This window comes from Shewanella sp. UCD-KL12, from assembly GCF_001957125.1.
Classification (GTDB): domain Bacteria; phylum Pseudomonadota; class Gammaproteobacteria; order Enterobacterales; family Shewanellaceae; genus Shewanella.
Genome location: NZ_MPHJ01000003.1, coordinates 1 through 57,671, shown reverse-complemented (window position 1 = coordinate 57,671; position 57,671 = coordinate 1). Strand labels below are relative to the sequence as shown.

The following is a 57,671-nucleotide window of genomic DNA, read 5'->3' as shown; positions in this document are numbered from 1 at the left end:
CATGGCCTTGCAGCCAAGAATGTTGTGGGTGGTCATCCAGGTCGTCAACTTGAGATCCATCTTAAAAATCGCGCTCCAACGGATAAGTTTGCAACCGCTTACTTTGGTTCTCGAGAAGATAGGTCTTCACCTAACTCTGGACAATACTTTCTTAATGAAAATGGCATGGCATGGGCGATAGAAGTCCCTGTGACCTGGCAGCACCCCATGGAACGTGAGCGTCTCGACAGTGCTTACTCTGATTTCGTGGACTTTGCAGCAGATAGTTCAGGCGCCACCAAACCAAGCTGGTATACCAACCCAACGCATTCATTAATCTTTAATGAGCAATAAGAGGAAATCACTATGACAAAGCAACTATTAGCGACTCCCAAAAAGCAGGTACCAGCGGCAAAAATCACGCCTAAACGTGAGCAGCCAAGTCAGTACTACCTCATTATTGCGCTTAGCCTAGCAGCATTATCAGGAGGGTGCGGAGGCGGAGGGGATGGAGAGTCAAGCAGCGCGCCAACAACAGCACCTGTTACAGCCACCACAACTGATACAGGAACGGGAACAGATACAGGCACGGACACAGGAACAGATACACCTGATCCAACCCCTGACCCAACATCCCTCGATGATCTGGTTATCGCAGAGGAAAACATCATTGAATCTGCGTATCAATTACAGGTGCAGGTTGCACTGAATGATACTCAACGAGGTTACTTCTCACTGTGTGATGATTACCAAGCTCAGGGTGCCAGTTATACAGTGAACTATGAATCATGCTTATTTAGAGGGCCGCTCAGCAGTGGAGACCTCTCAGCAAATGTAAAAATAGCCAACCACCAAAATGAGCTTATCGCTGTGGTTTGGCATTACGATGGCAGTTTACCTAACTATCAAGTGTGGCAATATGATTATGACGCTGAAAGCCAACTGCTGAGTTTTAACTAACTGCTAAGTTTATACCTCGGCTAATGCCTCAATGAGTTTCGAGGTATATTAAACAAAACGCAGCCATTGGCTGCGTGTTTATCTCAAGACTAATAAGTCATAAACATCAGTTTTGCGTCACCGTATCCGAAGTGATATCTGCATGTTTGAGCTCATCATCAGAAGTCTCTACATCTGATTGTTGACCGGGCTTACTAAACAGTGACAAAGCCACTGTAATGAGTAAGACAAAGGCAACAGCTAATCCGGCCTGAACGCCTACAACCTGTAAGAACCCTCGATTACTCAGCGCAACAATGTTCTGGTGAAATAAGACCCAGTCAGACATCATGGTCATTGCTACCACAACTGCCGTAGCTATCAAGGAGATAAATAGTAATCTTCGTTTATCGGTGATGATATAGGCCAGCAACAGATACAGACATAAAGTCATCACAAAGCTGATTATCATTATCTGACTTCGGTCAGCCCATTCAATTGGCATTAATCGTTCAGTCAAAAATGCCATTGCTGTGGCGAGCATGACCCCCATCGAGGATCCTAAAGTCATACTATTAACAAAGGCTATATGCTTAGGCGTCGACTGCCTCTGTTGCAGTCGCTTTTCGGCCCAAAGTAAATTACCACTCACGATAAGCGTACATACGCCTAAGCCCAAAATAAGATAAATAACCCTTAGATCCATTCCTGCATAGTCACCAAAATGTAATGTCGCCAGTACGATACGACCAGTGGTCATGGTATTAGGTGTTTCAGGCGCCCTAGAGAACAAGGTCTCTTTATCTTTAAGTCTAAAGACCTGCTCAACAGGGCTAACAAACTTACCCGATTCACTGCCGAACACATGCAGTAAGGCACTGCTGTCACCATAGTTATAACCGCGAATGACCCTCGGGGTCTCGCCAAACTCTTCAATATGCTCAGCGACTAAGGCATCAACTTCAGCACTGGTATCCAGTGGTTTATCTAACCATTCAGGCATCTGCTGGGTGTAACCTGCATCGCTGAGCAAGGCTTGTTGATCGCCTTTATAGAGCACTAAGGCAAAAGTGATTTGATAAATAATCACTAAGTTAAAAATCAATCCAGTGAGCGCGTACATTAAGGTAAAAGGCAGGGTCATCACGCCGATGACATTATGCATGGTTAGCAGTTGATCCCGCTTGCCCTCGTTAGTACGGTAAAGAAAAAACTGTCTGAACAACTTACGGGCATGAATGAAAATCCCAGATATCAGTGCAAAAAAGAAAAATAGGCTCACAAAACCTATGATATAACCGCCATTGGGAATATTAAGATCATAATGTAACTGGTAAATAAAATCGGCCAGATAGAAATCATCAATATTGGCCACCACTTCACCGGACACAGGATCCATCAACAGAGATACATAATCGATATCTGTGGTCGCATCTTCGGGTAAGAGGATGTCCACGTACACCTTATAAAATGGCATCTCGTCAGAAGGAGAGACTAAGGTCAAATGCTCCTTAGCGTTAAAGGGACGATCCTTAATTGCTAATGCCATTATCTCGCTAGGAGACAAAACTTCCCCTTGGGCAGGAGCATGGTGCGGCAACACAGACCAGAGGTATATCTCACTGCGAAATAAGCTTATCGAGCCCATAAAAAAAACGATAAATAGTAGGCTGGAGATGGTTAACCCCAGCCAACTATGAGCCTCCGTCAACCGCTTTAAAAATTGTTTATTCATAACTACTCACTCTTAAAAATCGATTTATCAAAAATCTATATCGATGACGATTAGATTAGCTCAGAAAAAACAAGGTATTGAAGCCCACCGAAACCAAGAGTAGACCTCCGCATCGCCGCCATGCATGCCAGCCAGTGTCACTGGCATAGCACCAGACCATGGCACTCACCCAAAGGGGAAAAGCCATCAATAAGCCAATAAATAACCGAGTATCCACATCAAGCGGTAACAGGTGATTGAGGTTCAACATTACAGAGATTGAGATAAGGCAACCGCCTAATAGGGCTGCGAAGGTTTTAGACCACATGTTGACCTCCTAGCTGCACCACTGCTAACCAAAAAATCAAATTAGCACCACTGAAAGGGATAAGTTTGGCCTGGGTATGACCAAGCAGTAACACTAAGCTAAGCCAAATCAGCATAGTAAATGTTAATACCACCAAGGCTGACGCGACAACGTTATAAGATAACGTAAACAGCCAAATACTAATTAACACACTACCTATAAACGTAGGTATTGATAGGGATTTACTAAAAGGTTTAGCTAATAACCTTTGGTGATTACTCGAGAGAAATACGGTTAAACATCCGCACCATAAAACAGATATTGCGACACTGATTGCTAGGCTCATCTTTATATACAAATAATTATCATTTAGATAACCAATAATCTTAAACAGTTTCCTTAGTGGATTCGACAAAATTTACACAATGGCTAACCTTACATATGTGAGATAAAAAAATGCAGCCATTAGGCTGCATTTTTAATTATCAGGAGATCGTATTTAATGACCTGTGATGTTACTCACCATGACTTAGCTGCTTAGATGACATTCGCGGTCGCTACTGCATTAAACTCAGTTTGATAACGCTGCTCAAACTCATCCCGAGTCTGCGCCGATACAGGCATTAAATGTAGCTCAGATACGCTCAGCGCTTTATCTGCATCTGCAGCGCCAAAACCTGACTCAAAGGAATGACTCGCCTCACCCGCTGCTAGCGATTGCAATGCGCCTACCGAGCTTTGGTTGCTCACTGTTAATACTTGACTGGTGATCCCCCCGCCCATCCAATGAAACAATATATCTTCAGGCAATGGGGCGATAAATAGCTTACCCGCTTGCGTTGTAGCAAAGACATTGCGGTAGATATAACGGCAATAGGTAGGATCTTCAGCACAGAATGGGCCGCCCCCCGTGTATATCCGATCTGAGTAGTGCCCGGCAGTATCGCCTAAGTCATCATTGCCTAGCACTTCAAACTCAACTTGGGTCGCTAAGTTATCACCAGTATCGACATGAGTGGGGAAGATAACACTTAACTTCATCTCACTGATGTCATCGAAAATCAGCTCATCGCTAGACACTTCTCTTTGTTGCACCCAAAGCTCGTTATCGACGATGGTGTCGTTAATCGCTGTGATGCTACCTTCATGGATACCGTAATCGGGCACCGCGACTTGCTCAGAAACCAGTGAAGACGTAAATTCAGCCGCTAACGGGTAATTAACATAGCTCAGGCTCAATTGCTCACTCGCCATAGGCAAGGTCACTGAAACCAGCTTACTTTGCGCTTCAGCAGTAATAGTCACTTCGCTTGCATCATCAAAATCACGACTATCTAGCAGTTCACTAAAGCGTAAATTGCTATCACTATCAAAGCTTGTCACTAACAGCGGCGACTCTTCAGCAATGTTTATTGCACTGCCTGTATTGCTCAGCTCACCATTGGCCGCAAGCTTCAAGCTTTCACCGCCACTTTGATTGACGAAAGTCAATGCCTTAGCACTGTCTTGAATCGCTGCACACTCTGCCACATCGCCATCATCGACACGGGCTAACAGCACTTTACTCGCCTGAGAAAGCAAGCTGACCTCAAAAGTGCTGCTACTCCAGTATTTGAAATCAGGGTTCTGACTACGGTAAAAGTAACTGAGGTAATGCGCGCCCTCTGGCAGCTCCTCAATCATGATCGCACCATTTTCATTTGATTGACCTGTTGCGAGCGATACACCATCGATATCAAAAACAGAGTAATCAACCCCCGAGATCCCACAGTTTGGACTCTGAGCACTGCTGATATAAAGGGCATGTACAAGGTCTTCAGCTGGTGGCCACTCATCGATTGGCGGAGTTGGTGTTCCATCATTGGGGTTATTCGAGTTACAAGCTGCCATTAACAGCATCATCGCTAACGCTAGAGATGTTTTTTTCATCTTAAATCCTATTCAGAAGCTGATGACTTGGCCATCAACTTCATATCTGTCAGTATTTCGCTAATGGAGATTAAAACTGATAGTTCAGTTTGACGTTGAAGTAACGACCAGGTTGGCTGTAACTCTCTTCGGTGACACCTAAGTTAGACATCAGGTATTTAGACTGACCTGCTACATCGGCATACTCGATATACTCAGTATCAAACAGGTTATAAACACCCGCACGTAGGTTCCAGCTGTCGCTAATGTGAAGGTTGGCAGTCAGATCGAATACCGCATATCCGGCAGTGTTATAGACTTCGTTGAAGCCATCACCTACAGGGAAGATAGTGAGGTCTGTGGTTCTATCCATGTTATCGGCAAAGCGAACCGTCATACCAAAATCCACCTCTTTACTGGCAATTTCCGCATAATAGTTCATACCAACATTGCCCTTTAACGGGCTCACGCTATTTAGGTAGTCACCATTTTGATCTTCACCATGGGTGTAAGCAATATTCCCCCAAACCTCGATATCATCATTTAGCCATTGGCGAAGCGATGCTTCAGCACCATAAAGCGTCACCTTGTCATAGTTGATATATCGGTATTCTAATGAACTAGGCATAACACAGCCTAAAGGCCCACCACAGCCAACGAACTCCCAATCAATATAGTCATTAGCTTGGGTATAGAAGGTGGTCAATTCATATTGAGTATCACCATGATGGCCACGAAGCCCTAGCTCAACAGTATGGCTAGACTCAGACTCAAGATCATAGTTAGCTAAGATTTTGACTGGAAATGGCATCTTGCCATCTTTGATCTCCATCTCACCCCATTTCTGATCTGGGGTAGGCATCTTGTAGCCGTAGGCATACTGGGTATAAACATTGAGGTTGTCGGTAAGGTGATAAACCAAACCAAGTTTTGGCGACCAGAAATCCCCAGTCATAGCAGCAAAATCTTCAGGATCACGGCCCGCATCTTCAGCTTGTTGCTGGTCGGGGGTATTTTTATAGTAATCGTATCTAAGCCCTAAAATGGCATTAAGCTTGCCATCATAGAAAGTAATATCATCTTGTATAAATGCGCCAACCCTTAAACTGTCGGTATCAGCGAAAGAGAAAGTATCAGTGTCTGAAGGGGTCCAATTACCCCCACTGTCCATGACTTGGTAATCTCTTGGGCGACTCATCTGCGAGTGCTCAATATCAAGCCCATAGATAAGATTATGACTGTGGCCTGTTAAGTCCAATGCTTTGCTAAAGGTACTGGCAAAACCGACTCGATATTCATCGAATTGGTAGTCTCGTTTTTCATAAATATCACGTTCGTACCCTTGACTGCCATTATAATATTGACGCGCTTCAGTTTGATCTGTCTTGCCATAATAAAGTACGAAATCGACACTGTCGTGAATGACTCTGTCCTTATCTGAACGCAGCCTCAAAGAGGTGTTTAATGCCTGGGTTTGTCGGTCGTAATCGATAGACTGCTTATCATCAAGATCATCTTCCCAGCGGTACATCTGCTGATTCATATAATCAACAGTAAGCTGCAAATTGGTATGCTCATTAAAGTGGTACTTACTCTTAACTAACATGCTGTCGGTGATAAGGTCACTTAAAGGAAGCGTTTCTGTATAGTTTTGCTGCTCCTCACCGTAGCGGCGTTGATAGCTGACTAAGTTATCGAAATCCCCCGCTGAAAAAGCAGAGGTAAAACCACCTGAGTACTCATCATTCATACCGGTATAACCGGCATTTGCTGAGAAATAGTAATCCTCACCTCTAAGGTAATCATCGGCATCTTTAGATGTCATCACCAGTACGCCACCTAGCGCGTCCGAGCCATACATGGTCGAAGCTGCTGCTTTTAGCACCTCTACCTGCTTAAGCCCTTCGACTTCGGTTAACCCGCGACCCGTGCCTTCTGCGCCAGGACCTAACGGAGAGGCATACTGGCTGTTAACACGTACACCATCTTTTACCATCATCACTCGGTTGCCGCCGATACCACGAATGGTCACTGAACTAGGCTTACCCGCACCGCCTTTAACATCAACCGCAGCTTCTGTTCTGAACAAGGTCGAGAAGTCAGTACTCATATTACGAGCAATCGCTTCTTCATCGATCACCACGACGGAGCCGGCGACCTGATCTAATGTCTGCTCCATTCGAGAGCCTGAGATCACTATGATCTCATGAAAGTTAGACTCAGTTTTTGGCGCTTCTTCCGCAATAGCTTGCGGAGCAAGCGCTGCGGCAATCGCTGCACTCAGTAATTTGACAGAAAGCTGGTTCATCATCGATACCCTTTGCAAATCTTAATAGGAATTAATCTCATCTTTTTATGGGCGGGATTCTATCATGAAGTCGTTTTTACAAAGCGATCATGATCGCAATATTTGAACTCAATAAAGCAAAAAACCACCTTACACAAACAGTTGTTTTTTAAACGTAATAAATAAAATGAGCATGAAACACCGATGAAACAGAATACATACAAAAATAGATAAATGTATCAAAATGTGGTCAAGGCAGTTTTCAACATTATCAAAAAACGGGTAATTGAATTCATAATGATTTTGAGGGCTAAATGTTGATAAACGGCTGAGTACCAATCAAACAAACCTGGAAATTGATAGCCATTTTATCTGTACTTTTCACCCTACTAAATATCAAACAGCAACATAAAATCGGCCATTGCAGGTTTATCTCATCAACAAAGTTAAAGCTTGCAGCTGATACTAGACCCAACCGATGCTTAAACGCCGAAATAAGCTAAATTGATGCTAGCTTCCCCTCATGTTTTCTCCCTTAAATATCACGCTTTACTCCGTCGCAGCATATTAAAAGCTTAGCAAACCCTTTGTTAACAAAATAATTTTTCATTCAGCATACAGGTGTAAGCTAATGAAAGTTCAAAAGATAATGGGTGAAAAACAGTGAGCAATCAAACAACCGTTTAAATTACTTGTTTAGAGTTATTGATCTAAGTCTCGTTTTATGTCGTAATGTGACAAGAATTTCTGGTCGGATGAGTAAAAGTTATGAGCATAAGAACACAATTAAAAAAGATAATGCCGAGTATCTCTACCACAGAGCAAGAGGCACTCGATGCGGGTGATGTTTGGTTGGAAGGTTCAATCTTCCAAGGTAAACCTGATTTCTCAGCCTTACGAGACATCCCTGTTGCTAGCTTAAGTGCAGATGAACAAGCTTTTCTCGACGGTCCAGTAGCGACTTTAATAGAGATGGTAGACGACTTTGCTATTCAAAGTGATAAGCACCTTCCAGATCATATTCTTACCTTTCTAAAGCAAAATAAGTTTTTCTCTCTAATTATCCCAAAAGCCTATGGCGGACTCGAATTTAGCCCATATGCAAATTCAACCATAGTGGCCACTATCGCAGCCAAAAGCTCAGCAGTTGCTGTTACTGTTATGGTGCCTAACTCCTTAGGGCCTGGTGAATTATTGATGCACTACGGCACAAAAGATCAACAAGACCATTGGCTACCGCGTCTAGCGAATGGGCAGGAGATCCCCTGTTTTGCACTCACTAGCCCAGAGGCGGGTTCAGATGCAGGTGGGATCCCAGATGTTGGTACTGTGACTATGGGTGAATATGAAGGCCAGCAAGTACTGGGTCTATCTATTACTTGGGATAAACGTTACATCACTTTAGCCCCTATCGCATCGGTACTGGGTCTGGCATTTAAAGTCGAAGATCCAAAAGGTTTACTCGGCAACAAAGAGCAGTTGGGTATCACCTGTGCGCTCATCCCTAAATCTCACCCTGGTGTAGAGCTAGGTAACCGTCACGATCCTATGGGCGTTAACTTCTACAACGGGACAACCCGCGGTGAAAATGTCTTTATTCCGATGGACTTCATCATAGGTGGCCAGAAGAATATCGGCCGTGGTTGGGCTATGCTCGTTGCCTGTCTAGGTGCTGGCCGTGGTATTTCACTTCCTGCGCTAGGCGCATCGGTCAGTCAGTGCTCATTTAAATCTTCAGCTGAATATGCCGCAGTCCGTGAACAATTTGGCTTATCTATCGGTAAGTTTGAAGGTATTCAAGAAAAGTTGGCCGACATTGCAGGTAAAACCTACCTACAAGAATCTATGCGCGTACTGACCACCGAAGGGCTAGGCATTGGCCTTAAACCTTCAGTTGTGACCGCTATTGCCAAATACCATATGACGGAACTTGGCCGTGATATTCTCAACTCAGCCATGGATATTCAAGCCGGTAAGGCGATACAACGTGGCCCTCAGAACACGCTAGCTTCTGGCTATGTGGCCCAGCCTATCGCCATTACCGTTGAAGGCGCCAACATTCTGACCCGTAACCTGATGATCTTCGGTCAAGGTGTAATGCGCTGTCACCCACATATGCAGAGCATGGTCGAAGCGATTCATAGCGATCATAAAAATGCCGACAAAGTCTTTAACGGCATCTTCCGAAAAACGGTAGGCTACAGCGTCAATAACAGCTTACGAGCATTCCGCTTAGGCTTGTTACCCTTTACCGCTCAAGCTAACTCAAAGCTGCCTGAAGTTGCGACCTACGAGAAAGCAGTTAATAAACTCGCCTCTAAACTTGCGGTCTATGCCGACTTCTCGTTATTGGTGCTGGGTGGAAAGCTCAAGCAAGCCGAGATGCTGTCAGCACGTTTAGGCGATGTGATGAGCTACCTCTATGCTGCCATGGCATCAATTCGTTACTACGAGCAAAAGCTACCGAGTGAGCAAAGAGAGCAAGCTGCACCTTACTTCCATTACGCAACACGTTGGTCTCTGTGTAAGGCTGAAGAAGCACTGCTTGCCTTCCTAGAGAACTTCCCATCGTCAGCAACACGTAAGTTGATGCGCGCCTTGACCGTGACTTACTCAGCTAAGATGCCAAAGATCAATGATGACTTAGTCAGAGAGCTTGCCGCACAAGCGCAGCTTAATACTGAGTTCAAAAAGAACCTAACACATCTGGTTAAGCCAGTTGTCGGTGATGGTAACTACATCAATGAGCAAGCGTATCTTGCCAAGCTCGATTGTCTAGACTTGCTGGCAAAAGTTAAGAAAGGCCTAAAAGCCCGCACGTTCAGATCGGGAACACGTTTCCCTATCACCTTAGATAATGCCCTTGCAGCAAAAGTGATCAATGCCACTGAGCATAAGCAGTTACTTGATTACAACCTTAAGCGTGAGCGTGCTATCCGTGTCGATGAATTTGATTTCAATATGAATCTCATTAGTGACAAGGCTGAGCTTAAGATAGCGAACTAAAGTATAAAGCCTCATCTCAGCGAAAAACAAAAATGCAGCCAAATGGCTGCATTTTTATTGCGAGCGTATTAATGACAATAGCTGCTAGTCACGCTAGATAACCGAGCTTAACTCCCCTATTGACGCATACCACTATCGGCTAGCTCATTGGCTAAGAATATGGCCGAGCCGACAAGCGCCGCATTCGTATTGAGTGAGATATCCACCGGAATATCTCCCATATACTCAGTCATTAATCCTTTCGCTTTAAACGCCTGCTCGAACGGACTCGCTTTAACGAAGTCAATAAACCTTGGCAATACTCCGCCCCCTATTACCACGCCACCTCGTGCACCTTGGATCAAGGCGATATCACCAGCCACAGCCCCTAGCCACTGACAAAATAGATTTAAGGTTTGCTCACAAGTACTATCTTGGCCACTCACGGCTAAGCGTGACACATCGGCTGATTGATAGTGTTGTACTTGTTGCCCATTGACCTTAGCGACACATCGATAAAGCAATGCCAGCCCCGTCCCCGAGAGCAAGCGCTCAACACAGATGTAATCAAACTCCTCTTTCGCCGCTTGTAATATCTGCCATTGAAACTCATCTGCTGCAGCCAAAATAGTGTGGCCTCCCTCTGCAGCGCTCACTTGGTAACCTTTATTGGTATGCGCTAATGCAGCGACACCAAAGCCAGTACCCGCCCCAATCGCAGCAATTGGCGCTCCTGCGGCACCTGGCGCGTCAATAAGACGACTCATATCTTGTTGTGGCAAGTAAGGGGTTGCTTGGGCGAATGCGGCAAAATCATTGATAATGGATACGTGCTCTAAAGAAAACTTCTCCTCAATTCGACTCGCATTCACTTGCCAGTCTAAGTTGGTAAACTTTGCCTTGCCGTCTGAAACCGGCCCTGCGACCGCCATGCAAACCAAACCAGTATCAATCTGATGTTGCTCCCGGTAGGTTGCTAAAACATCACCAAGACTCGGGTAATTACCGCTGGCATAAGTCTCTTCATGGGATAATGAAATCTGTTCAAGCTGATGACTTTGCACCTCTGCTAAAGCAAATCGCGCATTGGTTCCACCCACATCTGCAACAATAATTTGTGAACCTTTTTTACGCGGCATAACGTTTCCCTACTAGTAAGTAATTTTATGTATTAGTCAGAGCCGTTTTTAGCCTTGGGCCTAAGGGTTAACGGCTTTCATTATCTTTTCAGTTCTGTATGATTAGTCCACTAAAAATAATAACTATATGGAGCCGTGATGCGCTCAAAAATAACATCGTTCGACATTGCCGAAAGAGCTGGCGTATCACAATCAACCGTATCACGCGCACTGAGTGACAGTCCCCTCGTCAATCAAGCAACCAAAGACAAGGTCTTAGCTGCGGCTAAAGAGCTAGATTACCGAGTCGATAAAAATGCCAGTAACCTTCGCCGGCAATCCAGTAACACCATAGCCTTACTGCTTTTTGAAGAAACGCCAGAGGGTACTGAAAGTATCAACCCTTTCTACCTCTCAATGCTAGGCTCAATCACTCGTGCATGTGCTAATCAAGGCTATGATCTATTAGTCTCATTCCAACAACTCAGCGATAATATGCATCGTGAGTATGAGGATGCACATAAAGCAGATGGCCTCATTCTGCTTGGCTATGGTAACTACCTAGACTACCATCAAAAGCTGCTAAATCTGCAATCTCTTGGCGCCCACTTTGTGCGTTGGGGAGCCACAGGAGAGCAATTTCCAGGTGTCACTATCGGTTGCGATAACCGAACAGGTGGTTTCGAACTCACCTCACTACTATTAGATAAAGGCTGCAATAACATCGCTTTTCTCGGTGATGTTTCAGCCAATAGCCCTGAACTGCAACATCGCTTTCAAGGTTATATAGATGCCCTAAATCAACGAGGCATCAATGCCAACTCATTCTTGCAGTTACACTGTGAGATTTCAGAAGAGTCTGGTTATCAAGCAACTAAGACCCTGCTGGCATCTGGAGCTAAATTTGATGCCATCTTTGGCGCCTGTGATTACATCGCTCTAGGCGCAATACGCGCGCTAAAGGAAGCCGATATTGCGATCCCACAAGCGGTAAAAGTTGTCGGCTTCGATGATATTCCTATGGCTAAATATGGCGTGCCTTCTTTAACCACCGCCCTTCAAGATCCTAACCTAGCGGGCAGAGAGTTAGTCCATTCACTGCTTAAGCTGATTAAAGATGAGCCCTGCGCCAGCCAAACCCTTGCAACTCAGTTGATGGTGCGTGACTCCACCTAATAATCAAATAGACGTACGTAGGGCAATTAGCAGTGCTACTTGTGAGCCATATGCACCTTTAGCGCAGCGATTAACTCTGGATTTGTGATCGCTCCGCGGTAGTGCCAAACCTTAAGATCATGAGCAGCAATCTCAGTACGTAGCTCAGTCTTTACTTTCACCTCTTGCCCACCTAACTGCTCGACCCAAAGCCCAGCTTGCAGCAGATTATTAATCTTCACCTCAGTGTTCGCATCTCCCTTGTTGAGCATAACTAAAGTGATTTCAGCATCAGCCTTACCGCCAAGCACACGTAAAAAACTGGCGGTATCATTGGAAAACTCAATATTAAGCTGCACACCGCGTTGCAATGTCGGCATAGATTTTCGAAGCTGGCCGACTCGCGACAGCTGTATATGAATTTTTGATGTTTTTGCCGCTTCCACTCCATCTTGACCTAAGTAGTTTCGATTACCTTCATGTTCAGCACGCCCACGCATAAAGCCCATTTCAGAACCATAGTAGATAACCGGAATACCGCGGCTGGTGAACAAGAAGTTATGGGCATCGATAAAGCCGTCATCACTCGCATTCATACGTGCCATATCATGATTATCATAAAAGGTGGTTAACTCATATGGGTTCACATAGGGCCCATGCGTTAAATGCAGCGCATCAACTAATTCAGCGTAGTCAGACGCTGGGTCTTCAAACACCTTAAGCATCTTCTCCTTAAGTGGAAAGTCGAGCACGCTATAACCACCATTCTTCGCTAAGGTATGCTGAGCGATAAAGTTCGCGTTATAGTCGAAACTTTCGGCAAACATGAAAAAGTTAGGGTGTTTACTGCGGATAGTATCGCTGACCGTTTTCCAAAAATGGTGGGGCATATGTTTGATGGTATCGACTCGAATCGCATCAGCGCCTTGCTCAATCCAATGCAAGTAAGCCTGAGTGAGATAGTCAACAACCGCAGGGTTATCTTGATTCAGATCTGAAAGCTGAGCGATATCCTTATGTCGATTATAGAAATCATGCAACGGGTTATTATCATCGAGCATCTCAGGAGCTAAATTCTGATGGTCGGCGACCAGCTCCCCCTTAGCATCAAACAATTGGCCAAATTTAGCTTGCTGCTCCGGCATCGTGAAGCTGGGGCTACCGTGATTAGCCACGATATCCAGCACAGATTTAATACCGTGTTGCTCACGCAATGTGTCACTGTAGGCTTTGAAGTTAAGACTCTCTGAGCCCCAGTGTTCATCTTCTTGATAAAAATTAGTTCCCCAGTAGCCATGGTAGCCCGTTTTGCCACCATCATTAAACTTGCCGCCAAACTCGATAGGAGTCCCTCCCGTAAAGGCTTCATCTGGGTTATCCCAGATAGGTGTGAGCCAAATAGCGGTAAACCCCATACTGCGAATATAGTCTGCATTGTTTAACACACCTTGGTAATCACCGCCCAAGTAGCCGACATTCGCCACTTTACCGTTAGGCCCTTTGAGCTCACGATTAAAGGTATGGGTATCACTCCCTTTTGCGCCGCCTTGTTGAACATGGTTATTACGCTTATCCCCATCGACAAAACGATCTGTCATAAGAAAATACACCGCCTCTTTGGCAAACGGGTGTAAGGTGCCGTAATACTCTGGCAGCTCAGGCTTTTCATCAGCAAGAGATGTACTGCTCACAACAAGCAGTGACAAAGCGGTTAAGCTCAATTTAGCACTCATATCATCTCCCCTTTACAGGCTTAACTAAGGCGGTGCATAGCGCTGCAATGACAAAACTCACCGCACCTATCACTAACGCATAAACGGGATTATTATCAAACAGGTTTTTCACTAACAAACCTAAGATGGTGGCGGCGAGTATCTGCGGAATAACGATAAAAAAGTTAAAGATCCCCATATATAACCCCATCTTCTTTGCACTGATAGAGCTGGCCAACATCGCATAGGGGAGCGACAAGATAGATGCCCAAGCAAACCCTATTCCCACCATAGAAAACAGTAAGTATTGCGGGTTTTCTATAAACAGAAAAGATAACAAGCCTAACGCGCCTAAAATCAGGTTAAAGCCATGGGACAGCCTGATCCCTAACTTGCGCACTAATAATGGGATCACCATGGCCGCAATCGCCGAAAAACCATTGTATGACGCAAACAAGACGCCTACCCAGTTAGCCCCTTCATTGAAGGCTTCAGAGGTAGCATCACTGCTACCAAAGTGAAATGAGGTGACTGCTGCAGTGGTGTAAATCCACATTGAAAATAGCGCAAACCAGGAAAAAAATTGCACCCAAGCTAGCTGCTTCATGGTATCGGGCATCAAGTACAAGTCATCAAACACCTGCCATAGCCCTTTGAGCTCACCTTCGCCTTTTTTCAACATAGCAACGACGAGTTGCAACATGCCAAACACCATCAGGCCAAAAGACAAGATATAGAGCTGAGGCTCAGCACCTAAGGTGTATACCAAAGCGGTTATCAGTGCACCTATCCCAAGATAGATAGCGGCCAAAAATTTAAATCGACTGCTGCTTGGCCCGGTTTGCTCGCTCTCATCGCCGCCATCGAACTGGCTTAACTCCTGAGGACTATACTCTTTGGTCGAAAACACTGTCCAGCCTACAGTCAACAGTAATACAGCGGCACCAAAATAGAAGGAAAACACCACGGAATCAGGTAACTGACCTTTTGGAGCAACATTACTGACATCAAGCCAGTTAGCTAAAATCCAAGGCAGCATAGATGCGACAACGGCACCAATACCGATAAAGAAGCTTTGCATGGCATAGCCTGTCGGGCGTTGCTTATCATTTAACTGATCGCCCACAAATGCCCTGAAAGGCTCCATAGAGACATTGATTGAAGCATCTAATATCCAAAGCATGCCAGCTGCAATCCATAACGTCGGCGAATGAGGCATAAAGACAAGTGCTAAAGATGTCGCGATTGCCCCATAAAGAAAATAGGGACGACGGCGACCTAACCGCGTCCAGGTTCTATCTGAGAAATACCCCACAATCGGCTGAACAATCAAACCTGTTATCGGGGCTGCAATCCATAAAATAGGGATCTCATCCATCGATGCACCTAAGGTTTGAAATATTCGGCTCACATTGGCATTTTGCAGTGCAAAGCCAAACTGAATCCCCAAAAAGCCGAAACACATATTCCATATCTGCCAAAAGCTTAGGTTTGGCCGTTCAAAGGTGTTGTTTTCCATGTCGATACCCTTTTTATTCTTATTCTAATATTACTTAGCATTTAGAATGCTAATAACCGATATGGCTACTTACCTTGTATTTCGACCTGAGTGTTATCTGCAGATAACATTAGCTCGAAGGTTAATTCTTGATCCTCTGAGTGATAAACAAACTTAACGGCTTCCCCGTCAACCAGTACCCTTGCAGGGCGCTGTTGCTGATGGTGGATCACGATTGAGAGTTGTCGCTGCGCAGGCTCTGACTGATAGCCCTTGCCCGTTGACCCAATAGCTATTAGATATGCCGAATCGGTGCGCTTAGCGCTGAACTGAAACAATCGATAGGCGCCTGTTGCTAAACTGTCTACGCTATTGCCATCATCTTCAAACATTTTCCCGGTCGCGCTTGAAACTGAACTATCCACATAATGGTGTAATGTCAGTTGCTTAGAAGAGTAATCATCGCTCGACTGAACCACATCAACCATAGGGATAAATGCACCCGCTTTAATAAGCACAGGTAAGGTATTGATATCTGTTGCTTGAGTGATCACTTTTCCGCCGAGAAAACGCTGGCCGCTGAAATAATCAAACCATACGCCTTTAGGCAAGTTCACTTTGACACTTTTTATCCCAGGTTCAACCACTGGCGTCACCAAAAAGCTATCTCCCCAGAGATATGAATCTTTATTGTCTAACATTTCCATGTCATCAAACTCAAAGGCGAGTGGGCGCATCAGAGGCATTCCAGAGGTGCTGTGCTCATAACTTAAGGTGTAGTTATAAGGCAGCATCTGATATCTGAGCTGAATAAAACGTTTAATAATCGCTTGGGTCTTCTCATCATGGAAGATAGGTTCTGGGGCGATATTATCCTGACCATGGGGACGGTATACAGGCTGAAAAACCCCATATTGCATCCAGCGAGTGTAAAGTTCAGCATCGAACTTATCGCCGCCCGCAAACCCACCTAAGTCTGAGTGAATGTAGCCAAATCCCCATAACCCCATCTGTAGCGCAAGTTCAACTTGTGGCTTTAGTCCGCCCCAAGAGCGACTCACATCACCCGTCCATGGCACCATGCCATAGCGCTGTGAGCCTAAGAAGCCTGCACGCATCATAATAAACGGACGTTGCTCTGGGCGATGTTTCGCTTCAAAATCTGCCACCATCTTAGCCCACTGATGGCCATAGGCATTATGGATCTCATCGGCGGTGCCGATAGCATGTTGAGTATCGCCTGGATGCACCTCTGGCTCACCGAGATCCCCCCACCAGCCAGCAACGCCTTGCTCTGCAAGCTCCTGATAGATATCCCCAAGCCAAGCTTGCCCCTGAGGCGAAAACAGATCAATTAAGCCTGTGTTACCGAAGTAAAAATCAAAGGTTTTAGGCTCACCTGCCAAATTGGTTGCCAGTGCCTTACTCGCAACAGCATCGTCCCAGCGCTTAGAGGTGGTGAGTATAAACGGCTCAGAAATAAGCACAGTTTTCACCCCTTTATTCCTAAAGCTTTTGATCATTTCAGTCGGGTTTGGCCAAGCGATTTTATCCCAGGCAAGATTGCCCATATGCCCTTTGACATCTTTACCGAACCAATAGAGATCAAGCACTATCGCATCTAACGGGATACCTTTGGCAATAAACTCATCCACCACCATCTCAGCTTCGGCCTGAGTACGATAGCCAAAACGTGAGGCAAAATTGCCTAGTGTCCAGCGATTGGGCAGAGGTTGGTATCCAGTGACTTGTGAGTGAAGCTTAACTAACTCCGCATAACTTTTTGCACCCGAGACGATATAGCTAGTGCGTCCAGCGACAGCTTCAAACTGCAACACATCCTTTTCGGTAGCACCAAGGTCAACATGGCCGCTGGCGCTATTATCGAACATAATAGAATATCGATTTGATGACATGACCGCCGGAACACTAAAGTACATCTGCTCTGACTTGGTTTCATAACCATAGTGAGCGCGGTTATAAAGCGGCAGACGATGACCACGTCTATCCATACCTAAGACACGCTGACCTGCACCTAGCAGCTTTTCATCATCATTTAGCGTAAAGCGAAATCCACTCAATGTTTCAGTGTGAAAAAAACCAACTTCCTCTTTGGCTATCGGCTTTCCCTGATAAAAGTAACTAATTCTGACTGGGCGCTTGTCAATCACAGCACTGATATCTCCAGCAGAAAATGTTACAGCTTCATCAGTTTGAGTCACATGGGCGGTCACCGATGATGGCGTTCTGGCAATGGCGAAACTGGGCAGCTGTTTCACGCCACTTGGCTGATAATGGGTCTCGATAGCCTGAGTATTTAACGCCGTTAAGCTCAGTGCTCCTTCATCAGTCTTAATCACCAGTTTCCCATCAAGTAATTGGTGGGACTGATAGTCGGCTGATAAAACTGAGAATGAACAGGCTGCAACAATAATGGCAGCAATATTAACCTGTAATGTTTTCATTATTTGTCCCAACTCAGTACTTTGCTCTCTAACGCTTCAAGCGTCACTTCGGCAGTTAACTGGCCATCTTGCATCTCAAATGTCAGTTCACTCAGCTCACCCAAACGCTCGCTAAATATAAGGCTCTGGTTAACCTGCCACTCTTTAGTTACCGTCTCTGGGAGCACTATATTGAACGTTTTTTCAGAGTGAGAGAAGTTAGCCAACACCAAGAGTTTTTGTTGCTCACTCCAGCGAACAAAACTGGCCACCTCAACAGGGTAATCGACACTATTATCACGATTGAACTGATAAATAGACTGATACTGACCTGAATGCACCGCCGGTAACTGACTGAGCGCCAGCAAGCTTTGGTAGAAGCGTCGCAGTGATAGCTCCTCAGGGTGAGATTGGCCGCCATCAAACTTGCCACCATTGTTAAAGCGGATCATTGTCGGCACCCCGACATAATCGAAGATACTGGTCCGGCTTGGCTGACCAAAACCACCCACCTCAGCGCCCTGCTCACCGAACTCTTGAGCAAAGTAAACTAACGTAGGCGAAGTGCCGATTAAGCTTGATATCACCATAGCAGGTTTACCTACTATGCTTGAGCCCGCAAACTCTGGTGAGGCGATACGCTGCTCATCATGGTTTTCCAAGAAGTGCAGCATATGAGTTTCAATATCTAACACCTCTTGATGCGCCGTAAAGACCTTATCAAGTTCCCCCTTCCCCTGCATGACAGCTTTAAGGGCATCATAAAAGCCCACCTTGTCATAGAGGTAATCCATACGACCTAAGTGAATATAGTCTCGATACAAGCTAGGGTTATATACCTCAGCGATAAGTGTCGCTTGGGGATTTTTATGCTTTATCTGACTGTTTAAGTAGCTCCAAAACGCCACAGGAACCATCTCAGCCATATCGAACCTGAAGCCATCTACATCTTTATCAAGCCAATAAAATGCAATATCTCTCATTTTAATCCAGCTTGGAGGCAGATCTTTTCCCTGCCAAAACTGATAATGTTCAGCGGTACTTGCCGTGCTCAGAGATTGTGGCAGTCGAGCAAAGTCATAACTACCATCAGGCCTTACGCCGTAGTTAATTTTTACAGTCTCATACCAATCATGCTTATTAGGTTGAGCTACACGGGAGCCATTTCCAGTCCATTTTGCAGGGCTCTCTGAAAACACTCCATCACTTAGCGGGTGGAATTCACCGCCTAAGGGCTGCTCATTGGGAGATAACTTGGGCACGACAAAGTCTTGTCCAACGACATAATAGAAGTCATTACTTCTTGAGTAAGTTTTGCTTTTATCATCATTAGCACCGAGATCGATAACGCCCTTCGGCTTAGTGATAGAGGTATAATTTCTAGCCACATGATTAGGCACAATATCGATAATCACTTTGAGGCCATGTTCATGGGTACGCTTAATCAGTGATTCAAACTCCGATAAGCGCTTAGAGGGGTTAACGGCAAGATCGGGATTAACATTATAGTAATCCTTAATAGCATAGGGAGAGCCCGCTAGCCCTTTGACGACATCGGGGTCATCATTGCTAATACCAATTTCGCTATAGCCTCTTATTACCCCATGATGCAACACGCCTGTGTACCAAACATGGGTCACACCAAGATCACTAATACTGTTTAATGCGGCACTATTGATGTCGTTAAACTTACCCACACCATTTTGCTCTATGGTTCCCCAAGGAATATTGGTGCTATTTTGATTGCCATATAAACGGGTAAACATTTGGTAAACAACGGGCTTTGAGGCTAAATCACTGCTTTTTTCCTGTGTAGGCTTAGCGTCGGGCTGTTGAGCGCCGCAGCCAGATACTTGCAAACCGACAACTCCCCAGAGAAGTAAAGAAAATAATCGCATGTTTCACCCTATTGTTATTATTTGAATGTATGTAGAGATACCGACCGAGCGATATAGAAAATAGTAATGTGAACCAATATCACTGCACAACATCTTGCATACGTATTCAGCACCACAAAAATAACAAATTCATTACCTACCCGTTAACTCGCTGGATAAACGACAAAAAAATAAACTTTGATGCATACGTATGCATCACATTGGCTTTATAAAAGCGCTAGCGTATTCTGAAAAAAAGTAAAACAGTAAAGGGTAAACAATGAGTGAGCATACTTGGTGGCGTGGTGCCGTTATCTATCAGATCTATCCTCGTAGTCTGCAGGACAGTAATGGCGATGGTATCGGTGATCTGCGCGGCATAATTAATCGCCTTGATTACATTGCCAGTTTAAACATAGATGCAATTTGGATCTCACCATTTTTTACTTCACCGCAAAAAGATTTTGGTTATGATATCGCTGATTACCGCGACGTCGACCCCATGTTTGGCACCTTAGCTGATTTTGATGAGTTGATCGAAAAAGCCCATAGCCTTGGGGTTAAGGTGATGATAGATCAAGTGCTTAGTCACACCTCCTATGAGCATGAGTGGTTTAAAACCTCCAGAGAGAATCACACCAACCCTAAGCATGACTGGTATGTATGGGCCGATGCCAATGAAGATGGCACCCCGCCTAATAATTGGCAATCCATTTTCGGTGGGCCTGCTTGGCAATGGGAGCCTCGTCGCTGCCAATACTACCTGCATAATTTCTTAACCGAGCAACCTGATCTCAACTTCCATAACAGCGAAGTACAGCAAGCTGTACTAGATAATGTTGAGTTCTGGCTCAAACGAGGCGTTGATGGACTAAGGCTAGATGCAATTAATTTTTGCTTCCACGACGCCCAACTTCGCGACAACCCTGCAAAACCTCTCGAACTCAGAGAAGGACGTGGCTTTTCTGAAGATAATCCCTATGCTTTTCAATATCATCACTACAACAATACTCAACCAGAGAATATCGGCTTTATTGAAAAAATCCGTGCCCTACTAGACCGTTACCCAGGCACTGCCGCCCTAGGTGAAATATCCAGTGAAGACTCACTGAAAACCATGGCGGAATATACAGAAAAGGAAACAGGCCTTCATATGGGTTACAGCTTTGAGCTGTTGACCGATGATTTTTCACCACAATATATTCGTGAGACGGTATCGAGATTAGAGAGCAACATGACAGAGGGTTGGCCATGCTGGTCGATTTCAAACCATGATGTGACTCGAGTAGCGACGCGATGGGGCGGTAAGACTCCCTCCAGCGACTTAATAAAAATGCTGACCCGTTTAGTCAGCTCACTGCGCGGTAGCATATGCATGTTTCAAGGCGAGGAACTCGGCTTGCCTGAGTCTGAGTTAACCCTCGACCAGCTACAAGACCCCTACGGCATCACATTCTGGCCCACTTTTAAAGGCCGAGATGGCTGTAGAACGCCTATGCCTTGGCAAGCCGATCAAAAAAATGCAGGCTTTAGTACAGGTAAACCTTGGCTACCAGTCAGTGATGCCCATCTCCCGTTAAGTGTCTCAGAGCAGGAGCAAAACCCTCTGTCCCCCCTTAACCACTATCGCCAATTTATGGCATGGCGCAAAAACCAAACAGCTTTGGTTGATGGAGAGATTGAGTTTATCGACGCCCCCGAAGGTGTGTTGGCTTTTTACCGAGAAAATCAGCAGCAAAAGCTGTTAATCGCTTTTAACCTGACCGATAGGCAAATACAGATGCCATCGCAAGGTCAGCTTCTCCAAGATCAGGCCCCTTCAAGCAGTTTAAATGAGAGCACATTGACTCTTGCCCCCTTCGGCAGCGCTTTTATTCAGTGCTAAATTCAACTTCGTAAATCCGTCACTTGCATTAATAACTTGAGTCAGTAGCCCCCCTACTGGCTCAAGTTTTTTATTTATAAGCACTCACTTCCTACAATCCTGCCTTCCTGCCTTCCTGCCTTCCTGCCAATAGTATCCATAACGGGATGCATCAAGAGTGTTCACACTCTCAGCTCAGCAGAAATTAAGACCTCTTTTAGTTCACGAGCGCTCGAAAGCTCGAACTCATGCCGCTTTTCCCGACTTTTGTGCTCGACTGGCGTGATTACCAAACAATTACAAAAGAATTACCTTTGAATACGTATGCACCAAATTGATAACCTCTCATTAACGTGGTTCCATATGTTTGATGACCAGATAAGAGTCAGTAAAAGTCGCAGCGGTTAATTCAAACCCTGCAGCTTTACACATAAAGGGAATGAAATATGCCAACGTTTAAACTCAGTACCGTGACACTCGCACTGTTAGCATCAGGCCTCACCTTTCCATGTTATGCAGTAGAAAAGGTTAACGACAAGCAAGCAATTGAAGATGATGAGATAGAGGTCATTGAAGTCAAAGGCTTTAAAACCAGTGTGATTAAATCATTAAACAGTAAACGTTTTGCCGATACTGTTACTGAAACAATCTCAGCCGATGACTTAGGGGCTTTACCTGATGTATCAATTGCCGATGCGTTGACACGGTTACCAGGTGTGACGGCGGTAAGAACAGGCGGACAAGCCAGCGGCCTTAATATTCGCGGCCTCGATGGCGCCTTTGTTCAAGCGACACTTAATGGTCGTGAGCAAGTGACGACAGGTGGCTCAAGGGCCATTGAATTTGACCAATATCCTTCAGAGTTAATTAACCAAGCCCAAGTCTACAAATCACAAAAAGCATCGCTTATTGAAGGTGGTGTTGCTGGCTCTGTAGAGCTTAAGACTGCAGACCCACTGCAAGCGGCAAAAGAGCATAACTTCAGTGTTAACCTAAGGGGAAGTTTCAATGACTCTGCCGGTGATATTGCAGATGCAGAGGAGTTTGGGAACCGCTTAAGTTTCTCTTACCAAGGTAAGTTTTTAGAAGAGACATTAGGTGTTGCCGTAGGCTACGCCCACCTTTACCAGCCTTATGTATCGAATCAGTTTATTGGGCTTAGGTTTAATGATGCGAAAATGGACGTCAATGGTGATGGCGTTGATGAGTCAATCAGTGAAGGTTTCGAGATGCAGCAAAAGGGTGGCACTGATACCCGTGATGGTTATATGGGCGCCATTCATTGGCAACCTAGTGATAACCTCAGCATTAAGGGCGATCTGTTTCACTCAAAATTTGATTCTGAAAACTATGCCCGTGGCTTTAGGGTCAAGCACCTAAAGAATGGCAACATTTCAGATGCCACTGTTGATAACGGCTCCATGACGGGGGGTACTGTGTCTACCGACGGCACTGATAACTTTGCCGTATTTGTCGTCAATGACAACGATTCTAAAAAATCAGAGCTGACCTCAGGGGCTATCAATGTCGAGTGGAACAACGGTGAGAACCTAACCATTGCGGCAGATATTAGCTACTCAAGTGCAGACGGAGAATTCGTCAATGGCGGTACGCGCGCCGTGGTTTATGATGATATGGGCAATCAAATCCGCTCAGCAGAATCTATCAGTTACCAACTCAACGGCTTAAACCCTGCTGATGTTAATTTCAGTGAAGATTATACCAACACCAATACGCTCGGTTTACGTGAAGTCGGTATGTGGCCATATGACCAACAAAATGAGCTGATGGCGTATAAGCTTGATATTAATTATCAACTCGATAACGATTTCATCTCCTCTATCGATTTCGGTGTGAGATACTCTCAGCGTCAATTTGATGCCCAACGCTCGCAAGCTGGATACGGCTCTGAGTTTGGTAATAATCCAGACCATATGCCAGTGATAAAGCTCACCGATGATATGGTTTCTGTGGTCGATTTCGGCGGTAACTTATCTGGCTATCCTAGCTTCTTAAAGATTGATTTTGATAAAGCGGTCGATCTGGTCAATGCTGAGCTAGCGGCAAATGGACAAGGCCCTTTCACGCCAACCCAGAACTGGGAAAATAACTGGACCATGATTCAAAGTGGCTCAGTCAACGAAGATGTATTAGCAGGTTATATACAAGCTAATTTAGACTTTGAGATAGGCTCACTACCTGTCACCGGTAATATCGGTGTAAGAGTCGTCAACACAGATCAATCCAGTGATGGCTTACAGCAAGTTGGCTTTGGGCTAGGTGAAGAGATTGTTGATGGAAAAGGCGTGGTCAGTACCGATTACATCCACCATACCTCAGGTAAGGAGTACACAGACTACCTGCCTTCACTCAACTTAAACTTCCACCTAACAGACAATGACCAGATCCGAATTGCCGCAGCATCGGTGATGGCGCGCCCACCTATTGATAAATTAAAGTCAGGTGTAGGCTCTTGGTATGATGACTCGGCAACACCAGGCCATAAAAAGTATAATGCGTGGGGTAATACCAGCCCACTGCTGGATCCTTTCTACGCTGACCAATTTGATATCTCCTATGAGCGTTACTTTAGTGACACTGAGGGCGCGTTTGCACTGGCGCTGTTCTACAAAAATATTAAATCCTTTATTAATGACTTCACTATTCAGCCCTATGATTTCGTAGAGGGTGGCTTTATTGTCCCTGATACTGTTGTTATTGATGGTGTTGAGTACCCTGTTGAGAAGAATGAAGGTCAATATCAAACAGCGGTTAATAACGATAATGGCGGTTACATTCGTGGTGTCGAAGTTACCTATACACAGATGTTTGATTTCCTTCCTGATGCCTTCAGCGGCTTAGGGTTCATGGGGAGTTACTCATACTCTGACAGCGAAGTGGAGTTTGAAACAGACTTGAGCGGAGACAGCTTGTCTATCCCTCTACCGGGTCTGTCTGAGCATGTGGCAAATACCACACTGTTTTATGGTTACGAAGGGTTCGATACGCGTATCAGCATGCGATACAGAAGTGATTATGTCTCTGAGCAGGTTGCAGTTGAATCTCAGCTAGCCTTCTTCGATTCTGAAACCATTTTTGATTATCAGGCATCTTATGCGTTCGATAACGGTCTTAAAATGTTATTTCAGGTCAATAACCTCACAGATGAAGCGAATAAAACTTACTTCGGTGAGCCACATCAAACGGGTACGATTCAGTCCTTTGGCCGCCAATACTACATGGGCGTAAGTTACTCTATGTAGATATTAATAATCGAGTATCACCATTGCTAAATGAGTGACACATAAAGCAGCCTTTCGTCTTGAATAGGCTGCTTTTTTATTATCAAAAATTTGGCATCTACTGTTTCAATCATGTTACATCCCTTTAAGCTACCGTTACATCCGCTTAGATTTAGAACACTAGTACTTAATTGATGAAGTTTAATTGTGCTTTATCACGCACTTCCACTATGATGCTGAAAATCTATGCATAGCCCTTTCACACGGTAATATCTCAACCATGCAGACTTATATCACACGACTCGCACTCACTTCAGTCATCGCAGCCACGCTGGTTGGCTGTACTTCAATGAAAACGATGGAAGCCACTGGCGGCAGTTTAGCTGATGGAATAATTGAATTGTCTTACACTCGCAGCCCAAGTGAAACATCCAAATTTGACGAGCAAGATGCGCTGAAAACGGCAAAGAAAAGATGTAAGGCCTGGGGATTTAAAACCGCAGATGCTTTCAGCGGTCTACAGACAAGTTGCCGAGACAGTGTTGACTCAAAATGTGCTGTTTACCTAGTGACTAAAAAGTATCAATGTATCGGGAAAGGGTAATACCTATCTAGGCTAGGTATTACCACTAACTCACCGCTTTGATTAATATCGGAGTCAAGGGCTCATGAACTTGCCAAAAAGCATAAGCATGCTTGCCCCTTTGCTTCACCTGATACATGGCTCTGTCCGCATGTTCACAGGTCTCGATAAATGGATCTGAATCGGTAAATAGGCTAATACCGATACTTAAGCCAAGTTGAACTTCACAGCCATCGACTTCAATCGTTTCTTGATAGTGCAGCAAAATGCTCTGAGCCACTGCACTGAGCTCGGCTTTATCAAGCTGCGGATATAAAATCACAAACTCATCGCCGCCAAAACGAGCCAGTTTGGCAAACTCACCGACTTTATCTTGTAAAGTCTGAGCAACATCAATGAGCACCAGGTCCCCTAGTCGGTGGCCATGCTTATCATTCAGTAGCTTGAAACCATCTAAGTCGATAAAAAACAGTGCGCCTCCACCAGGTTCGTTCACCGCCTGATACTCATAAAAAGCCTGTTCAAATGCCTTGCGGTTAAGTAGGTGTGTGAGAGGGTCACAATGAGCCAGTCTGGCTAAATCTAGCTCGTAGCGCTTCTCTTGAGTGATATCGATATGGGTGCCCATCATACGAAGTGGCTGGCCATCATCACTATACTCCACGATACGGCCTCTATCTGATACCCAGCTAATACTGCCATCTTTATGCAACATGCGATGTACCGCTTGATAAGACTCAGCCTTACCCGCAACATGATCTTCAAAAGCGGCAATCACCCAATCTCTGTCTTCAGGGTGTAAATTCCCCTTCCAGCTATCGACGTGAGCAGCAAGCTCTTGTTCTGAGTAACCGAGTAGATGCCCCCACTCACGATTAAAAATAGTGAGGTTGCCGCTGGGAATATGTTGCTGCCATAGGCACAAACCAGTGCCATCTAAAGCGGCAGATAACTTCTCCTCGACACTGCGTTTCTGCCTTTTTAGCGCAAGATTTTCATCTTGTAACGCCTTGAGTTCAGCCTGTAACTGCTCTGTGGTTTTATCCGCGCACATCTCCCCTCATCCCTAACATACTTTTTATATGGTCCTTTTATGAGCTTAACGGAATGGCGTGTCGTATTAAAGAGAAAAAGGCGCCTTCACTAACACGCCTAATGACAAATAGAGAAGTGTTACCACTAATAATGGCCTGATAGCCGCATGTAGGCTCCTCTACAGAGAAAGGATTAAAAATGCACTTTGGCTGGTAAGAACGACACATCTCAATCAGCTTGGGTGGGCTATGCCACGGTTGAGTGCCTAGCGGATTCAGTAAAGCGAGCTTTAGCAGGTGGAGCCAGTGAGATCTCAAGCTTTGAGATCCCCTATATTGGTTCAGTTTCAGTACTCAAAGATCCCGCAGGACAAGCGATACATTTGATTGAGTACAAAGCAATGGGCGGCCCGCAGTAAACAGTAACGCGACATAAAAATGGCTATCACCTTGATAGCCATTGTTAGACACTTAATCCCTTGAGAGCATAAATAGTCGATGCTTTACGCTTACTCTATGCCAAAGAACTTGAGTGAGTTCTCACCTAAAATTCGGCGTTTACTCAGCTCAGACAAGGTATCATGCTCGCGAACCAGCTTGCCTACAGATTGTTCTCCCAGTGGAAATGGCGAGTCAGACCCCATCATCACCCTGTCATCCCCCATCACTTTTGTCAGTAACTCCAGTGACTCATTGCTGAATACCGCTGAGTCGACATAAAACCTGTCTGTATAAGATGATGGAATATTCGGACAATCTTGGCGCACTATGTCTCTGTGTTTCCAAGCGTTATCGACGCGGCCTAATTGAAAGGCAAAACTGCCGCCGCCGTGTGCAAAGCAGAGTTTAAGATCTTTGGATATACGCTCGAATGCACCAGAGAGTATCAGTGAGAGCACCCCAAGCTGTGTTTCAGCAGGCATGGCCACCAGCCACTGCAGCATATACTTATTCATTCTTTCGCGGCCAAGCATATCCCAAGGGTGCACTAAAACTGGAATATCTTCACTCGCGCAGTGCTGCAGGAAGGTCACGAGTCCCTCATCATCCATATCTTTATTGCCGACATGGTTGCCAATTTGCACCCCTAAATGCCCCGTCTTTTTCGCTCGGCTAACCTCGATACAAGCAGCATCGATATCTTGCAATGGTACTTGGGCAAGCGCCTTTAAGCGGTTTGGGTTATGACTACAGATCTCCAATGCTAAATCATTAAAAATCTCTGCGCACTCAGCTGCTTGATGCGCCGGGCGCTCATAATTAAACAGTACAGGTGTGGCGCACATAATCTGAATATCGACGCTATCCCTGTCCATCTCTTCCAGGCGAACAGAAGGGTCCCATAGCGCCTCATAAACGGGGCGAAACTCCTTGTCCCCCACCATGATCATCGCCTTACCGGGCTCTGTATGTCTCATCCAGGGCCAATCTTGGCTGCCAAACTTTTTAGCGAGATCCGGCCACTGCTTTGGCAGGAAATGGGTATGCATATCGACGACTGTCATAAACTATCCTTATTTTTTGCTGCCAATGGCTAGACTAGTTCAACTTCTGCTTGGTTATTATTACGTGCAGGCGTTGCCGCTACTGGGTGTATGGCGCTGCAACTCGGGCACGTTCTCAATGTTTCATCTGCGGCAAAGGCCTGAAATACCGGCGCTAAATCTTTTGAAATATCGACCAGTTGCATCTCGGCGCGGTGCACTAAGTGATTACACGTTTGGCAATACCACTCGAAAGCATCTTTATCGCCATCAGGGCGCTTAGGTTCAATCACTAAACAGATGCTGCCCTCTTCTGGGCGCTGGGGAGAATGGCGTACATGCGCGGGTAGTAGAAATATATCCCCCTCCTGCATATGTAGCTCTTCAGGGCCATTTTCGGTCATGATGCGCAGGAAAGCATTCCCTTTCATCTGATAGAAAAACTCTTCAACAGGGTCGTCATGGTAGTCATAACGTTGATTCGGGCCGCCAACAACTGTCACCATAAGATCTGCATCTTCCCAGATAAGCTTATTGTTCACTGGTGGCTTTAATAGATGCTCATGCTCCTTAATCCACTGCTGAAAATTAAAGCTGGCCAACTTGCTAACACTCTTTATTAATGGAGTCGCCATGGTTATTCTCCTTTCTCTTTATTAACAGGGCAGTAAGCCACGGCTTTTATCTCAATCAGTAGATGTGGATGTGGCAGCTGATGCACGGCAACGGTCGTACGACTCGGTCCAGTTTCATCGAAGAACTCACTATAAACGCGGTTATAACCACCAAAATCATTCATATTGACCAGGTAACTACTGATCTCGACCACATCATTTAAACTGCCACCAGCCTCAATAAGAATGTCACCGATATTTTCAATCACAGTGCGGGTCTGAGCCTGAATATCGAGATTGGTCGTGCCCATCTCATCGACATCAACGCCATCAAAACTATTGTCAGGGCGACGCGAGCTGGTGCCGGAAACAAATACAAAATCTCCAGCGCGTTTATAGTGTGGGAAGGTCCCTCTGGGCTTAGCTTTACCACTAATTACTTGGCTATCTTTTGCCATATCCATGTCCACCTTTTATTATTCTTCTCTGTTCAATCAGTTACTCAGCGCTCATTCATAACCATGAATCAAACGCTTATTTCGCGACGGTAAATTCAGCGCAGCCTAATTTTTCACTGTGCAATTTAACGTGAACCCCAGGCGTAAGCGCCTCTGCTGCCGTCGCAGCGCCAGCCAGTACAATAGAGCCTGCAGGCAAGGTCTTGCCCGCTTCACCAGCAACGCGAGCAGCGGCGACAAGTGAGCGATAAGGATTACCTAAGATGGCAGCGCTCGAGCCAATTTTCGCGGCTACGCCATCTATCTCCATCACCATGCCAAGGTTTGATAGATCGAGTCCTGCCGCTTGCCAGGCCCCGATACAAAAACCGGTCGATGAGCAGTTATCAGCAACCACATCTTCAAGGGAGAACTTAAAATTACTGTAGCGTGAGTCAATAATCTCAAGCGCTGGCGCCACAGCTTCAACCGCTGCCATCGCTTCACTCATAGACACTTGCCCTGATAGCGGCTTTTTCAATAAGAAAGCGATCTCAGGCTCCACTCTTGGATGTATGTAGCGGCTAAAATCTGTTTCGCCGCCATCTTCAATCGCCATGGCATCTGTTAAAGGGCCCCAGATCAGGTCATCGACTCCCATCTGCAACATCTTGGCGCGGCTAGTAAAGCCCATCTTGATGCCGACTAATCGCTCGCCACGTTCAATACGACGGGCAACAGAGAGTGCTTGTACTTCATAGGCTTGAGTCAGAGTTAACTCATGACCTTGATGGGACAGTTGCTCAATAGCCTCGGCATTCATCGCAGCGCCATCGACTATCTCGGCAACACTTGCTAATGCTGGATTTGATTGCTGGCTCATATTAACTTCCCACCCTAATGTCTTTTGCTTTAGTTTTAAGAATATCCAGCGCCACATCGACTATCATGTCTTCTTGGCCCCCCACCATATTGCGGTTCCCCAGCTCCACGAGAATTTCTCGAGTATCGAGACCATAGGTCTGAGCGGCTTTCTCTGCGTGACGTAAAAAGCTTGAATAAACACCGGCATAGCCAAGAGACAGGGTTTCACGGTCGACTTGTACGATACGGTCTTGCAGGGGACGCACTAGGTCATCGGCAGCGTCCATTAAGGTGTATAGATCTGTACCATGATCCCAACCTAATCGGCTCGCGGCTGCGATAAACACCTCAAGCGGTGCATTACCCGCACCAGCGCCCATACCTGCAAGTGAAGCATCAATACGATTGACGCCGTTTTGCGCGGCAACGATTGAGTTCGCGACGCCCAGTGACAAATTGTGGTGAGCGTGAATGCCAATTTCAGTTTCAGGTTTTAACACCTTTTTATAGGCTTGTACCCGCGCCGCCACATCATCCATATTCATCGCGCCACCTGAGTCGACCACATACACAGCTTGTGCGCCGTAGGACTCCATCAGCTTGGCCTGCTCAGCCAGCTTTTCAGGACTATTCATGTGGGACATCATCAAGAAACCCACGGTATCCATGCCGAGCTCACGAGCATATTCGATGTGCTGACGGGAGATATCACCTTCCGTGCAATGGGTCGCAACACGTACTGAGCGCACTCCTGCATCCCACGCCCACTTAAGGTCTTCCTTCACTGCAATACCTGGCAGAATGAGCGTGGTCAGCTTAGCGTGAGTAACGACATCGGCTACGGCCTCAATCCACTCTTTATCTGTGTTGGCACCAAAGCCATAATTAAAGCTTGAGCCACCTAAGCCATCGCCATGGGCGACCTCAATCGCATCAACGCCTGCGGTTTCTAAGGCTTTGGCAATCGTCTGCACATGCTCAATGCTGTACTGGTGACGTATGGCATGCATGCCATCACGTAGGGTCACATCTTGAATGTACAACTTGTTATTGGTTGAAACTGTGTTGGTTGAATCAGTCATATCAAATCTCCCCTTATGCCAGCTGCGCGGCAAATTTACAGCGCACAATCTGCTCTGCGGTGCCTAAAGCGGCCGATGTCATGATGTCTAAATTGCCTGCGTAAGCTGGCAAGTAATGAGCCGCGCCTTCAACCTCTAAAAAGACTGATGACTTAAGACCTGCAAAATCGCCATAACCAGGAATATGCAGCGGGGAGTCTTTCTCAAAACGTTCAAACTGCACCTGCTGCTTTAAGCGATAACCAGGCACATAGGATTGAACCGCAGCGACCATTTTTTCGATAGACGCTGCCACATCGGCTTGTGTTTTACCGTGGTCTTCTGGCAAGTCACTGAGTACAAACACGGTATCGCGCATGATCATTGGCGGCTCAGCGGGGTTGAGAATAATGATCGCCTTACCTTTTTTCGCCCCGCCAACTTGCTCTATGGCGCTGGCTGTCGTCTGGGTAAACTCATCGATATTGGCGCGGGTACCAGGACCTGCAGATTTTGATGACACAGAAGCGATAATCTCAGCATATGGCACAGGCAATAATTGACTTACCGCTGCCACCATAGGAATGGTCGCTTGGCCGCCACAGGTCACCATGTTGACGTTACCCGCCTCTAGATGCTCATCGATATTCACAACCGGAACGGTATAGGGACCGATAGCGGCAGGCGTTAAGTCGATCACTTGCTTGCCGTAACTCTGCAAGATTTTGTCATGATGCTTATGGGCGCCTGCTGATGTGGCATCAAACACCACTTTAATCTGCTCAAACTCAGGCAGTGCAACTAAGCCGTCAATCCCTTCGTGAGTGATCGCAACGCCGAGACGTTTTGCACGAGCAAGGCCATCCGATGTGGCATCGATACCCACCATAGCCGCCATCTCTAATACCTCAGAGGTGCGCATGATTTTGATCATTAGATCGGTGCCGATATTGCCCGAGCCTATGATGGCTACCTTAATTTTTTTGCTCTTATCTGATTGAGATAACACTTGATTATTGGCCATGGTATTAATCCTCTTTGGCAAAACCGACGCGTACAGAGCCAAGGCCCGAGATACGTGCTTCGAATTGATCGCCAGGCTCTGCGCTGACCATAGGGCCTAGCGCCCCAGTTAAGATGATGTCACCCGCTTTTAAATGCTGGCCACGCTCAGCAAAAGTCCGAGCCACCCAAACAGCCGCGTTAAGAGGGTGACCCAGACAAGCTTGCCCAGCACCAACTGATACTTGCTCGCCGCGGCGCTCCATCACCATGCCGCACAATCTTAAATCCAGATCCTCTAGCTTCTTTGGTGAGCCACCTAAAGCGAACATACCTGATGAAGCGTTATCGGCGATGGTATCGACGATATTGATATCCCAATTGGCGATGCGGCTACCAACAATCTCTATCGCAGGTAGCGCATAAGCCGTTGCGCTGATAATGTCAGCCACCGTTGGCATACTCATGTTGAGATCTTGTCCAAGTACTAAGGCTATCTCAGCTTCAACTTTTGGCTGGGACACTTGGTCAATGGCGATTTGATCACCGTCGGCAACAAACATATCGGCGTAAAGCAAGCCAAAATCAGGCTGACTGACGCCCAGCTGTGTTTGAACTGACTTAGAGGTTAACCCTATCTTGCAGCCCACCGGACGGCGCCCCTGCTCTTGCCAAACTTGATGATTAACTTGCTGAACCTGATAGGCCGATTCGATACACATCTCATCAAGCTGATGTCTAACGCAGGCACACGGTGTACCCGTTTCAGCCGCTTCTCTAAGCGTTGCTGCAACACTGATGATCTTGTTGCTAATCGTTGTTGAATTACTCTTACTCATCACTTAATCCTTTCTCTATAACTTGATGCAGATGTTCATTGGCTCAGCATAAAATGCCAGTGAGTGCACCCCGCCTTCACGACCCACACCTGAGAGTTTTACCCCGCCAAATGGCGTTCTTAGATCTCGCAAGTACCATGAGTTAACCCAAGCGATCCCCACTTCCATCTGCTGGGCGACGCGGTGTGCACGCTGAAGGTTTGTGGTCCAAACGGTGGCTGCCAAGCCATAGTCACTGCCATTGGCCAGTGCAATCGCCTGCGCTTCAGTATCAAAAGGAGTGATATGGCAAAGAGGGCCAAAGACCTCTTCTCGCTGAATTTTTGCTCGTTCAGATAAACCGGTAAAAATGGTGGGCTCTACAAAAGCGCCGTTATCACGCTCATCACCAAACTGAGGGATCCCGCCACCTGTGATCACATTGGCGCCTTCATCACGCGCCGAGGCGTAATATGACAAGACCTTATCTCTGTGTTTATGGGAGATAACTGGCCCCATATCGGTATCTTCATCGAGCGGCCAACCTATCTTGAGCGCCTCAGCCTTTAGCTTCATCGCCGCGACAAACTTGTCGAATATGCTGCGCTCGACATAGACGCGCTCAGTGCACAAACAGACCTGACCGCCATTGGTAAATACCGAGCGAGCCGTGCCATTAACCGCCTCTTCAAAATCACTGTCGGCAAACACGATGGCGGCATTTTTACCACCGAGCTCAAAAGATAATGACTTCACTCCATCGGCTGCGGCTTTCATGATGGCAGAGCCTGTGCGCGACTCTCCGGTAAAGGTGACAGCATCAACGCCCTCGTGCCCGGTCAGAAACTCACCTGCACTACCAGGCCCAAAGCCATGCACTAAATTAAACACCCCTTTTGGTATACCCACGCTATCCATCACCTCGGCGAGCAAGGTTGCCGTCGCGGGCGTCTCTTCTGAAGGTTTGGCAATAACCACATTGCCCGCCGCCATCGCAGGGGCAAGCTTCCAAGTCATCAAAAGCAAAGGGAGGTTCCAGGGGGCTATCACAGCGACGACACCTAAGGGTTTATTCACTGAGTAGTTAAGTGCGCCGCGGCCATCGGGGGTATCGGTGTGAAAACACTCGCTTGATTGGGATTTGACCATGTCGGCAAAGGCACGAAAATTGGCCGCACCTCTAGGAATATCAATAGTGCGCGCTTGGAAAAATGACTTACCGGTATCTGCCATCTCGGCGGCAACAAACTCATCAAAGCGTGCCTCAATACCGTCTGCAACCTTATGCAGTAATTCACACCGCTTAGCCAATGTCATCTTGCCCCACTCACCTTCAAGGGCGGCTCTCGCCGATGCAACAGCATGATCGACTAAGTCTTTATCGGCCTCGGCAACCAGGTTAATTACAGTGCCATCAACCGGGCTTATATTTTCAAAGTGCTGTTTCGTGTCAACAAATTCACCAGCGACATAATTCATTAATATGCCATCGGCGTGAGGAATCGCAGTGTTATTTTTATTGTCAGAAGTTGTTGAAGAGTTCTGTTGCATGAGTTCACCCTAACGCTAGATTACAAGCTGAATACAGGCACTAAGCGGGTACTGAATAACATTTGTTAGTGACTTGTTTCGGTATGAATCCACTGTACGCAATGGCGACATAATAGAAAAATAACTATTTACCAGCTTGGTATATGTTTTTTTAGATAGCAGTTGGATGGGTGAAAAGTGGTTTCAAACTAATACAAAAAACTTATATCTACCCCTTTTAACTATATTGATATTGATATAACTTAAAGGTGTCAGAACGACTCTTAAAAACGAGGCCTCGCCATGGATCCAAATACATTAGAAAGACACTTAGTCTCTAGGCTCAAGTTCAAATATTTAAGATTACTTGTCACCGTTGGTGAACAGCAGAATATCTTTAGAGCCGCTCAGTTGCTCAATATGGCGCAGCCTGCAGCCACTAAGATTATTCGTGATATTGAAAATGCGCTTGATCTAAAGCTCTTCGACCGCTCATCTCGCGGTGTGGTGCCAACGATGTACGGTGATGTGCTGATCAAGCACGCCAAATTGGTTCTGTCACAGGTGAAACATGCCAGTGAAGAGCTCTCGACACTGCAAGGGGGCTTATCAGGCCGCGTGACTGTCGGTACTTTACTGGCGGCAAGTGCCACGCTATTGCCTAAAGCGATAGCGCGTCTCAAGCAAGAGCGGCCTAATGTCTCTATCGTTATCGTTGAAGGAACAGCTGATAAGTTGATGTCAGCCTTGAAAATCGATGATATCGATATCATGGTTGGCCGAATTTCAGAGTTTTCTGATGAAGAGCAGCTGGCTAATGAGGTGCTATATCAAGACCCAGTCTCTTTGGTCTCACGCGCCGATCACCCATTGCAATCAAAAATCGATTTATGCCTTAAAGATCTGCTTAAATATGAGTGGATCTTGCCCCCAAGAGAAACCCTGCTCAGAAAGGAGATAGATGATATCTTCCACCGTGAAGGGCTAAACGTGCCTGCTAACGCAGTAGAGTCTGTATCTATATTGGCAAACCGTACCTTGCTAAAAGAGACGGATATGATCTCTACCCTTCCCGACCAAGTGATCAAAACATACTCTGAGATAGGTCTATTGAAAAAACTGCCTATAGACTTAGGCACAGAGTCGGGCCGCATAGGCATTACAACCCGAGCTAACCGTGAACTTCCACCTGTTTGTCAGTCACTCCTTGAAGCCCTTAGAGAAGAAGCAAACTTAATCAAGCAAGGCTAGCACTGTATCAACCTAAAAAGACTGCCCCATTTTATTCAATATAATAATGGGGCAAGCTTACGACTCTCCAGAGCTAATTAGAGACCATCACTTTATCACTTCTATTTCCACCTCTATCACGCCTGAATCTAAGTGACCTATTGCTGAAAATGCTGAACGAGAAAGGTCAATAATGCGCCCTTTAATAAATGGCCCACGGTCGTTTATTTTCACGATGACGCTTTTACCATTTTTAATATTGGTCACCTTCACCTTAGCGCCAAAAGGTAATGTCTTATGGGCGGCAGTATCTGAATATTGATTGAACCGCTCGCCACTTGCAGTCTGCCTAAACTGGTACTTCATCGCGTAGAAAGAGGCTTTGCCTGACTCTTTATAGCCAATCATGTTCGAAGGGCTTTTCATGGGCACACTAGAGCAACCAGTCAATACGCTAAGAAGTAACAGTATGGAGATGAGGGTCAAAATAAACGATATTTTTGAAGCTATGCGCACAAGATAATCCTAGTTAAGCGGCCTGATAAAAAAGTAATTTTTCTATGGCCTGATTTTTTGCTGCACAGTATGCCTATTCGAGAAGATCTCAGGGGTGAAGCCTAGATTAACATTTATTGAAGTGAGCATTCGTCAGCAATTACAAAAGCTATAATTAACCTAAGACAGCCTCAGCGGAGAAGGTTTTGATTGATACAAGAGCGACTCGACGACTCACCCTATGGCTAACTCATCGATCTTGGAATAGGTCATGGAATAGATCATGGAATAAGCGAGGGCATCAGTCATGGCGTCCGTCATGGAAAGCCTTGATACTCAGTCTGTCTCTTTTTGCTCTAAACCTGGTGCAAGCTGAGCAGATTGGAGACCTTAAAGATGGCAAAAATATTGCTGAAACTTGTGCAAGCTGTCATGGTTTCGACGGTATCGGCCTAACTTCAGAATACCCCAACCTAGCGGGCCAGAAGCACGCTTACCTCATCAAACAACTCCAAGCATTTAAGCAAGGTCACCGACAAGAAGCTAGCATGCAGTTGATTGCAGCAAGTTTAAGTGAACAGGATATCATCAAGCTTGCCAGCTATTACTCTAAGCTCCCGATATCTAAGCCAGAGCCTAGTCCAAAGTCTGAATCCAGTGCAAACATAAAAATTGCATCTAACATGCCTCCTGATTCAACCAGTTGCTCTATTGCATCTTTTGAAGCGACAGAGGCTGAATTTCCCGACACGATTTTTGTCACTATGAAAGGTTGTGGTGCCATCGAAACTTTTCCCTCTCAGCGTACCTGGGATGGCGGGCCTAATATGCTTTATACCGCGATCTCCCCCGATGGGAAGCAGCTATTCTCAACCAGCCCAAGCAGCGGAAAGTTATATGTCTTTAATACAGAGACAGGTAAGAAGGTGGCAATTATTCCAGTGGGTCGCTCTCCGAAAGGGGTCAAAGTCCACCCCAATGGCCAACAAGTCTATGTCAGCAATGAAGCATCATCCACGATCAGCGTAGTTGATATTGCATCTATGAGTACCACCCATACCATTAATGTAGAAAAGGCCCCCCACAATATACGCTTCACTCGCAATGGCGCTTTAGCCTACGTGACGCTTCAAGGCGGTGCAGGGATAGGTGTTATTGATGCGGTTCAACACACTGTGATTAAGGTAATACCTGTTCCAGGTATTACAGGCCCCCACAACCTAGACCTATCTGCTGATGAAAAATACGCTTATGTGCGGGACTTTGTCCAACATGTCGCTGTCGTTGAACTTGAAACAGGTCAGGTCATCAAACTCATAAAAGTGGGGAATGGCCATGGCGGTATCGATGTCGCACCCGATAACAGTTTTGTTGCCACAGCTGCTATTGGCGACAATAAAATCACCATCATAGATCCTGTTAGCCTAACGGCTAAACACCTTATAGTCGGTCAGGGACCACACGGAATACGCAGCAGCAAGGACAGCCAAAAAATCTATGTAACACTGACAAAAGACAATCAGGTACTGGTCATCAATGCCAACACCTTAGTCATTGAACGAAGATTTTCTGTGGGGAGTTTTCCATTCTGGATTGCGATTAATGGCAACCCCTAACGGGATAATAAGGGGATCGCTGATTACGTCCTGAAATGAACAATTAAAAACAAACAGTTTTAACTACTTTTTGAACCAAGCTGACTTCCAACTCTCACTCATATTGAATCGAAACTGATACTAAGGCGTAAAGTGAATCACACACTGCTAATAAGGTTATCAACCATCAACATTAACGTAAAAACAGCATTCACTTTATTAGAACTTGTTAAGCCCTCACTCTAAATGACCAATGGCATAAACTGAGTATTTCTCCACTCCTCTGCACTCAAATGCCCACAACAAAGGCGTTACAGCATATCTAACCACCATATCTATGGATCACTATAACTAATAATGATCCACCATTATCACCAAAGTGCGACCATACAATCACTGAAACAGGAACAACCCAAGAACGAGTACCACCAAGGCGCTTTGTCATTCTTAGTAAACAGTCTTCAGAGGTTTTTATGAAAAACACAATTACGGCTTTATCTATTACTATAGCTTCAGTTTTCGCTTTTCCTGCTCAGGCAGAACTTATCCAGCACACAGATCAAATTGCTGAAGTCCAGTTTACAGGCAGTTCCTATGAACTCGGAAAGCATCTTGGTGATGTCGCGAAAGATCAAATCTTAGATAGCATTGATCGCTTTAACAATATGCTAGGAGTCATGCTTCCAGGCTTAAACGTGATTAGCCTTTCTAAGTCTTTCGATAGCCAAAACATTTACGGAAAATTACAAAAATCTAGTCCAGATGCAGCTGCATACATAGGTGGCCTTGCGGAAGCATTAAATCGTGATCCAAATCTGTTATTGGCCGTTGGCATGTCAGATGAAGCTATTCTTGAGAGCCAAAGAAATGGTGGAATGGGCTTTTTACAGTCCGACAAACCCGCTTACAACCCCAGCGAGCCAGCAAAGTGTACCGTAATGGGAATGTCAGACAAACAAGGAAAAGCTTGGGCTCAAGCTAACTTTGATTACATGGGCATTAACTATGAAGGGCTCATCGTACTAAACCATACCGATACGGATGGTAATAGACGTGTGATTCAAACATGGGCGGGGCTTATTCCTTATGGTGGTGTCAGTAAAGGTGGTCAAGCCTTACTAATGAATACAATGGCCGACGAAGGCACTGCCCGCCAAAATGTTCAAGGCGAGATTTTAGCTGATGATGCCACACCTTCGTTTTATTTAAGTTGGGAAGCTTACAACATCATACAGCCCAAAGAGTTAATCGATATATTCCAAAACCATGACTCCTATACAGCTTTTTTTGCTTATACCGTTGTAGATGCGCATCAAGCAGTCCTGAATATCGAAAATAACTTTGGCGGCAAAGTAAATTACGCCAGTTTAGATAAGCAAGCTCACGCAAATCACTCACTATTTGTAGATAAAGATTTCGTTAACCATAGCTTTGCAGCCCACAGCTTAGAGAGACAGAAAGCTGCAGACACATTTATAGCTAGTGCATCAATTGATACCCCTAAGTCTGTTTCGCAACAATTTGCTGAAGATAAGCCTTTATGGAAAGGACGAGGTGAAATGATGGGAACTGTGACCTCTACTTATTTTGAAATCAATGGCACTGAGGTCGATATGTTTATTAAAACTGACTCCACCCATCCAGAAGTTCATATCAAAAACTACTAGTTAAGTATTAGTGCAGCTAGAGCACCAAGCTGTAATAAATAATTTACACCTGGCTCCCAAGGCTATCGATACGCATTTAGCCCGGATATTGACGTTTATATAGGCCCAATATGAATACATCATTTATTTCGAAAACAATAACATATATCTCTTTAATCAACATTGTGGCTTTTCCAGTGCAAGCCAATGACATTGACCCATCAGATTTAACTGCAGTTAACTCCTTTGTAAGTGGTGTTTACTCAAACGATGGAGAAATAAGTGTTATGGGTGGTATTGCAGGACAATACTCACAAGGCAATAGTTTTTTAGGTTTAATTGAACATAAAACTGCAACAAAATCCGCAGGTGACTCTCATCTTCCTCAGGATACTCGCCTACGCTATTTCCAAGTGTTTGATGTATCCGAAGGTGTGTTGCCACAAATTGGTTTTTCAGTTGATTATATGAAGAGCTGGAAAATGAGCTCAGATAATGATGCATCAGTAAGTACTGATATCATTGCACTCGGCGCAATCGCTAAAGCTCAGCTCACTGACTCAATTTCCATCTTTCCCAACTTAGCTTATGTACAAGGCCGTGCAGAAGCTGGTGCTGCTCCTTTTGATATGAAAGGCTATCAAGCAAATCTTTTCGGCTCTTGGTCAATCAGTGATCGAGGTGATTACCTTATTTTCCAACCGCAATATATGTATTTAGACACTCAATCTACTGATGGAAAAAGCGGCAAAGCCGACGTAAACACCTTTAAAGTAAAGACTGGTTACGGTGCGCCGATCACTCACTCAGGAAAGTGGTGGCTAGAGGCTTCGCACACTTTTACACGCACTTCAGCAGATATTGCTCATATCGGCCAGCGCTTAGATATGATCGATAACGACCACCTATTTGAGTTAAGTCTGTCTTACTATTTTTAAACATGCTTACTCAACCAAAACGACCATATCTATTTAAGCCAAACTGTTTACAGTCAATGCAAAAAGAGGTTTTTATGAAAAAGTCCCTTGTCATTTTATCACTTTCCTTAGCATCTATTTTTCAAGCAAATGCAGTGGTTGTACATCAGCCTAATCAAAAAATTGAACAAGGGCTAAATACATTCGGAGCGGGAATAGCCAATTGGGAAGAGCAGCACCTAGGGGCTTACACTTACCCCGATGCTCATCTATTTCACAAACATGCCATCATTGAACATGGTGATAAAATGCCGCTCAAGTTAACAGCACCCATCGAGCTATCAAATCATCATGTATTTGCAGGAAATCAGTCAATGGATTTGTATGCCTTTATGAGGGACAGGGCAAACATACATAATTATGTGGTGATGACAAAAGATGGCACCATCATCGCAGAAGACTATTGGAACGGGACTAACACAAAAACAAAGAACCATTTGATGTCAGCCAGTAAGTCCTTCACTTCAATGGTGCTGGCCATCGCCGTAGAAAAAGGGTTTATCTCATACAATGATAAAATTGAGAAATGGATTCCCGAATTTAAACATTCCCCTTTAGCTGGGCAACCGCTTCGCAATTTCAGCGATATGCGTTCAGGAATTCGTACGATAGACAGCAAATATGATGATGACAATGGTTATCACTGGTCTATGGGAGAGTGGTCAACTTGGGATTGGGCTATGCCATTAGCCTCTGGATACAACGGTTTTGATACTCTAGACGGAAAAGTGATTAATAAAAGTGGCGCCCACGGCCGCCTAGATGGCATTGAAGAGTTCTTAAAAATCCTAGCAAACAAAGTTAAACCTGTCGCCCCTGGCGTAGGTTACAACTATAAATGTGTTAACACGGAGATCATTGGACTCAGTGCAGAGCGAGCAATAGCTGCAGCAACAGGAATGTCATTTAATGCATTTATGGAGCAAGAACTCTGGAAGAAAGGTGGTTTTCAGGAGCCTGTTGCCGCCTTTCTTGACCTAAACCATGATCGCATGCCATACAGTGGTGGCTTAAATATGACAACTCGTGACTTTGCTATCGCAATGAATCTGATCGCGAATGAGGGAAAGAACTTTAAGGGAGAGCAGATTCTTCCACTCAGTTTTATCGAACGTCTAAGAAATGGTGATGACGCAGTTAAGCAAGCTTGGAAGTTTACAGATAATCAGGAACAAGTCGCAGGAGAAGGATTCTACGCTGACCAATTCCGCACCATTTCCCTCAACGGCAGGCCTATCAGTGCTATGGTTGGCGTCAACGGTCAATGGAATGTCATCGATTGGAATACAGGAACAACAGTATCCATTTTTTCTAGCTTTGGTAAACCAAGCGGTCCGTCAATGATAGCGACTTTCTTCACTGCAATCGATGCCTTGTTTACGTTAGCTGATCAACACAGCAAAAAATAGAGATAAGCTAATAAGAAAAAACGCAGATTAAAATCTGCGTTTTTTCTAACAAGCTTCAATAATTAACAACCATTCTTAGAAGTTATAAGAGAAAGTCACACCGTAAGTGCGTGGTGGCTTATAGGCGTTATAAACCGTGTCATCCCATGCAGCGTAAACAGTGGTTGAGCCGATATTAAGCTCATCAGTCAGGTTCTTACCCCATAACTGCAGAGCCCAAGTATCATCAAAGCTCTTCAAGGTTAACACCATATCGACACTAAACTCTGAATCTACCTGAGTCAGTGGATCATTGGAGTTATCAAAGAAGTATTCATCTTGATACTGGTAATTAATACGCGCACTGGCATCACCTAAACTTTCAATCTCCCACTCGTAGTTCGCATAGATATTAAAGGTATGTTCAGGCGCTCGGCGCATGGTGTTACCTTTATAGTTCTCATCTTCGTTTACGATAAAATCATCAGTAAATTCCGAATTGAGGTAACCATAGCTGCCGTTTAAGCTGAAGCTTTCAGTCAGTAGAGCAATCATCTCTAGCTCAACCCCTTTAGCCACACCACTGCCATTCATGGTTTGCAAGTTATCAGGCGTGTTTTCACCGGTTTCAACCCAGACCTGGTTTTGCATATCTGTATATTCTGTGTAGAAGATGGCGCCGTTTAATCTAAAGCGATTCTCAAAGGATTGTGTTTTAAAACCAATCTCATTGTTCCAAGCAATCTCAGGGGCAAAAGGCATAACCGCTTCAACTGCTTTTTCCATACCTTCGCCATTAAAGCCACCGGACTTATAGCCCTTAGCCAATGAGTAGTAGAAGAACATATCTCGTGTTGCTTGATAGTCGACATTTAAGCTTGGCGTCCATTCAGACCAAGAGTCTGTTGTACTCACGGTATAACTATCTACACGATTACCATCAAGATCTTCATGCATGTTATCCCAGTTATCGAAACGACGACCTGAAGCGCCTGCGGTAAAGTCTTTATCATCTCGGCTATATCTAAGACCTGCAGTGACTGTTAGCGCATCGGTAAACTCATAAGAGGCCTGACCAAATGCTGCATAACTGGTGGTGGTATTGTCGGTCGTGTTAGCAACATTACCAGCTGTAGTGCCCCACTGCGTATGGAACCAGTAGTCCACATCTTCCTGACGGCTAATATCTTCTTGCATAAAGAACAGGCCGCCTAACCAGCTAAAGGCGCCATCGCCACTGGCAAGACGAAATTCTTGGGAGATCTGCGAAGATTGTTCAGCCTTAGTCGATAACCACTCATCATCGGGTTGAAGTGCAGCTAACTCCTCATCTGAGCCAACGGTATTATCGGCAGGGTCGCCCCAAGGGTCGAATACTTGAGAGCTATCGACTAAACCCGCTGCGGCATTTTCATAGATATCATATTCGTTATCACGATAAGCGGTGATCGAAGTGAATGTCCCCACATCGGTAAACCAGTCAATCTTCATGCTTAAACTGTCAGTTTGTGAGTTTTCATGACCATCGATACTGTTTTCATCTTTACGTGGATCGTCACTAATAAATGGGGCATTTCGTCCAGCGCTATAACCGATATGTTTAACACGGGGGACGCCTTTTGATTGAGAATGTCCGGCAGAGAATAATATCTCTAGATCATCGGCAGGCGTATAAAGCAGTTGGGCTCGAGTTGAATTACGGTCCAGTGAGTCTGCCTCATTACCTGTATAGGTATTCTCGCCATAACCATCACGCATATAGCCACTGTAAGCTATCTTACCCGCTAGATTGTCTGACAAGCCGCCAGTCACATAGCCTTTAGCTTCCCATAAACCATAGTTACCCATGGTCACTTCACCACTGCCTTCCGCCTCATCAAATTGTGGTTTTTTAGTGATAAAGTTAATCGCACCACCCACAACATTCTTGCCGTAAAGTGTCCCTTGCGGGCCACGCAATACTTCAACACTCTGCAGATCATAGAGATCCATCGCTGATGCAGTACCACGAGAAACATACACACCATCGACATACATACCAATAGCGGCAGCAGCACCAGCACTTTCAATATCACTACCGATACCGCGCATAAATAACTCAGGCTCACTCGAGGTATAAGCGTTCATCTGAAATCCAGGGGTACGCCCTGCGATATCACCTAAGCCTTCGATTTTGGCATCTTTCATCTGCTCGGCATTGAAAGCGGTTATCGCGATAGGGGTTGATTGCATGCTCTCTACACGATGACGCGCTGTAACCTGAATAACTTCAATCGCAGGCGCTGCATTACGCTCCGCTTCTTGATCTACTCTTGCTTGCTCAGCGGCATCATGATGCTGCTTCTGAACCTGTTCATGGGAAGTGTGATCTTTATCCTGTGCAATCGCAGTCGTTGAATATGAGCCTATTGCCAGCGCAATGCCAAGCGCAATAGGGTGCATTCGATTGTTGAGTCTGTCTGTGGTTAGGTATGCTTTAGCCATCATTGGTTGCTCCCCCCATCTGTAGGGTATTTATTGTTTTAATTGAGTCGCGATAGTGTCAATGAAGACCGCACACTAATCACTCACCTGCAACCAACCTACGATAGGGCGTCATATCTTAGAAATAATATGTTTCTGGCTTGTTATATCTTAATTGTTATACGGTAAATAATTCAAACATGATAGTAATCTTTTTGACCGGCAAGTGTAACTACCTGTTATTGTTGAATTTGAACTCACACCCAATGTATATCCAACCAAACATCTAGTCGGTGAAGTGTTTGACTCCTATCGTTATCTTTCACTGTGAAAGCGACCAATTAACAAATATTTAACTAGGTGCTTTGTACTAGCCAATGATTTTGTTGGATTCATCCCGCCAAAATAGATAGCCGTGAATGGCAACCCCCCACTTGCTTTCCCCTGTTAGGGGGAATGAGATAACGGCACTAAGATGTAAGAGTTTGTAAACTTGAGTCGCTTCACAAGCGTAAGCAGAATAAGTAGAGAGTTAACCGAAAAATTGCTATGGTCTGTCTTTATTACACAGATATTGAGTAAGAGTGGCATTGGACAAGAGTTTCAATCCCACTTACGACACAGCTACAGATAGGAGATGAATTGATGATTGTTACAGGGTTTAACTGGGCAATAGGCGCCTCAGCTTAAGCGATTAGCGCTACTGCCCGGTTGTTTCTATCGTTGTTGTTTGCCATTTGCGCATCATTAACGACTAACACCGGGATCCTCAGATACACCTTAGGTTTATTGATGATCCCCGAACACTTAAGTTCAGGCGCTTTGCGCTGGGATAAAAATGAAAAATTTAAACCGATTTTCTTCAATCAAGTCAAACTCTCGCTCATCAGTAGCAACACCAACTCACCGTCATATCGACAGTCAAGGTGAAAGTCATAGCCAAAGCCCCTTGAGCAATGACGGCAATACTTCTGCTGATTTAAGCCTTAACGATACCTCACTGGCAAGCCTTGGCTGGCGCCCCTTCTTTGCTCAGCAACTGATGGGAGACAGCCGTAACGATCTTATCATTGCAAAGGTCATGGCCTGTCACCGAAGTCAGCTAGATCTTCAAACTGCAACTGGCGAGCTCAGCATTCCTATCACAGATAAGATGCCTGAGATCACTGTGGGTGATTGGCTCACACTTAACTTAGAAAATAGTGTTCAGCAGCGGTTAACGCGACTTTCTCTATTTAGTCGAAAGGCACCAGGGAGCAAAGTTAAAACCCAGCTCATTGCTGCCAATGTTGATACCGTATTTATCGTTTCGTCATTGAATAAAGACTTTAATCTAGGGCGAATTGAACGCTATATGGCGCTAGCGAAAGAAGCTGAAGTCACGCCTGTTTTTGTGCTAACAAAAGCAGATATGTGTGATGATATTCATGCTTACACGCAGGCACTTTTAGCTATCTCTCCTTTAGCTATGATAGAGACAGTTAATTCACTCTCTAAAGAGAGTGTGGCTTCACTACATACCTATTGCGGCTTAGGTCAAACCATTGCCGTCATGGGCTCTTCTGGCGTAGGTAAATCTACGTTAATCAATACCTTGTTAGGTGCTAGTGCACAATCTACCTCAGCAATTCGAGAAGATGATAGTAAAGGACGTCACACAACAACGGGACGCTCCTTGCATCAAATGCCTGCCGGAGGCCTACTGCTTGACACTCCCGGCATGAGAGAGCTACAGCTCGCCGATTGTGAGCATGGAGTTAGCGAAACATTCGAAGAGATAATCGCCTTAGCAAACTTGTGCCGCTTTGGAGATTGTCAGCATCTAACAGAGCCAGGTTGTAAGGTTCAAGCTGCAATAAGCAAAGGAGAGCTTGATGCGAGGCGTTTAACCAGCTATCAGAAGTTACTGAGGGAGCAAGCGCTCAACAGCGCGACCTTAGCTCAAAAACGAGCTAAAGACCGCAACCAAAGTAAGTTCTATCGCTCGGTACAAGATGGCGCCAGAGTACTAAAAGGCAAATAATGGTCGGTAGAACTAGCCCTATCTAGATGGCTTAAACGATGGAGTAAGCAATGTCTAGTGCTTAGAAAAAAGGGGACTTTATCAAGTCCCCTTTTACCATTAAGTTGAGGTTTTAACTATAAAAGGCAACAGCAAAACAGTTACTTAAATCAAACAAACTGCTAACCTATAGTTTCACTCTGTGGTTAAGGAAGATACCGATGCAGTCTGTAGAGCAGTTACGCCTCTGCGCGCGAAAAAGCTATAGCTGGATTACTTTGACAGTTTTCCTACTCGCTAGCTGGTCAGTATCAACTTTGGGCTTAGCGCAAGAGATAGCGACTGATGATGCGCCACTTAAGCAAAGTGGTGGTCAACATGACCTAAAACCGCAAACGATAAATCCAAACTTGCAAAGCACAAGTCACACCCACCAAAGTACTAGCACAGGCTCCTATGGGGTTAACAGCATCATCCCTGAATGGACACCGGACTTACGTGATGAGGATACAAGGCTTAAGGCCCAGAAAGGGGATTTTGTCGCTGTGCCTATTCCTGTTGCCGACCCCACAATTGGTACCGGGTTAGTTATCGCTGGCGCCTATTATTATGGCCAATCTGCAGCTCAAAAGGCGGCTCAACCAGCATCGACAACCCAAGCGGTAGCCGCTTATACCGATAACGACAGCTACGCCTATGGATTGATGCAGCAAAACTACTGGGATGAAGATAAGTGGCGCTTCACAGGCGCCGCTGCTTACGTCGCTCTAAAGCTCACACTGCTCGACAGCAAATATACAGAAAGTGGCAAGGGGCTTGATTGGAACATTAAAGGCACCTTGCTTAAGGGACAATTGCTACGCAATGTCGGCGAGAATTGGTTTGTTGGCGGCCAATTTAGGCTCATCAATAACGAACAAACCTTCTCTAGCAGTGGCGAAGGTGAAAATGTCGAAGGTAATACTGAAGATGAAATAGGTAAGGCGAAGGCCAATGGTGCAGGCCTATTAGTCCAATACGACACCCGAGACAATCAAACCAATGCTTATTCGGGTCAACGATTCGAATTTGATGCCATGTTTAATGATGAGTTCTTTGGTAGCAGTAATACCTATCAATCCTATCAGGCGCGCTATCGTTACTATTACCATCTGCTCGACCCACTTGTATTGGCTTTTGAAGCCAGAGGCTGTGCTAAATATGGCAATGCACCTCTATGGGATTATTGCACAGTAGGACTTCGTGGTTTCTCGGCAACAAAGTATCTCAATAAAGCTTCATCCTCTGGTCAAATTGAAGCCAGATGGAAAGTCTTTGGTGACTTTGGTGTCGTCGGGTTTGCTGGAGGCGGGTTTGACTCACCTGAGGTATCTAAGCTTTGGGATGATGATATGATCCGCAGCTACGGGGTGGGAATTCGCTATATGGTGTTAGATTCACAACGTATCAACCTGAGGCTGGACTATGCCCGCTCTGGCGATAATGACGCTATTTATGTCTCGGTAGCTGAATCGTTTTAAAAAAACGATATGTTCTGCTAACTACTAGCTTCATATCTGCTTATTTAAGCTTGTACCCTACAGGCTTTACGGTTTGCACATATACGCAAAAAACACGCATCATATTTTTGCCATATTTCGCCCGATTTATGTCAGGTTTAACGCAAATAAATTACAGTTCCACTTCATTTACAACAAAATAAATCAGCATCTATTTATCTATAATTTCAATACATTAGCATATTTTAAATTATCCAGTAATTATGCCCTTTCTTGATTGAAATAGAGAGTTATTTTAAATAACCTTGCCCCATTAATGGAACAGAAGTTCAGTCTAGATCTCTAAGGTAAAAAATGAAATCAATTGTTTATATATGTAGCCTAATCACATTCATGCTGTTCACCAGTTCGGCAGCAACTGCGGCGCCTCAAGTCGGTGTGATGATAGGTAGCGACTCAGGGATCAATGCAAAATTTGGTGATATTAAGCTGGGGGTTGGGCTAGACAAATTCTCTATCACGGCTGACAAGATGATTAACTTCAATAACACCCCGCATTTTTACTACGGATTTGGCGGTAAAATTGCCGATATCAACTCGAGTAAACATGATCTGAAACTGGGTGCTAGAGCCATATTTGGTGCGCAAACTTCTGTAGAAAGGTTTACCTTCTTCGTTGAAGCTCAACCCATTCTTTACATCATTGATGATGTCAAAGTAGAGCTTGAAGCGATAGCGGGTGTACGTTATCAGTTCTAAAGGAATAACGGCTAACCTTTCAACTTTCTTTGAAGGTCACTTTTAACAATTTCAAGCGCTGACAATGCCACTTTAGGGTCGATTTTATTATTTTCAAATAGATAGATAAGATCGACTGCAAGTTTTATATCATCGCTCGCATCATCGATTGGTGACGGGGCTTTGTTAAGCGTTTCAACTTCAATATCGACTTTATCTTTTGATGGGTCTGATGACATGTTTACTCTATAGTGACAATAATAAATTGAGCTCGAAGAGTAATTCAAACCAACGCCATTAGCTATTTTTATTCAGGTATAGCAGCCATTAGTCAGGCTGCAATATCATCAAGATAACCGACAGCGCGCTACTCCTCCTGCTCGAGTTGCTTAAACCCTTTAGATTGTAAGTGCTGTAAAGCACTCACAGCAGCTTTGCAGCTTAGATTCAGCCAAATTCCTACAGGTAGCGTGCGAAAGTGTGTAAGAGAAAATTGATATTCATCTGGGTCCATATTCAGGGACCTCATAATTATCTCTCCTGAGATTTGATCGCCAAAAGCATAATCGACCCGACCTCGACTAAGCAACTGCATCCCTTGCTCAATAGTTTCAACACTGAAGATCACCATGCCTGACTCTGTCATATGCTTGCCTAAGCCGTCACGAGACAGCGCTCTGAGATAGGCTACCGTCTTACCTTCCATTTCAACGAGAGAGTTCCACCTAAACGGTGTGACTTGATGATGGCGATACAAGCCAAGTTCAATAGGTTCATCGGCTAAAGCGACGATGACAAACTGCTCGTCATCTTTGCGGGGGGGATAAAAACTACTGCACCAACTGCCCTCTTTAACCAGTTTATGGGCTCGAGCAGGAGACCAATATTGAGGCATAATCGTCAGCGAGCTGCCATCCATTGCATCAGTGAGTAGAGAGAATGCGATGCCGTTGCCCTCATCTTTCTCTGAGGTAAAAGGTGGGTAATCAATGGCAATGACGGGCAATTGAGTTGCGTATACTGATAGTGAAAACAGATATATTAATAATGTGGAAAACCGTAACATTTAAACTCCGACTATCTCCATGGCAGAAACTCACTCCTTTTGAAGTAACTTACAGAGGTATAGGCTTTAGGTCTAAACAAATTTTAGCGCAATATCCCAAAACCCACTTCGCTATCTTCTCTTCAGAGGATATACTTGCCATCAAATGCAGAGTTAATGAATAAACTAAGAAGTTGTTATGACAAAAGACACACAGAAACTAGACTTTTCAACAATCAATAAGACAACGGCTAAATCGTTTAACGAGCAGAAAAATTTAATAAAGCGCCTCTTCAAAGGTAACACTGTCTTATGTGAAACCTGTAAACAGCCTCTAAACCTTGTTGTACCTACAGATACTGCTCAAACAGGAAAGTACGGTGTATTTTGTAAAAAGGGCTGTACTGACATCGAGCTAGAACTTGAGATGGTTTTGTAATTCCCCTTATTTTTAAACAGCTTGTTGCAACAAGCTGTTTAAAAACGGCACGAATAAGCCCATATAGGGCTTATTAAAATCCCACAGACGGCTTAATAGCCATACACTCCACCTCTATTTACTACCTCTATTTACTACAAACAGTTACTACCACTCTTAATAAAGACAGCTTTTTTCAAAGCAGACAAGCTATTGGTTTACTTTAACTTGGGATATTTAGCTTGAAACAAGTCGTCAGTATATTAGTCATCTGTGCATCTATGTTCGCTATTCTTGCAGCAACACTTTCAGCCAGTGGTGTGCTAAGCCCTCCTTCTCTTTTTGATAACAGCTTTCAGTCAGATAGCGTTCAATATCAATGGCATGTTAATCAGGATGAAAGAGACCCTCTGCTTTCATTAGAGGATATACAAGCTTATTTACAAAGCACTGAAGTCGCCCATGAATTAGCCAGTGAATTAGACCCAAACCAAATTGAAATGCAGATTAGCGAAGAGCACTGGGGGCGTAAACTCCTCAACTTAATCGATATCATCAAACTCATGTAGCAGTTAGAGGATTTCGCAGTCTATGTTCCATAAGACCTCTGAACCGCGATACAATACCGACTTAAACAGTGCATCAAAACCAGAAATAGCCGAGACAGAGTAAACAGTGAAAATTAGCCAGCGACTGCAACAGATAGATAAGATGATTAATCAGCACTATGACCATATCTGGGACTGTTGCTGCGATCACGGACTTCTTGGAGCTAGACTGCTTAAACGAGAGACTGCTAACACCATTCACTTTGTCGATGTCGTTGACACTTTAATGCTTGAGCTAGAGGGGAAATTACAACGCTTCTTCCCTCAATCTGGTGTGAGCAATAAACGATGGCAAGTGCATTGTATGGACGTCGCCCATCTGCCGCTTGAAGCCGAAGACAGTCAAGAAAGCCATTTAATCATCATTGCAGGAGTCGGTGGAGAGCTTGTCACTGACTTAGTTAAAGCCCTATTAGCCCGCTACCCCGCTAAAGCCCTAGAGTTTATTCTCTGTCCTGTTCACCATAACTACTTGGTCAGAACCGAGCTGGCTACATTACAGTTAGGCCTAGTTAACGAATGCTTAGTCGAAGAAAATAAACGCTTCTATGAGGTTTTACATCTGTCGACGTCAAGCCAAGAGCCTATCTCGAATACGGGTAAAAAAATGTGGGACTTAACCCGTGACGCTGATAGAAGATATCTAAGTAAAACATTGGATCACTACCGCAATATGAGTAAAAGCTCTCAGGCCAATTTTGCTAAAGTCGCTCCAATAATAGAAGACTACGAAAAGCTTAACGACCTATAGTCTTAAAGAAACAAGCATAGCTAAGAGAGTAATTACTGATATACTCCGCCACTGTTTTTAACCACTGATGATTTATCATGCGCCTGCTACGCTCTACAACCCACGCTGAAATCCCCTGTTTGACGGCTAACGCTTTCACCCGTAAAGCCGCGCGCGGTATTATCTTAGACGGCGAAAATATTCTGCTGCTCTATACAGAGCGTTATCATGATTACAGTATTCCAGGTGGTGGTATCGATGATGGTGAATCAGTTGAAGCTGGACTACTGCGGGAGTTAGAAGAGGAAACGGGTGCGCAACATATCGACGTGATGCGTGAGTTCGGCCTTTATGAAGAGTACCGCCCTTGGTACAAGGCTGACTTTGATATCGTGCATATGCTGTCCTATTGCTTCATCTGCAATATTCACCCAGAGCTGGGTGAAACACGGCTGGAAGATCATGAAATTCAAAATGGTATGAAACCCGTATGGATTAATATCCATGAAGCGATCAAACACAACGAACAGACAATAGCGAATAGCCCTAAAAAAGGGATGTCTATCGAACGTGAGACCTTTCTGCTCAAGCTAATTGTCGAGGAGCTGCTGTAGCTTTCAGCTCCTGCTTCAATCTTAAAATATTTTTATTCTATGCATAATTAAAACTCAATATTATTTACCCACCTGCACGCTATGATGAACCTATCAAGCTTACCCCTTGGTAGGCTCACGTTATAAATAGGCAGGTTTCCTATGAGTTATAAACATATACTTCTCAGTATCGCTTTGAATAATGACAGCATTAAAATCTTAGAAAAAGCGGCCGATGTAGCCAAGCAAAATAGGGCTAAGCTCAGCCTGATCCATATCGATTTAGATATTCCTCACACCTATGAAGGTATGCTTGGCGCTGACTACCAAAAGCAGGAAAGTATTATCCGTGAAGAGTCTATCACTTCGATGAAGAGGCTACTGAACGCCCTTGAGATTGATGTTGTCCACCACTACCCGGTACAAAACCAAGTCATCACCTCTGGCGATCTCGATAACGAAATCTTAGATTACATCGACAATCATGACATAGACCTGCTTATCATGGGTCACCATAAATCAAACTTCTTAAGCCAGTTTATGATCTCACCCACCGAGCCTGTGATTCGCAATATGCCCTGCGATTTGATGTTTATTAAGCTCGATAATTAAGTTAGTTAGCCTTCGAATGAAGGCAGGTGACATTTTCTCTTGCTTGATTTGATTGAGGCTAGACTCATCGTCGCTCCGGCAATGCTTTTGAGCCGGAGTCTAGCTTTGTGTTTTGGCCTGATTTGGTATCTGCTAGAGTGTTGAAATTCAGACCTTCACTGTTATCAAACGCCTGGCCGGCGAGGCATGTGCACTGAATTGTTCCTTCTTTTGGATTTGGCTTTTCTGAATAACTCTAGGCTTAGTTTGAAACTCATTTATACCCCATAGTGAGATAAAGCTGACTTCAACGTTTCGCAGCCAATGCGCTAGTGTCTTTGCAAACCGCCGTAAAATCTTCCCTGATGGCTCTACTAAACCTCTGACTGCCAAGGATTGGTGGAAATGCCAAGAAATGTAGGGAACATTTCTGGCCTTGATTTAGAAGCTTGCACGCCACTCAGCTCACGGGCTGCTAGCCAGTTCATCGAAGCGTCAAACTCATTTATGCCCCATTATTATTTTCAGGCAATACAGCAGACTTCGTAAGTAACCAGCATTAACCCTAATAATACTAATGCCGTGAAACGAAAATATATGTAGTCAGAGCAGGTTTCTATTAGGGTGGGAAGTAGAACCGGGACACAAGTGAGCTGCAGCCTCATATTATTCACCAAACGTCTAATAATCTGAATTGAGTAAAACCACACAAGCAAGACTGACTGAAGTATGGCTATCCAATTGGTGAGCATTCAATTCAGTATGCGCCGTGGCACACAGCCTAAATCTCTGATAACCTGCCTACGCTAATATCAAATTTCGATTAGGAATACTTATGAGCCTATCTATATCGATGGACCCAATGGACTATTACCTTTGTGATGGAGTCTATTGGAATTGGGATGCAGAGCAAGATGTAGAACTCTCAAAGGAGAATGACTTCGCTTCTGAATATGTAACACAAATGGCTGAAGCTGAAGAAGTCGCCTTTTCGAAAAATTTTAGTTCCAGTGAAGCATATAGGTCGCATCACTTTTTTGAGGTATTAACCGCTAATATACCTTACATAGCGAACAGATATTGTCGATACGAGAATTTATCTAAAGACTATGCTGAGGTAGCTATGCAGAAGAACGTCCTTAAGGATATAGCCTTCGTACACGCTACTGATTTAGGAATAAATTTCACTCTTAAGCACATAAAAAAACTTGATGAGATTGTACTGAACATCTATAACAATACGCCTCGTAACAGTGTCTATAATCGTGTAGGTACGCTACAGCATTTTTTACATGAGTGCACTCTTGAACAAGGCAATAAAATCGATTGCTTAAATAGAGAAGTGATGAGAAAGTTGCTCTCACTGTGTAGACTACACATAGCAATATCAGATGTTAGAAAGAAGAACATTGATCTGATCAAGGACGAGCTAATCAAAAACAATTTGGATTCAAAAGAACATTCGCAGACGCCTTATGTCATAATGTTGAACAGACAATACATCCAAAATTGGAAGCAAAGACATCTTAGAAGCTTGCTTCATTTCTGTCCTCTAGTTGAAAGGAATACTTTGAAAGGACTGATCAATCTAAAACAACCATTCAACAATGCTGCAGTACAAGAAGTCCTTTTTAAGAAATAGAAATGAGCAAAATCAATTTAGTAACCTCACCTGAAGTTTTAGATATACCTCTCGAAGGCCCATCTTTCATCCATTTAAGAAAGAAAAAGAAGAAAGGTGGTGATAGGAAGATTATTGCAATATCAAGCAACGGCGATGTTATTTACAACGGTCAATATCGTACTCCTATCGAAGAGTTTATATATAACAACAAAGACAATAAGTGCGTGCATATGGTACTTACTGACCGTGAACTACTATACATTAAGGCGTTTGCTGTGAGATATAATGTTAGGGTCTACAGCATCGAATCCTATTATCCGTTCTTTAGCGATATCAAGTATAGTAACGACTTAAAAGTAAACTTAACTAACCTGAACAAATCTCTTCGCTACGCTAAATCTCTAGGATTCCAAAACAATTCTTTCGTAAAAGTTACAACTCAAGATTTTAGGAATACTCTGCTAAATAAGATCTTTATGAAGAGTGAGTATGATAGCCAGTTTTATTTTTCTTACAGCGAGCCTTACCAAGAAGTTTTCAAATTCCTTGAAACAAGGACAGACAGAACTGTCGTCGCTCTAGACTTTAACTCGATGTTTGCTTCGTGCTTAAAGGGAGAGTTTATCGACCCTAAACGTTTAGAGTTTGTATCAATTGAGCAGACATACGATGGGCAAGAGCTTTCTCAAGGCATCTATAAAGTCGTTTTAAAGAATCCTAAATCATCATTCATTAAAAACCATCACCTCTTTAAGCTCACCAAAAATTTCAAAAAGTATGCATTTTCTCTTGATGACATTAATGAGATTGAAGCAACTCTTCATAAAGAAGAAGTAGAGTATTACTACAATCATTTTTCAAACATTTGGATTGATAACGGTTATATATCTCAAAGTGCCATTGGCCACCCACTATATAAGAAAAGCATCGACTTGTATAAAAAGCGATTGCGCTCGAAGAGCCTAGGAAAAAAGACACTAGAAAAAAAATATAAGCTCGAACTAGCTATGCTCCATAGCATCACGAATCCAAAGAGTTTCAAGCGCAAAGAGTTTAGAAACCTCGATGAAGTTTCTACCTTTCTAAGAATAGAGTTTGGTATAGACTTAGATTTCGCACAGAAAGCATCCGTAAAGGCATTTTTCAAACGCAGTCATTTCTCCCTTAATCGTAGTACTCAAGGGTTCATACTTCACTATGTGGACATTTACTCCAAAGTTTCTGCCTACAGTCTGTCATCACAGGTTATGGCTAAGGTTAGGCTTAAGATGCTCTCTCTATTAGAAGAGCTATTAAGCATGGATAAGATAGAATTGTGCTACATAAACACTGATTGTGTGCATGTTTCGTTTCCAAAAGATTTAGTGGAAGATTTTTGGGAGAAAACTCAGCATTTAGTTGGAGATGAACTAGGCATGCTGAAAGTAGAGGCCATTGCTGATACAGGCTATTGGTTTGATGTTGGCCGCTATTTCCTCTATCACAATGGAAAGGTTGTAAAGTTTAGTAATTCTGGATTAAACCACAGAGGAAATACCAAACCTTTTCTCTTAACTAAACCGGTGGTCATGCATTACAAGAGTCACACCTTTTCGCATGTCTCAATGCTCTATTCGCACTTCTCTAATCTACTCACTTACAGTAAAAAACTGATTCAAAAAAATGGGGGGAGTGATTTCGAACGATTCACGGTGGCTCAGATCCTAGATTCTGCCTCATCGGCATTACTTGATCAGGAAGAGAGGGACAACAGCTCAGCAATTAAAATCGAAACCTACCATACACTGATGAAATCGAATGACATCTAGGTTAAGATTGTAGTTGTAGCAAGTGGGGAGATTTATCTATTGCTACTCCGAGTGTTCCTCGGCCAGCGTAGCTGGCAATGTTAGGTTTTTACCTTGCTATAGAGCCAGCCCCACTGGCTCACCTTAACAATTGAACCTTTTACACTAATAACATTACCTCGTGAGTTCATGGGGTGGATACTGAATAGTTTTTTGAATGCCTATGCATAACTTGTTCGATGGCTGTCTAGAGATTTCTATACTGGTCTCAAAAAAAGTAATCTAAATTGTATAAATTAGAGTTTTATCTCTAAGCAATAAATGTCCATAAATCAGTTATGAACTGTAAATCCCACGCTACATTGAACTTGCTGGCAGAGCATCTGCTGTGGGACGTGCAAGCTTCTAAATCAGGATGATTTAGTAGAGCCATCAGGGATGATTTTACAGCGACTTGCAAAGGGACATAGCAGATGAGCTGCATTTTATTGAAGTTAGATAGTTTACTTTTTGTTGTATGAGCTACCCAAAGCGGCTTTTGTCCAAAAACAACTTACCTACCAATAAATCTAAATCGAAGAAGTAAATACTCAGGTGTGAACGCGGCTGTGACCTTCCGTGACAGGGATGTCACGGCAGAGCCCACAGAGGTTGTGCTTGCGGCGTGTCACAGAAGTGTTTACTCGTAAGCCCACGACAGGCAGAAAAAGACAGGACAGCCATATCTTTTGTGCTTTAAACCATCCTCTACTAGGCTTTAAGTTCCCTAGGCTCAATCTTGATAGGAATGGTAAATATGACCTCAGCGCGAAGAACCTTGATTGACGCAGAATCGACTCCGTTTTATCACATCATAAATCGCTGTGTCAGAAGAGCTTTCCTGTGCGGTGAAGATAAGCTGACTGGTAGAAGTTACGAGCATAGACGCGGCTGGATTGTCGATAAAGTTAAGGCTCTATCTGCTATTTTTTGTATTGATGTCTGTGCTTATGCAGTAATGAATAACCACTATCATTTAGTCCTTAAAATCGATACAGCCAAAGCTAAATCATTGAGTAATCGTGGGGTTATTAGCCGCTGGTGTAAGGTGACAAAAGGCCATGATGTAGCGACTAAATATATGAATGGAGAGACCTTAATCGAGGGGGAGCGTTTACTACTTGATGGGTTATTGGCCGAGTGGCACGAGCGTCTATCCAGCATCTCGTGGTTTATGAGGTGCCTCAATGAAGAGATAGCACGTAGGGCCAATCGTGAAGATGGATGTAAAGGGGCTTTTTGGGAGGGGCGCTTTAAGTCACAAGCTCTACTTGATGAGCAAGCACTATTAGCCTGCATGATGTATGTTGATTTAAACCCTATTAGAGCGGGAATTGCCAACACTCTGCAAGCTTCTGATTATACGTCTATTCAGGAGCGCATTAATGAGCTAAATACTCCTAATAAAAACACTAAAGCAAATCATGAACCTGAATCCAAACCTCAACGAACCTCGAGTGAGCGACACAAACCTCTAGCCCAGTTTGATGGTGCAGCTCATTTAGCAACTCAATCAGGCATCCCATTTCATTTCAGTGATTACTTACAACTTATTGATTGGACTGGCAGAGCCATTAGGTCTGATAAAAAAGGTTTCATCGACTCTAGCCGCCCAAAATTACTTGATGAACTTGGAATCTCATCCAATGCTTGGGTAACCTCAGCAAAAGAGTTTCGCCGCCAATACAGTGGTATTAGTGGTCGTTGGGATGCTATGTGTGATTTTAAAAAACAGCATCATTGTGGT

Annotated in this window: 47 protein-coding genes (1 of these 47 running past the window's edge); 25 read left to right on the top strand and 22 right to left on the bottom strand. The window is 44.5% G+C overall.

The features are described from left to right. Together BM736_RS07990 and BM736_RS07985 are read left to right on the top strand one after the other, a co-directional pair. On the top strand, positions 1-333 hold the final stretch of the coding sequence (locus tag BM736_RS07990; RefSeq protein WP_076410686.1) for an LruC domain-containing protein. It extends 1,812 nt beyond the left edge of the window; the window shows 333 of its 2,145 coding nt (coding positions 1,813-2,145); its start codon lies off the left edge, out of view; its stop codon occupies positions 331-333. A 12-nt stretch (positions 334-345) separates the two neighbouring features. Beyond that, positions 346-939 carry a hypothetical protein gene (locus tag BM736_RS07985; RefSeq protein ID WP_143562364.1) on the top strand — a complete coding sequence of 198 codons (594 nt, stop codon included), beginning with the start codon at positions 346-348 and terminating at the stop codon, positions 937-939. 106 nt (positions 940-1,045) lie between these two features. Here the strand turns inward: BM736_RS07985 and BM736_RS07980 are convergent, their stop codons facing one another. From BM736_RS07980 to BM736_RS07960, 4 genes are all read right to left on the bottom strand, one after another. Next, positions 1,046-2,653, bottom strand: coding sequence for a PepSY domain-containing protein (locus tag BM736_RS07980; RefSeq protein ID WP_076410684.1), 1,608 nt, complete (start codon positions 2,651-2,653; stop codon positions 1,046-1,048). 55 nt (positions 2,654-2,708) lie between these two features. Then, positions 2,709-2,960 (bottom strand): hypothetical protein, encoded by a 252-nt coding sequence (locus BM736_RS07975; protein ID WP_076410682.1) that lies wholly within the window; start codon positions 2,958-2,960, stop codon positions 2,709-2,711. Between the two features lie 516 nt (positions 2,961-3,476). Beyond that, positions 3,477-4,868 (bottom strand): hypothetical protein, encoded by a 1,392-nt coding sequence (locus BM736_RS07965; RefSeq protein WP_076410681.1) that lies wholly within the window; start codon positions 4,866-4,868, stop codon positions 3,477-3,479. Positions 4,869-4,938: 70 nt separating this feature from the next. Beyond that, on the bottom strand, positions 4,939-7,158 hold the full coding sequence (locus BM736_RS07960) for a TonB-dependent hemoglobin/transferrin/lactoferrin family receptor (RefSeq protein ID WP_256717758.1): 2,220 nt from the start codon (positions 7,156-7,158) through the stop codon (positions 4,939-4,941). A gap of 744 nt (positions 7,159-7,902) precedes the next feature. On the opposite strand from BM736_RS07960, the gene BM736_RS07955 reads away from it, so the two are divergent. After that, positions 7,903-10,140 carry an acyl-CoA dehydrogenase gene (locus tag BM736_RS07955; RefSeq protein ID WP_076410677.1) on the top strand — a complete coding sequence of 746 codons (2,238 nt, stop codon included), beginning with the start codon at positions 7,903-7,905 and terminating at the stop codon, positions 10,138-10,140. Positions 10,141-10,256: 116 nt separating this feature from the next. On the opposite strand, the gene glk is transcribed toward BM736_RS07955, so the two are convergent. After that, entirely contained in the window at positions 10,257-11,258 is a 1,002-nt protein-coding gene (gene glk / locus BM736_RS07950) for a glucokinase (protein WP_076410675.1), read from the bottom strand. 138 nt (positions 11,259-11,396) lie between these two features. Here glk and BM736_RS07945 point away from each other — a divergent pair, with 138 nt between their 5' ends. Next, positions 11,397-12,413, top strand: a complete 1,017-nt coding sequence (locus tag BM736_RS07945) for a LacI family DNA-binding transcriptional regulator (protein ID WP_076410673.1) — start codon at positions 11,397-11,399, stop codon at positions 12,411-12,413. Positions 12,414-12,448: 35 nt separating this feature from the next. Here BM736_RS07945 and BM736_RS07940 read toward each other — a convergent pair whose 3' ends face one another. The 4 genes from BM736_RS07940 to BM736_RS07925 form a co-directional block, all read right to left on the bottom strand. Beyond that, positions 12,449-14,125, bottom strand: coding sequence for an alpha-amylase family glycosyl hydrolase (locus BM736_RS07940; RefSeq protein WP_076410671.1), 1,677 nt, complete (start codon positions 14,123-14,125; stop codon positions 12,449-12,451). A 1-nt stretch (position 14,126) separates the two neighbouring features. Further along, positions 14,127-15,623, bottom strand: coding sequence for an MFS transporter (locus BM736_RS07935; RefSeq protein ID WP_076410669.1), 1,497 nt, complete (start codon positions 15,621-15,623; stop codon positions 14,127-14,129). A 65-nt stretch (positions 15,624-15,688) separates the two neighbouring features. Further along, positions 15,689-18,067 carry a TIM-barrel domain-containing protein gene (locus BM736_RS07930; RefSeq protein ID WP_076410667.1) on the bottom strand — a complete coding sequence of 793 codons (2,379 nt, stop codon included), beginning with the start codon at positions 18,065-18,067 and terminating at the stop codon, positions 15,689-15,691. After that, positions 18,067-19,944, bottom strand: coding sequence for an alpha-amylase family protein (locus BM736_RS07925; protein WP_083699959.1), 1,878 nt, complete (start codon positions 19,942-19,944; stop codon positions 18,067-18,069). Before BM736_RS07925 ends, BM736_RS07930 begins: the two co-directional genes overlap by 1 nt. 259 nt (positions 19,945-20,203) lie before the next feature. Between BM736_RS07925 and BM736_RS07920 the strand changes: the two genes are divergently transcribed. From BM736_RS07920 to yecR, 3 genes are all read left to right on the top strand, one after another. Next, complete coding sequence (locus tag BM736_RS07920) at positions 20,204-21,808, top strand: alpha-glucosidase (protein WP_076410665.1); 1,605 nt, start codon at positions 20,204-20,206, stop codon at positions 21,806-21,808. Positions 21,809-22,233: 425 nt separating this feature from the next. After that, positions 22,234-25,050, top strand: a complete 2,817-nt coding sequence (locus BM736_RS07915) for a TonB-dependent receptor (RefSeq protein ID WP_076410663.1) — start codon at positions 22,234-22,236, stop codon at positions 25,048-25,050. Between the two features lie 259 nt (positions 25,051-25,309). Next, complete coding sequence (gene yecR, locus BM736_RS07910; RefSeq protein WP_076410662.1) at positions 25,310-25,633, top strand: YecR family lipoprotein; 324 nt, start codon at positions 25,310-25,312, stop codon at positions 25,631-25,633. 25 nt (positions 25,634-25,658) lie between these two features. Here the strand turns inward: yecR and BM736_RS07905 are convergent, their stop codons facing one another. After that, a complete protein-coding gene (locus BM736_RS07905; RefSeq protein ID WP_076410661.1) occupies positions 25,659-26,666 on the bottom strand; it encodes a sensor domain-containing diguanylate cyclase in 1,008 nt (335 codons plus the stop codon). A 186-nt stretch (positions 26,667-26,852) separates the two neighbouring features. Between BM736_RS07905 and BM736_RS07900 the strand changes: the two genes are divergently transcribed. Beyond that, positions 26,853-27,065: a hypothetical protein gene (locus BM736_RS07900; RefSeq protein ID WP_076410660.1), complete on the top strand. Its 213-nt coding sequence runs from the start codon at positions 26,853-26,855 to the stop codon at positions 27,063-27,065. A 90-nt stretch (positions 27,066-27,155) separates the two neighbouring features. On the opposite strand, the gene BM736_RS07895 is transcribed toward BM736_RS07900, so the two are convergent. The 8 genes from BM736_RS07895 to BM736_RS07860 form a co-directional block, all read right to left on the bottom strand. Continuing rightward, positions 27,156-28,151, bottom strand: a complete 996-nt coding sequence (locus BM736_RS07895; RefSeq protein WP_076410658.1) for an amidohydrolase family protein — start codon at positions 28,149-28,151, stop codon at positions 27,156-27,158. Between the two features lie 29 nt (positions 28,152-28,180). Then, a complete protein-coding gene (locus BM736_RS07890) occupies positions 28,181-28,765 on the bottom strand; it encodes a 3-hydroxyanthranilate 3,4-dioxygenase (RefSeq protein WP_076410656.1) in 585 nt (194 codons plus the stop codon). 2 nt (positions 28,766-28,767) lie between these two features. Then, the gene (locus tag BM736_RS07885; protein WP_256717757.1) at positions 28,768-29,202 is read right to left on the bottom strand and encodes a RidA family protein; all 435 of its coding nucleotides are present in this window, start codon (positions 29,200-29,202) and stop codon (positions 28,768-28,770) included. A 76-nt stretch (positions 29,203-29,278) separates the two neighbouring features. Beyond that, a complete protein-coding gene (locus BM736_RS07880; protein ID WP_076410652.1) occupies positions 29,279-30,064 on the bottom strand; it encodes a 2-keto-4-pentenoate hydratase in 786 nt (261 codons plus the stop codon). Between the two features lies 1 nt (position 30,065). Beyond that, entirely contained in the window at positions 30,066-31,127 is a 1,062-nt protein-coding gene (gene dmpG / locus BM736_RS07875; protein WP_076410650.1) for a 4-hydroxy-2-oxovalerate aldolase, read from the bottom strand. Between the two features lie 13 nt (positions 31,128-31,140). Then, a complete protein-coding gene (locus BM736_RS07870; RefSeq protein ID WP_076410649.1) occupies positions 31,141-32,130 on the bottom strand; it encodes an acetaldehyde dehydrogenase (acetylating) in 990 nt (329 codons plus the stop codon). Between the two features lie 4 nt (positions 32,131-32,134). Continuing rightward, positions 32,135-32,947 carry a 2-keto-4-pentenoate hydratase gene (locus tag BM736_RS07865; protein ID WP_076410647.1) on the bottom strand — a complete coding sequence of 271 codons (813 nt, stop codon included), beginning with the start codon at positions 32,945-32,947 and terminating at the stop codon, positions 32,135-32,137. 15 nt (positions 32,948-32,962) lie between these two features. Beyond that, positions 32,963-34,477 (bottom strand): 2-hydroxymuconic semialdehyde dehydrogenase, encoded by a 1,515-nt coding sequence (locus BM736_RS07860; RefSeq protein WP_083699957.1) that lies wholly within the window; start codon positions 34,475-34,477, stop codon positions 32,963-32,965. 282 nt (positions 34,478-34,759) lie between these two features. On the opposite strand from BM736_RS07860, the gene BM736_RS07855 reads away from it, so the two are divergent. Continuing rightward, positions 34,760-35,707: a LysR family transcriptional regulator gene (locus BM736_RS07855; RefSeq protein WP_076410646.1), complete on the top strand. Its 948-nt coding sequence runs from the start codon at positions 34,760-34,762 to the stop codon at positions 35,705-35,707. 87 nt (positions 35,708-35,794) lie between these two features. Here the strand turns inward: BM736_RS07855 and BM736_RS07850 are convergent, their stop codons facing one another. Beyond that, the gene (locus tag BM736_RS07850) at positions 35,795-36,112 is read right to left on the bottom strand and encodes a septal ring lytic transglycosylase RlpA family protein (protein ID WP_083699955.1); all 318 of its coding nucleotides are present in this window, start codon (positions 36,110-36,112) and stop codon (positions 35,795-35,797) included. Between the two features lie 275 nt (positions 36,113-36,387). On the opposite strand from BM736_RS07850, the gene BM736_RS07840 reads away from it, so the two are divergent. The 4 genes from BM736_RS07840 (at position 36,388) to BM736_RS07825 (ending at position 41,808) form a co-directional block, all read left to right on the top strand. Continuing rightward, positions 36,388-37,797 carry a c-type cytochrome gene (locus BM736_RS07840; protein ID WP_083699953.1) on the top strand — a complete coding sequence of 470 codons (1,410 nt, stop codon included), beginning with the start codon at positions 36,388-36,390 and terminating at the stop codon, positions 37,795-37,797. A gap of 452 nt (positions 37,798-38,249) precedes the next feature. Next, on the top strand, positions 38,250-39,443 hold the full coding sequence (locus BM736_RS07835) for a C45 family autoproteolytic acyltransferase/hydolase (protein ID WP_076410644.1): 1,194 nt from the start codon (positions 38,250-38,252) through the stop codon (positions 39,441-39,443). A gap of 110 nt (positions 39,444-39,553) precedes the next feature. Continuing rightward, positions 39,554-40,360 (top strand): hypothetical protein, encoded by an 807-nt coding sequence (locus tag BM736_RS07830; protein ID WP_076410643.1) that lies wholly within the window; start codon positions 39,554-39,556, stop codon positions 40,358-40,360. A 74-nt stretch (positions 40,361-40,434) separates the two neighbouring features. Next, positions 40,435-41,808, top strand: coding sequence for a serine hydrolase (locus BM736_RS07825; protein WP_076410641.1), 1,374 nt, complete (start codon positions 40,435-40,437; stop codon positions 41,806-41,808). Positions 41,809-41,883: 75 nt separating this feature from the next. Here BM736_RS07825 and BM736_RS07820 read toward each other — a convergent pair whose 3' ends face one another. After that, the gene (locus BM736_RS07820) at positions 41,884-44,274 is read right to left on the bottom strand and encodes a TonB-dependent receptor (protein WP_076410640.1); all 2,391 of its coding nucleotides are present in this window, start codon (positions 44,272-44,274) and stop codon (positions 41,884-41,886) included. Between the two features lie 814 nt (positions 44,275-45,088). Between BM736_RS07820 and rsgA the strand changes: the two genes are divergently transcribed. From rsgA to BM736_RS07805, 3 genes are all read left to right on the top strand, one after another. After that, positions 45,089-46,273: a ribosome small subunit-dependent GTPase A gene (gene rsgA, locus BM736_RS07815; protein ID WP_083699949.1), complete on the top strand. Its 1,185-nt coding sequence runs from the start codon at positions 45,089-45,091 to the stop codon at positions 46,271-46,273. Between the two features lie 200 nt (positions 46,274-46,473). Next, on the top strand, positions 46,474-47,772 hold the full coding sequence (locus BM736_RS07810) for a BamA/TamA family outer membrane protein (protein WP_076410638.1): 1,299 nt from the start codon (positions 46,474-46,476) through the stop codon (positions 47,770-47,772). A gap of 333 nt (positions 47,773-48,105) precedes the next feature. After that, complete coding sequence (locus tag BM736_RS07805; protein ID WP_076410637.1) at positions 48,106-48,510, top strand: hypothetical protein; 405 nt, start codon at positions 48,106-48,108, stop codon at positions 48,508-48,510. Positions 48,511-48,521: 11 nt separating this feature from the next. Here BM736_RS07805 and rsmS read toward each other — a convergent pair whose 3' ends face one another. Together rsmS and BM736_RS07795 are read right to left on the bottom strand one after the other, a co-directional pair. Further along, a complete protein-coding gene (rsmS, locus tag BM736_RS07800; protein ID WP_076410635.1) occupies positions 48,522-48,728 on the bottom strand; it encodes a pleiotropic regulatory protein RsmS in 207 nt (68 codons plus the stop codon). 128 nt (positions 48,729-48,856) lie between these two features. Then, positions 48,857-49,555, bottom strand: coding sequence for a hypothetical protein (locus BM736_RS07795; protein ID WP_076410633.1), 699 nt, complete (start codon positions 49,553-49,555; stop codon positions 48,857-48,859). Positions 49,556-49,733: 178 nt separating this feature from the next. Between BM736_RS07795 and BM736_RS07790 the strand changes: the two genes are divergently transcribed. The 9 genes from BM736_RS07790 to BM736_RS07755 form a co-directional block, all read left to right on the top strand. Further along, positions 49,734-49,973, top strand: coding sequence for a hypothetical protein (locus BM736_RS07790; protein ID WP_076410631.1), 240 nt, complete (start codon positions 49,734-49,736; stop codon positions 49,971-49,973). A gap of 221 nt (positions 49,974-50,194) precedes the next feature. Beyond that, entirely contained in the window at positions 50,195-50,521 is a 327-nt protein-coding gene (locus tag BM736_RS07785; protein WP_076410628.1) for a hypothetical protein, read from the top strand. Between the two features lie 106 nt (positions 50,522-50,627). Continuing rightward, positions 50,628-51,311 carry a tRNA (adenine(22)-N(1))-methyltransferase TrmK gene (locus tag BM736_RS07780; protein ID WP_076410626.1) on the top strand — a complete coding sequence of 228 codons (684 nt, stop codon included), beginning with the start codon at positions 50,628-50,630 and terminating at the stop codon, positions 51,309-51,311. A gap of 77 nt (positions 51,312-51,388) precedes the next feature. Beyond that, positions 51,389-51,904 (top strand): NUDIX domain-containing protein, encoded by a 516-nt coding sequence (locus BM736_RS07775; RefSeq protein ID WP_076410624.1) that lies wholly within the window; start codon positions 51,389-51,391, stop codon positions 51,902-51,904. A 141-nt stretch (positions 51,905-52,045) separates the two neighbouring features. Then, a complete protein-coding gene (locus BM736_RS07770; RefSeq protein WP_076410622.1) occupies positions 52,046-52,495 on the top strand; it encodes a universal stress protein in 450 nt (149 codons plus the stop codon). 384 nt (positions 52,496-52,879) lie between these two features. Continuing rightward, positions 52,880-53,023 (top strand): hypothetical protein, encoded by a 144-nt coding sequence (locus BM736_RS25130; RefSeq protein ID WP_179079026.1) that lies wholly within the window; start codon positions 52,880-52,882, stop codon positions 53,021-53,023. Positions 53,024-53,309: 286 nt separating this feature from the next. Beyond that, positions 53,310-54,116, top strand: a complete 807-nt coding sequence (locus BM736_RS07765; protein ID WP_076410620.1) for a hypothetical protein — start codon at positions 53,310-53,312, stop codon at positions 54,114-54,116. A 2-nt stretch (positions 54,117-54,118) separates the two neighbouring features. Beyond that, entirely contained in the window at positions 54,119-55,906 is a 1,788-nt protein-coding gene (locus BM736_RS07760) for a hypothetical protein (RefSeq protein WP_076410618.1), read from the top strand. Positions 55,907-56,681: 775 nt separating this feature from the next. Then, on the top strand, positions 56,682-57,671 hold a 990-nt coding region (locus tag BM736_RS07755), incomplete at its 3' end, for a transposase (protein ID WP_076410616.1).

Excerpts from the sequence above, each read along its gene's own strand:
- BM736_RS07985 (WP_143562364.1), top strand. The coding sequence starts at position 346 with ATGACAAAGCAACTATTAGCGACTCCCAAAAAGCAGGTACCAGCGGCA.
- BM736_RS07980 (WP_076410684.1), bottom strand. The coding sequence starts at position 2,653 with ATGAATAAACAATTTTTAAAGCGGTTGACGGAGGCTCATAGTTGGCTG.
- BM736_RS07975 (WP_076410682.1), bottom strand. The coding sequence starts at position 2,960 with ATGTGGTCTAAAACCTTCGCAGCCCTATTAGGCGGTTGCCTTATCTCA.
- BM736_RS07965 (WP_076410681.1), bottom strand. The coding sequence starts at position 4,868 with ATGAAAAAAACATCTCTAGCGTTAGCGATGATGCTGTTAATGGCAGCT.
- BM736_RS07960 (WP_256717758.1), bottom strand. The coding sequence starts at position 7,158 with ATGATGAACCAGCTTTCTGTCAAATTACTGAGTGCAGCGATTGCCGCA.
- BM736_RS07955 (WP_076410677.1), top strand. The coding sequence starts at position 7,903 with ATGAGCATAAGAACACAATTAAAAAAGATAATGCCGAGTATCTCTACC.
- glk (WP_076410675.1), bottom strand. The coding sequence starts at position 11,258 with ATGCCGCGTAAAAAAGGTTCACAAATTATTGTTGCAGATGTGGGTGGA.
- BM736_RS07945 (WP_076410673.1), top strand. The coding sequence starts at position 11,397 with ATGCGCTCAAAAATAACATCGTTCGACATTGCCGAAAGAGCTGGCGTA.
- BM736_RS07940 (WP_076410671.1), bottom strand. The coding sequence starts at position 14,125 with ATGAGTGCTAAATTGAGCTTAACCGCTTTGTCACTGCTTGTTGTGAGC.
- BM736_RS07935 (WP_076410669.1), bottom strand. The coding sequence starts at position 15,623 with ATGGAAAACAACACCTTTGAACGGCCAAACCTAAGCTTTTGGCAGATA.
- BM736_RS07930 (WP_076410667.1), bottom strand. The coding sequence starts at position 18,067 with ATGAAAACATTACAGGTTAATATTGCTGCCATTATTGTTGCAGCCTGT.
- BM736_RS07925 (WP_083699959.1), bottom strand. The coding sequence starts at position 19,944 with ATGCGATTATTTTCTTTACTTCTCTGGGGAGTTGTCGGTTTGCAAGTA.
- BM736_RS07920 (WP_076410665.1), top strand. The coding sequence starts at position 20,204 with ATGAGTGAGCATACTTGGTGGCGTGGTGCCGTTATCTATCAGATCTAT.
- BM736_RS07915 (WP_076410663.1), top strand. The coding sequence starts at position 22,234 with ATGCCAACGTTTAAACTCAGTACCGTGACACTCGCACTGTTAGCATCA.
- yecR (WP_076410662.1), top strand. The coding sequence starts at position 25,310 with ATGCAGACTTATATCACACGACTCGCACTCACTTCAGTCATCGCAGCC.
- BM736_RS07905 (WP_076410661.1), bottom strand. The coding sequence starts at position 26,666 with ATGTGCGCGGATAAAACCACAGAGCAGTTACAGGCTGAACTCAAGGCG.
- BM736_RS07895 (WP_076410658.1), bottom strand. The coding sequence starts at position 28,151 with ATGACAGTCGTCGATATGCATACCCATTTCCTGCCAAAGCAGTGGCCG.
- BM736_RS07890 (WP_076410656.1), bottom strand. The coding sequence starts at position 28,765 with ATGGCGACTCCATTAATAAAGAGTGTTAGCAAGTTGGCCAGCTTTAAT.
- BM736_RS07885 (WP_256717757.1), bottom strand. The coding sequence starts at position 29,202 with ATGGCAAAAGATAGCCAAGTAATTAGTGGTAAAGCTAAGCCCAGAGGG.
- BM736_RS07880 (WP_076410652.1), bottom strand. The coding sequence starts at position 30,064 with ATGAGCCAGCAATCAAATCCAGCATTAGCAAGTGTTGCCGAGATAGTC.
- dmpG (WP_076410650.1), bottom strand. The coding sequence starts at position 31,127 with ATGACTGATTCAACCAACACAGTTTCAACCAATAACAAGTTGTACATT.
- BM736_RS07870 (WP_076410649.1), bottom strand. The coding sequence starts at position 32,130 with ATGGCCAATAATCAAGTGTTATCTCAATCAGATAAGAGCAAAAAAATT.
- BM736_RS07865 (WP_076410647.1), bottom strand. The coding sequence starts at position 32,947 with ATGAGTAAGAGTAATTCAACAACGATTAGCAACAAGATCATCAGTGTT.
- BM736_RS07860 (WP_083699957.1), bottom strand. The coding sequence starts at position 34,477 with ATGCAACAGAACTCTTCAACAACTTCTGACAATAAAAATAACACTGCG.
- BM736_RS07855 (WP_076410646.1), top strand. The coding sequence starts at position 34,760 with ATGGATCCAAATACATTAGAAAGACACTTAGTCTCTAGGCTCAAGTTC.
- BM736_RS07850 (WP_083699955.1), bottom strand. The coding sequence starts at position 36,112 with ATGAAAAGCCCTTCGAACATGATTGGCTATAAAGAGTCAGGCAAAGCC.
- BM736_RS07835 (WP_076410644.1), top strand. The coding sequence starts at position 38,250 with ATGAAAAACACAATTACGGCTTTATCTATTACTATAGCTTCAGTTTTC.
- BM736_RS07830 (WP_076410643.1), top strand. The coding sequence starts at position 39,554 with ATGAATACATCATTTATTTCGAAAACAATAACATATATCTCTTTAATC.
- BM736_RS07825 (WP_076410641.1), top strand. The coding sequence starts at position 40,435 with ATGAAAAAGTCCCTTGTCATTTTATCACTTTCCTTAGCATCTATTTTT.
- BM736_RS07820 (WP_076410640.1), bottom strand. The coding sequence starts at position 44,274 with ATGATGGCTAAAGCATACCTAACCACAGACAGACTCAACAATCGAATG.
- rsgA (WP_083699949.1), top strand. The coding sequence starts at position 45,089 with ATGAAAAATTTAAACCGATTTTCTTCAATCAAGTCAAACTCTCGCTCA.
- BM736_RS07810 (WP_076410638.1), top strand. The coding sequence starts at position 46,474 with ATGCAGTCTGTAGAGCAGTTACGCCTCTGCGCGCGAAAAAGCTATAGC.
- BM736_RS07805 (WP_076410637.1), top strand. The coding sequence starts at position 48,106 with ATGAAATCAATTGTTTATATATGTAGCCTAATCACATTCATGCTGTTC.
- rsmS (WP_076410635.1), bottom strand. The coding sequence starts at position 48,728 with ATGTCATCAGACCCATCAAAAGATAAAGTCGATATTGAAGTTGAAACG.
- BM736_RS07795 (WP_076410633.1), bottom strand. The coding sequence starts at position 49,555 with ATGTTACGGTTTTCCACATTATTAATATATCTGTTTTCACTATCAGTA.
- BM736_RS07790 (WP_076410631.1), top strand. The coding sequence starts at position 49,734 with ATGACAAAAGACACACAGAAACTAGACTTTTCAACAATCAATAAGACA.
- BM736_RS07775 (WP_076410624.1), top strand. The coding sequence starts at position 51,389 with ATGCGCCTGCTACGCTCTACAACCCACGCTGAAATCCCCTGTTTGACG.
- BM736_RS07770 (WP_076410622.1), top strand. The coding sequence starts at position 52,046 with ATGAGTTATAAACATATACTTCTCAGTATCGCTTTGAATAATGACAGC.
- BM736_RS25130 (WP_179079026.1), top strand. The coding sequence starts at position 52,880 with ATGCCAAGAAATGTAGGGAACATTTCTGGCCTTGATTTAGAAGCTTGC.
- BM736_RS07765 (WP_076410620.1), top strand. The coding sequence starts at position 53,310 with ATGAGCCTATCTATATCGATGGACCCAATGGACTATTACCTTTGTGAT.
- BM736_RS07760 (WP_076410618.1), top strand. The coding sequence starts at position 54,119 with ATGAGCAAAATCAATTTAGTAACCTCACCTGAAGTTTTAGATATACCT.